This is a genomic window from Aurantimonas sp. 22II-16-19i (assembly GCF_002088275.1).
GTDB lineage: Bacteria > Pseudomonadota > Alphaproteobacteria > Rhizobiales > Rhizobiaceae > Jiella.
This window is the reverse complement of the sequence record NZ_AQQS01000019.1, coordinates 1-56,671: the sequence shown is the minus strand read 5'-3', so window position 1 is coordinate 56,671 and position 56,671 is coordinate 1. Positions and strand designations below refer to the sequence as shown.

The window sequence follows — 56,671 nt, the reverse complement described above, 5'->3', positions numbered from 1 at the left end:
GGCCGATCCCGGCTCTACCGCGTCAGCGTCCGCCGCACCGCATCGGCCCAGCCGGTCAGCTTGCGCCCCCGCGTGACCGCGTCCATCTGCGGCGTGAACTGGCGCTCCAGCCGCCACCTTGCGGCAAAGCCCTCCATGCCCGGCCAGACGCCCGCCTTCTGGCCGGCGAGCCAGGCGGCGCCGAGCGCCGTCGTTTCCAGCACCGCCGGCCGGTCGACCGGGGCGTTCAAAAGGTCGGCGAGGCGCTGCATCGTATAGTCCGATGCCACCATGCCGCCATCGACCCTGAGCACCGTGTCGCTCGCCGCCGGCCAGTCCTTCTTCATGGCGTTGAGGAGATCCGCCGTCTGGTAGCAGACGGCTTCGAGCGCCGCGCGGGCGAGTTCGTTCGGGCCGGTCTTGCGGGTCAGGCCGAAGATCGCGCCCCTGGCGTCGGCGTCCCACCAGGGCGCGCCGAGGCCGGTGAAGGCGGGAACGAGATAGACGTCCTGTTCGGGGTCTGCCTTCGCCGCCAGAGGGCCGCTGACATCGGCCTTGTCGATGATCGTCAGCCCGTCGCGCAGCCATTGCACGGCGGCGCCGGCGATGAAGATCGAGCCTTCGAGGGCGAAGCTGGTCTTGCCGGACAGGCGATAGGCGATGGTCGTCAGGAGCCGGTTGTTGGAGGCGACGCGCTCCTCGCCGGTGTTGAGGACGGCGAAGCAGCCGGTGCCATAGGTGGATTTCAGCATGCCCGGCTGGAAGCACGCCTGGCCGAGGGTGGCGGCGTGCTGGTCGCCGGCGATGCCGAGGACCCTGATCGACGAGCCGAACAGCGACGCATCCGTGACGCCGAAGTCGGCGTCGCAGTCCATCACCTGCGGCAGGATCGCACGGGGGACGTTCAGGAGCCTCAGGAGATCGTCGTCCCAGTCATTGGCCGAGATGTCGAAGAGCATGGTGCGCGAGGCATTGGTCGCGTCGGTGGCGTGGACTTTGCCGCCGGTGAGCCGGAACAGGAGAAAGCTGTCGACGGTGCCGAAGGCGAGCCGCCCCTGCTCGGCCTTCTGCCGCGCGCCTTCCACATGGTCGAGGAGCCAGGCGATCTTGGTGCCCGAGAAATACGGATCGACGATCAGCCCGGTCTTGTCGGTGATCTGGGGCTCGGCGCCGTCCGCCACCAGCCTGCGGCAGATCTCGGCGGTGCGCCGGTCCTGCCAGACGATGGCGTTGTGGATCGGCTTGCCGGTCTCGCGGTCCCAGACGAGGACCGTCTCACGCTGGTTGGTGATGCCGATGGCGGCGATGTCGGCGGCCGACAGGGAGGCTTCGGCGATCGCCCCCTTCGCCGTGCCGAGGACGGAATTCCAGATGTCCTCCGGATCATGCTCGACCCAGCCCGAGCGGGGAAAATGCTGGGCGAATTCCTGCTGCGCCACGCCCTTGATGCGAGTGCCGTCGTCGAAGACGATGGCCCGCGTCGAGGTGGTGCCCTGGTCGATGGCGAGAACGTATCCGGACATGGTGCGTTTCCCATTGCTGCGATTGCGATGGCAGAAAGCCGGGGCGGACCCCGGCTTTCGTGTTCGTCGAAGTCGGTTCAGTTCGACTTCTGCATCGTGCCTTCGGCCGAGGCGGGCGTCGCCGAAGCCGGCATCGCGGCCTCGGAATCCTGCCAGCTCTTCACCAGCTCGTCATAGGAGACGGTGATCGGCTGTTCCTTCTCGTTTTCCTTCTTGGGCTGAGGCGCCAGCGTGCCGTTCGCCTTGGCCTGCTCGACCCAGTATTCCATGTCGTGCTCTTCGTTGAGCTTCGGGCCGATGTCGCCCTGGATGCCCGCCCGCTCGAGGCGCTGCATCACCTGCTCCTGGTTGGCGCAGAGCGCGTCCATGGCTTCCTGCGGGGTCTTGGCGCCCGACGCCGCATCACCGATCGCCTGCCACCAGAGCTGGGCGAGCTTGGGGTAGTCCGGCACGTTGGTGCCGGTCGGCGACCACTGCTTGCGGGCCGGCGAGCGGTAGAACTCGACGAGGCCGCCGAGCTTCGGCGCACGCTCGGTGAAGCTCTTGTCGCGGATCGTCGATTCGCGGGTGAAGGTCAGGCCCTCGTGGCTCTTCTTCACGTCGACGGTCTTCGAGCCGACGAACTGGGCGTAGAGCCAGGCGGCCTTGGCCCGATCCTCCGGGGTCGACTTCATCAGCGTCCAGGAACCGACGTCCTGGTAGCCGAGCTTCATGCCGTCGACCCAGTAGACGCCATGCGGCGACGGCGCCATGCGCCACTTCGGATTGCCTTCCTCGTCGACGACGGGCAGGCCGTCCTTCACCATGTCGGCGGTGAAGGCGGTGTACCAGAAGATCTGCTGGGCGATCTGGCCCTGCGCCGGCACCGGGCCGCTCTCGGAGAAGGTCATGCCCTGGGCTTCCTGCGGGGCATAGGCCTTCAGCCAGTCGAGATACTTCTGGATCGAATAGACCGCCGCGGGGCCGTTGGTGTCGCCGCCACGGGCGACGCAGGAGCCGGTCGGCTGGCTCTGCTCGTTGACGCGGATGCCCCATTCGTCGACGGGCACGCCGTTCGGGATGCCCTTGTCGCCATTGCCGGCCATGGACAGCCAGGCATCGGTGAAGCGCCAGCCGAGCGACGGGTCCTTCTTGCCGTAGTCCATGTGGCCATAGACCTTCTGGCCGTCGATCTCGCGGCCGGTGAAGAACTCGGCGATGTCCTCATAGGCCGACCAGTTGACCGGCACGCCGAGATCGTAGCCGTACTTCGCCTTGAAGTCGGCCTTGTTCTTCTCGTCGTTGAACCAATCGTAGCGGAACCAGTAGAGGTTGGCGAACTGCTGGTCGGGCAGCTGGTAGAGCTTGCCGTCCGGGGCGGTGGTGAAGGACGTGCCGATATAGTCGGCGACGTCGAGCATCGGATTGGTGACGTCCTTGCCCTCGTTCGCCATGAAGTCGGTGAGGTTGCGGACCTGCTGGTAGCGCCAGTGGGTGCCGATGAGGTCCGAATCGTTGACGTAAGCGTCGTAGATGTTCTCGCCCGACTGCATCTGCGTCTGCAGCTTCTCGATCACGTCGCCCTCGCCGATCAGGTCATGGCTGACCTTGATGCCGGTGATGGCGGTGAAGGCCGGGGCGAGGACCTTGGACTCGTATTCATGTGTGGTGATGGTTTCGGACACGACCTTGATGTCCATGCCCTGGAAGGGCTTGGCCGCGTCGATGAACCACTGCATCTCCTTTTCCTGGTCGGCGCGCGACAGCGTCGAGAGATCCTTGATCTCGTTGTCCAGGAACGTCTTGGCCGCGTCCATGTCGGCGAAGGCCGGACCGGAGGCGAGCGCGATGGCGAGGGTCGCCGTGGTGACCCAGAGATTGCGTTTCATGAGTTATCCTCCCGTTGAGACAAGCCGGTCGATCCATCCCGAGATCCGAGCCGACCGGCGGCAGCCCGAACCCATGTTCCCTTCCGCGTCAGACGAGGCGGAAGACGAGAATGAAGAAGAGCGCGCAGACGCCGAGGGCGTACCAGAGCGACAGGTCGGTGGCCGAGAGCCAGCCGAGGCAGATGAAGGCCGAGCCGAGCAGCGACACGAACAACCGGTCGCCCCGCGTCGTCTCGAAGCGCAGGATCCCGACCCGCGGCGAGCCACCGGGCACGGCGTACTCCCACACGCCCATCAGCGCGATGAGCGAGAAGATGACGATGAAGAAGATCGCCGTCGGCCAGGTCCAGGCCATCCAGGATAGGTCGATCATCTAAGCCTCCTTGCCGCCAGTGTACGTTTTGCAGTAAAAGAGATTTGCGCCAAAGCGGATGAGTTCATGAAAGTCATCTACCATCCTGCCGCCAAGAAGGCCTTGGATCGGATGCCCGCACGTGACCGGGATCGCATGAGTACCGAATGCGGGTCGGCGTCTGGCGCGCGATCTTCGTCCTCGTGGACGACATGTTGGTGCTCCGCGTCGCCCACCGCCGCGAAGCCTATCGTTGAGGTGAGACCATGAACGAGGCAGTCAATCTGAAAGGCGAGAGCATGATCGTCATGACCCGCGCCGAATATGACGACCTGATCGAGGATGCAGGCGATATTGCCTTGGTTAGGCAAGCCGAACTCGATTACCCGGACAGTCCGTCGATGCCCAGCGAACTGGCGCGCGCGGTTTGGGATGGCGAACTCCATCCGCTCGCCGCGTGGCGCAAGTCCGTCGGCATGACGCAGGCCGAGCTTGCCGCTGCGGCGGGCCTTCGTGCGGCGACGGTGAGCGACATCGAAAGCCGCAAGATCGACCCGCGCCTGTCGACGCTGAAGGCGCTCGCCACGGCCCTGAAGCTCGGCATCGAGGACATCGTGGATTGAGGGGAGTGGCGAAACCGTTCCCTCGCCTCGAAGGGCGAGGGGGCGCCGCGCCAAGGGTGAAGCAGCGACCCCCATCACACCCGCCCCAGGGCAAAGCCCTTGGCGATGTAGTTGCGCACGAACCAGATCACGATCGCGCCGGGGATGATGGTCAGCGCTCCCGCCGCCGCGAGCACGCCCCAGTCCATGCCGGAGGCCGACACGGTTCGCGTCATGATCGCCGAGATCGGCTTGGCGTCGGTGACGGTCAGGGTGCGGGCGATCAGCAGTTCGACCCAGGAGAACATGAAGCAGAAGAAGGCGGCGACGCCGATTCCGCTCGCGATCAGCGGCGTGAAGATCTTGAAGAAGAACTTCGGGAAGGAATAGCCGTCGATATAGGCGGTCTCGTCGATCTCCTTGGGAACGCCCGACATGAAGCCTTCCAGAATCCACACCGCCAGCGGCACGTTGAACAGGCAGTGGGCGAGCGCCACGGCGATATGCGTGTCGATCAGCCCGAAGGCGGAATAGAGCTGGAAGAAGGGCAGGGCGAAGACGGCCGGCGGCGCCATGCGGTTGGTCAGCAGCCAGAAGAACAGGTGCTTGTCGCCGAGGAACCGGTAGCGCGAGAAGGCATAGGCCGCCGGCAGCGCCACCGAGACCGAGATCACCATGTTCATCACGACATAGATGATCGAGTTGACGTAGCCCATGTACCAGGACGGGTCGGTGAAGATCACCCGGTAGTTGTGCAGCGTCGGGTTCTGCGGCCAGAGCGTCAGGGCCCCGAGGATCTCCTGGTTGGTCTTGAAGCTCATGTTGACCAGCCAGTAGATCGGCAGGAGCAGGAAGACGATGTAGACGATCGGGATCAGCGCCTTCCAGCGGAAGTGCCCGGTCTTCATCCGCGAGCGGGCGGCGAGGGCGGTTTCCGAATGGGCGGCGCCCGGCAGGCTCGGATGGGCCGTGGTTGCGTGGTCGCTCATTCTCCGCCTCCCGTCATCGGCTTGTCGGTCCCGGCATTGGTCATCACCGTGTAGAAGATCCACGACAGAAGCAGGATGATCAGGAAGTAGATCAGGCTCATCGCCGCCGCCTCGCCGATGTTGAACTGGCCGATGGCGAGTTTCACGAGATCGATCGACAGGAAGGTCGTGGAATTGCCCGGGCCGCCGCCGGTGACGACGAAGGGCTCGGTGTAGATCATGAATGAGTCCATGAAGCGCAGGAGCACGGCGATCAGCAGCACCCGGCCCATCTTCGGCAGCTGGATGTAGCGGAAGACGGCCCAGCGCGAGGCGCCGTCGATCTTGGCGGCCTGGTAATAGGCGTCGGGGATCGAGACGAGGCCGGCATAGCACAGCAGCACGACGAGGCTCGTCCAGTGCCAGACATCCATGACGACCACCGTCACCCAGGCGTCGAAGGTGTTGCGGACGTAGTTGTAGTCGATGCCCAGCGCGTCGACCGCGTAGCCGAGGAGGCCGATGTCGGTGCGCGCGAAGACCTGCCAGATCGTTCCGACGACGTTCCAGGGGATCAGCAGCGGCAGCGCCATCAGGACGAGGCAGACCGGCACCCAGATGCCCTTCTTGGGCATCGCCAGCGCCACGAGAATGCCGAGCGGAACCTCGATGGCGAGGATGATGGCGGAGAACAGGAGGTTGCGTATCAAGGCGTCGTGGAAGCGTTCCGACGTCAGGACCTCGCGGAACCAGTCGGCGCCGTACCAGAAGAACTGGTTGTTGCCGAATGAGTCCTGCACCGAATAGTTCACCACCGTCATCAGCGGGATCACCGCCGAGAAGGCGACCAGCAGCAGCACCGGCAGGACGAAGAACCAGGCCTTGTTGTTCCAGGTCTTTTCCATCGTTTCCTCCTTCAGCCCCGCTCGACCAGCCAGGAATCGGCGTAGAGATTGAGCCGCTCCGCAGTGAAGGCGATGTCGGCGTCGGCCGGAATGGCGCTGTCCTCGGCGACGACGGCGCTGACGCGGTGCTCGCCGAGCCGGGCGCGCACGATCTTCTCCGAGCCGATGTCCTCGACCTTCTCGATGGTCACGGGAATGCCGGTGCCGCGCGCAACGAGCGAGACGAATTCCGGCCGGATGCCGAGCTCCACGCGCTTCTTCGTGGCAGTCGCGGAAAGGCCGGCCGGCAGCTTCACCCGTTCGCCGGAGACGATGGCGTCGCCGCCGTCGAGATCGCAGGGCAGGACGTTCATGCCGGGCGAGCCGATGAAATAGCCGACGAAGGTGTGCTGCGGGCGCTCGAACAGCTCTTCGGGCGTGCCGATCTGGACGACCTCGCCGGCATACATGACCACCACCTTGTCGGCGAAGGTCAGCGCCTCGGTCTGGTCGTGGGTGACGTACACCATGGTCATCTGGAATTCGCGGTGCAGCTGCTTCAGCTCCGAGCGCAGCTGCCACTTCATGTGCGGATCGATGACGGTCAGCGGCTCGTCGAAGAGGATGGCGTTGACGTCGGAGCGCACCAGGCCGCGCCCGAGCGAGATCTTCTGCTTCTCGTCGGCGGTCAGCCCGCGGGCCTTGCGATCGGCCTTCGCCTCGAGGCCGATGCGGCGCAGCATGTCCTCGACCCGCGGCCCGATCTCGGCCTTCGGCACCTTGCGGTTCTTCAGCGGGAAGGCAAGGTTCTCGCGCACCGTCATGGTGTCGTAGATCACCGGGAACTGGAACACCTGGGCGATGTTGCGCGCCTCCGGCGTCAAGAGGGTGACGTCCGTGTCGTCGAAGCGGACATGGCCCTCCGACGGGGTCAGGAGCCCGGAAATGATGTTGAGGAGGGTGGTCTTGCCGCAGCCGGACGGACCCAGCAGCGCATAGGCGCCGCCATCCTCGAAGATGGTGTCGACCTCGCGCAGGGCGTAGTTGTTGGCCCTCGCCAGTTCGGGCGAATAGGCGTGGCGGATATGGTCGAGCCGGATGCGGGCCATGGGGACGTCTCCTCTAGGCCGCCATCGCGGCGGGGGCGGCGACCGCGATGCCGTCTTCGCCGAAGACGAGGATCTCGGCCGGATCGAAGGACAGGTGGACGGTGTCGCCCGCATCGACCCGCCGCACGCCGTGGACGAGCGCGATGATGTCGGTGCCGGCATGGGCGGCGTGGATGAAGGTCTCCGATCCCGTCACCTCGGTGAGGGTGACCCTGGCGTCGAAGCCTGCCGCCTTGGTCTTGCCGAGTTCCAGCCGGTGCGGCCGCACGCCGATCCTGTAGCGTCCGTCGGCCAGCTGGGCATGGGCGGGGGAGGCGGCGAAATCGATGCCGCCGGCGCCGGAAAACCGCTGCCCGCGCTTCTCGGCGGCAAAGACGTTGAGCGGCGGGTCGGAGAAGGTCGTCGCCGTCAGGAGATCATGTGGCCGGCGATAGACGGCGGTGGTTTCGCCGAACTGGGTGACGCGGCCCTTCGACAGCGTCGCCGTCCGCCCGCCGAGAAGCAGCGCCTCGTGGGGCTCGGTCGTCGCATAGACGAAGATCGCGCCGGTCGCGGCGAAGATCTTCGGCAGTTCCTCGCGCAGTTCCTCGCGCAGCTTGTAGTCGAGATTGGCCAGCGGCTCGTCGAGAAGCACGACGTCGGCGTTCTTGACCAGCGCGCGTGCCAGCGCGGTGCGCTGCTGCTGGCCGCCGGACAGGTTCAGCGGGGTGCGACCCAGATAGGGCGTCATCTGCAGGAGATCGGCCGCCTTCTTCACCGCCGCGTCGATCTCGGCCTTCGGCCGTCCGGCGACGCGCATCGGCGAGGCGATGTTCTCGTAGACCGTCAGCGTCGGGTAGTTGATGAACTGCTGGTAGACCATGGCGATGTTGCGCCGGCGCACGGGAACGCCGGTGACGTCCGTCCCGTCCATGATCACCTTGCCGGCGGTCGGGGCGTCGAGGCCGGCCATCAGCCGCATCAGCGAGGTCTTGCCGGCGAGCGTCGGGCCGAGCAGCACGTTGATCGAGCCGCGCTGGAGCTGCAGCGAGACGTCGACGATGTGATCCTCGGCGCCGACCCTGCGGCTGACATTGATGAGTTCGAGCAATCCGTCCTCCCAAACGGCTGACCTGGCTGAAAGGGCCCTCAGGCCGCCGCCCGCCGTCCCGCCGTTGCCTTGTCCACGTAAGTCGCCAGCCGCTCCGCCTCGCCCGAGGTGAATCGCAGGCCGAGCTTCGACCGGCGCCACAGGATGTCCTCGGCGCTCCGCGCCCATTCCTGCGCGATCAGGAAATCGACCTCGGCCGCATGCAGCCCGTGGCCGAAATCCTCGCCCAGCCTGCCCGCCGCGACGAAACCGGCCGCATCGGTCCCGTAGGCGCGCACCAGCCGGCGGATCGTCGCAGCGCCGAGTTCCGGCGCCCTGGCGGCGAGGTCGCGCTCGAGCTGCGCGATGCCGTCCACCGGAAAGGCCCCGCCGGGCAGCGGAGCGTCGCCGGTCCAGCTCTCGCCCTTGCGGCCGAGCGCCTCCTCGATCCTCTTCATCGCATCTTCCGCGAGCACGCGGTAGGTGGTGATCTTGCCGCCGAAGCAGTTGAGGAGGCCGGGGCCCTGCCCGCCGTCCTCGACCTTCAGCACGTAGTCGCGCGTCGCTTCCTGGGCCTTGGAGGCGCCGTCGTCGAAGAGCGGCCGGACGCCGGAGAAGGTCCAGACGATGTCGGAGCGCCGGACGGGCGTCTCCAGATAGTCGCTTGCCGCGGCGAGGAGATAGTCGGTCTCCTCGTCGGTGATCGCGGCATCGGCCGGATCGCCCTCGAAATCCCGGTCGGTGGTGCCGACGAGGGTGAAGTCGTCCTCATAGGGGATGGTGAAGATGATGCGGCCGTCGGCGTTCTGGAAGATGTAGGCCCGGTCGTGCTCGTAAAGCTTCTTGGTGACGATGTGCGAGCCCTGGACGAGGCGGATGTGGTGCGCGTCGTTGCGGCCGACGGCGTTGCGCAGGATGAGATCGACCCAGGGTCCGCCGGTATTGACCAGGAACCGGGCGGGAATGCTCCGCTCCTCGCCATTTCCGGTGTCGCGCAGCGTCAGGTGCCACAGGCCGGCCTCGCGCCGCGCCGCGACCACCTTGGTGCGCACCATGATCTCGGCGCCCTTGTCCGTCGCCGAACGCGCATTGAGGACGACGAGGCGGGCATCGTCCACCCGCGCATCGGAATATTCGAAGCCGACGCGGAATTCGTTCTTCAGCGGCGCCCCGAGCGGGCCCGACAGGTCGACCTTCGTCGTCGCCTTCAGCTTCTTGCGGCCGCCGATATGGTCGTAGAGGAAGAGGCCGGTGCGCAGCAGCCATTTCGGCCGCAACCCGTCGTGGTGCGGCAGGATGAAGCGCAAGGGCCGGATGATGTGCGGCGCGATCGCCCACAGCACCTCGCGCTCCATCAGCGCGTGGCGCACCAGGCTGAACTCGTAGTGCTCGAGATAGCGCAGGCCGCCATGGACCAGCTTGGTCGACCAGGACGACGTGCCGGAGGCGAGGTCGTTCATCTCGGCCAGCCCGACGCTGTAGCCGCGACCCGCCGCATCGCGAGCGATGCCGCAGCCGTTGATGCCGCCACCGATGACGAAGATGTCGAAAGTCTTCATGCTCTCCCGCTTCGCACTGCAGCATTTCGGTTGCGTTTGCGAACTCTGGAGAGTGTATTCCGAAACCAAAGCGAAGGTCAAACGAAATTCATGCCATCGTCATCGTTCGCGTGAGCCTCAGGCCGCCGCGTCGCTCGGCGCCGCGCTGCCACGGGCCACGTCCTCGGGTCGCGCCTCGACGAGCCGCACTTCCGCGGCTTCACAGATTGCGCGGATCGCCGGTGGCGCCTGGTCGGTGACGAAGGTCTGGACCTGGTCGAGATGGCCGATCCGGACCGGCGCGCTGCGCTCGAACTTCGAGGAATCGGCGGCGAGAATGACGTGGCGGGCATTGCCGATGATCGCCTGGGCGACGCGCACCTCGCGGTAGTCGAAATCGAGCAGCGAGCCATCCATGTCGATGGCCGAGGCGCCGATGACGGCGAAGTCGACCTTGAACTGGCGGATGAAGTCCACCGCCGCTTCGCCGACAATGCCCCCGTCGGAGCGGCGCACGACGCCGCCGGCGATGACCACCTCGACCTCCGGATAAGGCCGCATGGCGGCCGCCACATTGATGTTGTTGGTGATCACCATCAGGCCGGAATGGCGCAGCAGCTGATGGGCGACCGCCTCGGTGGTCGTGCCGATGTTGATGAAGAGCGAGGCCTGGTTGGGGATGAGGTCGGCGACGGCGCGGCCGATCGCGGCCTTCTCGTCGGCGGCGATGACGCGCCTGGCGTCGTAGCCGACATTCTCCACCCCGGACGAAAGGATGGCGCCGCCATGCACCCGCATCAGCATGCGGGCGTCGCAGAGTTCGTTGAGGTCCTTGCGGATGGTCTGGACCGAAACCTCGAAGCGCGAGGCCATCTCGTCGACGAGAACCCGGCCGGAGCGCTTGGCACTCTCCAGGATCTGGATCTGGCGTTCCGAGAGCATGGCGTTTCCTTCCCCGGTCTTTGCCGGATCATGGGCAAAGCGAAAGGAATGCGCAACAAACGAAAGCAGCGGTAACGAGAGTGAAGGCGCAGACGTCGGGCGACGATCGCCATGGTCAAGGAGCGGCGGTGGTCGACGCCGGCCACCGCCGCAATTCACGAGGGCGGCCCCGCCCCGGGCCGTCCCCGCATGTTCGGCCGTTTGCATCGGCCGGCACGCCTTCGTCACGAGAGGTCCATGACCTGACGGGTGAATTGGCCGGAGCCGCCGAACGGCCCACCCATCGACGAATCGGGATCATGTCGGTCCCGTTGCGGAATGGGAAATATATCTTCCCGGTTTTGTCGCAAACTGAGACATGATGACGCAACATTGGGTTGCGCGTCACGCGGCTCCGGCGGTGGGTGGATCGGCCCGGAAGGTGCGGTCGCGCTGGCGGGGCAGGGCGGCGAGGAGCGTTGCCCCGCGCAGGCCGAGAAAAACCTCGAAGGCCAGCCAGAGGCCGTGATTGCCGAGGATCGGCGTCAACCCCCAGCCCAGCGCCGCGAAGACGGCGAGGGAGAGGAGCATCATGTCGCGCATGGTCCGCGACCATGTGGCGCCGATGTAGATGCCGTCCATGACGAAGGCCAGCGCCCCGACGAGCGGGGTCGCCGCCGCGAAGGACAGATAGGTCCGCGCCGCGGCCCTGATGTCCGGATCGATGGTGAGGAAGTCGATCAGCGCCTCGCCGGCGAGAAGCATGATCGCCGCGAGCACCAGGCCGATGCCGACGCCCCAGAGGCCGGTGAGGCGGACCGTGCGGTCGAAGGCCGCCCGCCGCCGGCCGCCGACGGCGAGCCCGGCCAGCTGCTCGCTCGCCGTCGCGAGGCCGTCGAGAAAGTAGGATCCTGTCATGAAGACGTTCATCAACAGGCCGTTGGCCGCCAGCGTCACCGGCCCGAGGCCGGCGCCGAGCCGGGTGAACAGCGCAAAACCCGACAGCAGACAGAAGGAGCGGATCATGATGTCGCGATTGACGCCGAGCATCTGCCCGAAGCCCCGCCGGTCGAACACCTCCGCGCGGCTCGGCATCCGCCCGGCGAAAAGCCCCCTGGCGAGGACGCCGAGACCGGCGAGGCAGCCCACCGCCTCCCCGCAGACCGTGCCGAGGGCGACGCCGGCGATGCCCCCGTCGAGGACGAGGCCGAAGAGGATCGAGAGGACGATGTTGGTGCCGTTGACGACGATCTGCAGGGCGAGCGCGAGGCCGCTTCGACCCCGGCCGAGCACCGAGCCGAGGATGGCGTAGTTCATCAGCGCGAAGGGGGCGGAGAACATCCGCACGAAGACATAGGCTGAAGCCGCCTCGGCGACGCCCGGCCCCGGCGCGACGACCAGCAGGCCGAGTGCCATGATCGCCGGCTCGGCGACCACGAGGCCAAGGCCGATTGCCAGCGCCAGGAGGGCCGCCCGCAGGAACACCGCCTCGACCTCGCGGTCCCTGCCGGCGCCGAGAGCCTGCGCCGTCAGCCCGGTGGTCCCGGCGCGCAGGAAGCCGAAGACGGCGAAGACGAAGTCGAAGACCAGCGCGCCGACGACGAGGCCCCCCAGCGCCATGGCGTCGCCGACCCGGCCGATGACGGCGACGTCGGTCAGGCCGAGAAGCGGCGTCGTCGCGAAGGCGAGCGTCATCGGCAGGGCGATGGCGAGCACCCGGCGATTGGTCACCACGACCGGCTCGGCCTCGTCGACGGTGTGCGGGTGATGCGTCGTCACGCTGTCCTCTCCGGGCTTCCGGTCGCTTGCTGCGGCAAGCCGCCCCTGTGGCTGCCGGGCGCTTCGCCTATCTATGGCGGGCCATGAGCGTTCCGATCATCCACCATCCCGCCTTCGACGCGAATTTCGATGCCAGGCATCGCTTTCCCATGTCGAAATTCAGCCGCCTTGCGGAAATCCTCGTCGAGGACGGCGTCGTCGGCCCGGCGGGGTACCACGTTCCGGCACCGGCGCTGCCCCAATGGCTGCGGCTCGCCCATGATTCGCGCTATGTCGACCAGGTGGTGTTTGCGGCGGTGCCGCCGGAGATCGAGAAGGCGATCGGCTTCAAGGTGGACGAGAAGGTCGCGATGCGCTCGCGCTGCGCCGCCGGCGGCACGGTCCTCGCCGCCCGGCTCGCCCTCGCCGAGGGCCTCGCCTGCAACACCGCCGGCGGCAGCCACCACGCCCACCGCTCCGGCGGCGCCGGCTTCTCGGTGTTCAACGATGTCGCCGTCGCCGCATCGGTGCTGATCGCCGACGGCGACGCATCCCGCATCCTCGTCGTCGACTGCGACGTCCACCAGGGCGACGGCACGGCGAGGATCTTCGCCGAGGAGCCCTGCGTCTTCACCCTCTCGATCCATGGCGAGCGGAACTATCCGGCCGAGAAGGCACGCTCCGACCTCGATGTCGGCCTGCCCGACGCGACGGCCGACGAAGACTATCTGGCCGCGCTCGCCGGCGCTCTCGACGAAGCCTTCGCCGCCGCGCGGCCGCAGGTCGTCTTCTACAATGCCGGCGTCGATCCGCATCGCGACGACCGGCTGGGGCGCCTCGCGCTCTCCGATGCGGGGCTCGCCGAGCGCGACCGCCGGGTCATCGGCTTCTTCAGAGACCGGGACATTCCGGTCGCCGCGGTCATCGGCGGCGGCTATTCCCGCGACATCGAGGCGCTCGCCCGCCGCCACACCATCCTGCACCGGGTGGCGCGGGAATTCGCCTGAGTTTCCATCGGGAAGGGAGCGGCGGGAAGGCTGCATCGGCGGCGCCCCGAGAAGGGGGCGCAGCGCGCCGCCCGTGCCGGAGACGGAGGAAGATCCTCCCGGCATCGCATCATCGCAGCGGGTGCGACGCCCGCGGAATTCCGGCGCCCGGTCTGGGCCTCTCCGACCCTTGCTCCAGATGCTGCGGCGTCGGATCGAAGCCCGCACATGTCGGGCGGGGCGGATCCGTCGATCATCTTGAACCATGGAGTGGAGCGCGGCGTGAACGCACAGACGGACAGCCAGACGATGCGGGCGGCGGTGGTGACCGGGCCGGGGGAGCTGCGGGTCGAACAGGTCGCGCGGCCGGTTCCGGGGCCGGGCGAGGTCCGAGTCAAGCTCGAAGGATGCGGCGTCTGCGCGTCGAACCTGACCCCCTGGGCGGGGCCGGAATGGATGGAGTTTCCGACCGAGGCGGGCGGTCTCGGCCATGAGGGCTGGGGCGTCGTCGACGCCGTCGGCGAGGGTGTGGAGAGCGTCGGGGTGGGCGACCGCGTCGCCGCGCTGTTCTACAAGAGTTACGGCGAATACGACGTCGGCCCCGCCGAGACCGTCGTGAAGCTGCCCGATGCGCTGGCGGATACGCCGTTTCCGGGCGAGCCGCTCGGCTGCGCCATGAACATCTTCCGCCGCTCCGGGATAAAGCCCGGCGAGACCGTCGCAATCATCGGCATCGGCTTTCTCGGCGCGATCCTGACGCGCCTCGCATCGCAGGCCGGCGCCCGTGTCATCGCGATCTCCCGCAGGCCCTATTCCTTGAAGGTCGCCGCGCAGATGGGCGCGGCGGAGACGATCCCCATGGAGGATCACTGGCAGATCATCGAACAGGTGCGGGAACTGACCGGCGGCAACTTCTGCGACCGCGTCATCGAGGCCGTCGGCAAGCAGTGGCCGCTGGATCTGGCGGCCGAGCTGACCCGCGAGCGCGGCACGCTGATCGTCGCCGGCTACCACCAGGACGGCGCCCGCCAGGTGAACATGCAGCTCTGGAACTGGCGTGGCCTCGACGTGATCAACGCCCATGAGCGCGACCCGGCGATCTACATCCAAGGCATCCGCGACGCCGTCGCGGCGGTCGCGGACGGCCGGCTCGATCCCGGCCCGCTCTACACCCACGCGTTCCCGCTGGAGCGGCTGGACGAGGCGCTGAACACCACCCGCGACAGGCCCGACGGCTTCATGAAGGCACTGGTAACGTTCTGATGCTGCAGGGCGGAGACAGCCTGCGGGCATGAAGTGGCGGCGGCTGTTCTTAGTCCGCTAAAGAAATCGTTGCGCCGCGCCTCTGTCCCGCAAACGCAACGCGCCCAGATGAAGAAGCATTGTTGCCGACGAGCGCCCGATCCGTGGCGGCGTCGGCCATCCTCATCTTCCGCCCGCAGGCGCCGCCTGCGGCCAGGTCGTGCGCGGGACTACATCGACGTGCCTTGCGAATGCCCCATCGTTCCCTGCAGCAAGGGCCCCGCCATGTGCGGCGAGGACTCTGCCGCAGCGGGAGGGCGTCGGCATCGCACACGGGCTCCGCATCGCCGGGCTGTGGCTGCCGGCCGCAGCGCCGGTTCGGGCCGGTTGCTGCCCACGGCCCGCCTTCGGGCGGCCCCAGGCTCTGGCTTCGCCGGCGGACCGCTTCATCCATTCCCCCGATTTCACATCGCACAGCATGACGATTAGGAGGTCTGTTTGTCCCGCTATCTCGTGACCGGAGGCGCCGGCTTCATCGGACGCCAGGTCTGCCGCGAGCTTCTCGATCATGGTCATCAGGTCCGCGTTCTGGATGCGATGATCGACCAGGTGCATGGCGGCGGTGCGGAAATCGACCTCGGAGACGCCGAGATCCGCCGGGGCGACGTGCGTGACGGCGAGGCGGTGCGTGCGGCGCTGGCCGGCGTCGATGGCGTCGTCCATCTCGCCGCCGAGGTCGGCGTCGGCCAGAGCATGTACGAGATCGAGCGCTACGTCTCCACCAACGACGTCGGCACGGCGGTCTTGCTGCAGGAGATCATCGACCAGCCGGTGGAGCGGATCGTCGTCGCCTCGTCGATGAGCGTCTATGGCGAAGGCCGCTACCGGACGCCGGGCGGCCGCATCGTCGACGATGCCCGGCGCCGGCCCGAGGCGGTGAAGGCCGGTCGCTTCGAGATCCTGTCGGACGACGGCGAGACGCTGGAGCCGGTCGCCACCGACGAGACCAAGCCGACGGATCTCGCCTCGATCTACGCGCTGACGAAATACGCCCAGGAACAGGCGGTGCTGATCTTCGGCAACGCCTACAAGGCCGACGCCGTGGCGCTGCGCCTGTTCAACGTGTTCGGGCCGGGGCAGGCGCTGTCCAACCCCTATACCGGCGTTCTCGCCAACTTCTCCTCGCGTATCGCGTCTAGCCAGGCCCCGACGATCTTCGAGGACGGCAAACAGCGCCGCGACTTCGTCCATGTGAACGATGTCGCCCGCGCCTTCCGCCTGGCGCTGGAGAGGCCGGAGGCCGCCGGGCAGACGATCAATGTCGGCAGCGGGCGGTCCTATTCCGTGACCGAGGTGGCGGAGAAGGTCGCGGAGGCGATGGGCAGCGACATCCGGCCCGAGATCACCGGAAAGGCCCGCACCGGCGACATCCGCAACTGCTTTTCCGACATCTCCAAGGCGCGCCGCCTCTTGGGTTTCGAGCCGCAGCGCAGCCTCGAGGATTCGCTCGGCGAACTCGCCGACTGGGTGGCGTCCCAGACCGTGACCGATCGCAACGAGGAAATGCGCCGGCATCTGGAAGCCCGGGGCCTCGTCGCATGACGCAGCCGGCAACGGGGACGCAGACACAGGCTTTCGGCTTTGCGGAGTGGTTCCGCCCGGGCGAGTACCAGCGCACGAGAGCGGCGCTGGACGGCATGGAGCGGGTTGGCGCACGCCACCTGCGCACCCATCTGTCCTGGGCGGAGTATCATGGGGACGGGGGGCAGGAGTGGTACGACTGGCTGCTTACCGAGATCGGCCGGCGCTTCGAGCTCCTGCCCTGCGTCCACTATACCCCGCCGTCGATCTCGCGCACCGGCACCTCCGCCGGCGCGCCGCACCGGCTGCAGGACTATGCCGATTTCGTCGACCACGTCCTGACCCGCTACGGCGAGCATTTCGAGGCCGTCGAGCTGTGGAACGAGCCGAACAACCTCCTCGACTGGGACTGGCGGGAGGATCCCGACTGGCAGCTGTTCTGCGAGATGATCGGCGCCGCCGGCTACTGGGCGCGCGAGCGCGGCTTCAGGACGGTGCTCGGCGGCCCGTCGCCCTTCGACGCCCACTGGCTGCGGCTGATGGGCGAGCGCGGCGTCCTCGGCGTGATGTCGGCGGTCGGGCTGCACGGCTTTCCCGGCACCTGGGACAGCGAGGTCGGCACCTGGGGCGGCTGGGAGAACCTCACCCGGCAGATGCGCGAGATCCTCGCCGAATATAACCCGGACGCCGAGATCTGGATCACCGAGGCCGGCTATTCGACCTGGCGCCACGACGAGGCGGCGCAGGCGCAGGGTTTCCTCGACGCGCTCAACGCCTCCGCCGACCGGCTCTACTGGTACGGCTGGCAGGACATCGCCGACACGGTTGCGGTGCAGGAGGGCCTGCGCTTCGACGAGCGGCACTATCATATGGGCGTCGTCGACCAGGACGGCCGCGACAAGCTGCTCGCCCGCCTCCTGGCCAAGGGCGGACCGCAGGCCGTCGCCTCGACCCTGGGGCTCGCGGCGCCGCATCTCGGGCGCGGGACAAAGCCCGTCCTCATCACCGGCGGGGCCGGTTTCATCGGCTGCAATCTCGCGGAGAGCTTCCTGAGCGAGGGGCGCGACGTCCTGCTTCTCGACAATCTGTCCCGCCCGGGCGTCGAGACCAATCTCGCCTGGCTGAAGGAGCGCCATGGCGAGCGGGCCGGCTGGACACCCACCGACCTGCGCGACTCGGCGGCGCTGCACGACGTGGTGCGGGACGCCGAGGCGGTGTTCCATCTGGCCGCGCAGGTCGCCGTCACCACCAGCCTCGACGCGCCGGTGGAGGATTTCGAGGTCAATGCCCGCGGCACGCTGAACCTGCTCGAGGCGGTGCGCCGCTCCGGCGCGAAGACGCCGGTGATCTTCGCCTCGACCAACAAGGTCTACGGCAATCTCGCCGACCTCGTGCTGGCCGACAGCGGCGACCGCTACGTGCCGAGCGATAACGAGATCGCCGCTCACGGCGTCGGGGAGGGGCGGAATCTCGACTTCTGCACCCCCTATGGCTGCTCCAAGGGTGTCGCCGACCAGTATGTCCTCGACTACGGCAAATCCTACGGCCTGCCGACGGCGGTCCTCAGGATGAGCTGCATCTATGGCCCGCGCCAGTTCGGGACCGAGGACCAGGGCTGGGTCGCGCATTTCCTCATCCGGGCGCTCAATGGCGAGGAGATCGTCATCTATGGCGACGGCAAGCAGGTGCGCGACATCCTGCATGTCGCCGACGCGGTCGCGGCCTATCGCGCGCTGCTGTCGAACATCGATGCGGTCAGAGGCCAGGCCTTCAATCTCGGCGGCGGGCCGGCCAACGCCGTCAGCCTGCGCGTCCTCCTCGGCGAAATCGGCGAGATGCTCGGCCACGAGGTGGCGATCCGCCATGCCGAGACGCGCCAGGGCGACCAGGGCTATTTCGTCGCCGACACGCGCAAGCTCACCGATGCCACCGGCTGGCGGGCGATGACCGGCTGGCGCGACGGCGTGCGCGATTTGAATGGCTGGCTCTCCACCTGGAACGGACCTTCAGCCGGTGCATTCGACGGCACGGCCGAGCCCGTGGCCGTGCGGCGGTGGGCATGAACGGCGGCAGCCCCGGGCGCCGCTCGGGCCGGTCCCGCGCCGTCCGGGGGCTGCCACTCCCGGTCCCGCCTGTCCTGGTTCCTCGCGTATTGGAGGTGCTCCGATGATCCCGAACCGCGTCCTGATGACCACCGATGCCGTCGGCGGCGTGTGGCGCTATTCCCTCGATCTCGCCCGGTCGCTCAACGAGGCCGGCATCGAGGTCGTCCTCGCCTGCCTCGGTCCCGCTCCGTCAGAGGACAAGCGCCGGGAGGCGGAGGCGCTTGCGGCGACGCGGTTCGCGGCGCTCGACCTGCCGCTCGACTGGATGGCGGACCGGCCGGAGGCGCTGGCCGACGTGCCGGCGCGCCTCGTCGCCCTCTCGGACGAGACCGGCGCCGACCTCCTGCATCTCAACCTGCCGTCCCAGGCGGCGGGAATGGAGACGGCCAAGCCGGTGGTCGTCGTCTCGCATTCCTGCGTGGTGACATGGTGGGCGGCGATGCGCGGCGAGACGCTGCCCGCCGAATGGACCTGGCAGCGCGACCTGAACGAGGCCGGTTTCGCCCGCGCCGACGCGGTGATCGCGCCGTCCAAGGCCCATGCGTCGGCACTCGCTCGGGCCTATATGGACATCGGCTCGGTGCGGACGGTGCCGAATGCGATCACGCCGCCGGCGCAGAAGCTGCGCTCGCCGAAGCAGCCCTTCGTGTTCGCCGCCGCCCGCTGGTGGGACGAGAGCAAGAACGCGGCGCTCATCGACGCGGTGGCCGCCGACGTTTCCTGGCCGGTCAAGGTGGCCGGCGCCTGTCGCGGCGACAACGGCCAGAGCTTCGCCTTCGATCACGCCGAAGCGCTGGGCGAACGCCCCTTTGCCGAGACCAAGGCGCTGATGTCACAGGCTGGCATCTTCGTCTCGCCCTCGCTCTACGAGCCCTTCGGCCTCGCCGTCCTCGAAGCTGCGAGCGCCGGCGCGGCGCTCGTCCTTGCCGACAATGCGACCTATCGCGAGCTGTGGGGCGGGGCGGCCCGCTTTGCCGATCCGCGCGATCCGGCGGCCTTTGCCCGCGAGGTCGAGGCGCTCGCCGCCGACACCGGAGCCCGCTCGCTGCTCGGTGCGCTGGCCGAGGAGCGGGCAGGGCGCTTCACCCCGGCCGGCCAGCTGGACGCGCTGTTCGCCGCCTATCGCGCCGCCGGGCTCGAACGGTCCGGCCTTTCTCTCGATGCGGCACAGGCCGCCGAGTGACCATGCGCTTCATCTTCTACACCCACTCTCTCGTCTCCGACTGGAACCATGGCAACGCGCATTTCCTGCGCGGCGTCATGCGCGAGCTGGTGGCCCGGGGCCACGAGGCGCTGGCGCTGGAGCCGGAGGACGGCTGGAGCCGGGCCAATCTCCTGGAAAGCCAGGGCCAGGCGGCGATCGATCGTTTCGACCGCGATTTTCCCGAGCTGGCGAGCCGGTCCTATGGCGAGGGCTTCGACCACGAGGCGGCGCTCGACGGGGCCGACGTCGTCGTGGTGCACGAATGGACCGATCCGGCGCTGGTCAAGCGGATCGGCGACATCCGCCGCGACGGTGGCCGGTTCCTGCTGCTCTTCCACGACACCCACCACCGGGCCGTCTCGAACGAAGAGGCGATCGCCGAGATGGCGCTCTGCGACTATGACGGCGTCCTCGCCTTCGGCGAGACGCTGCGCCGGCGCTATGAGGATCGCGGCTGGGGCCGGCAGGTCGTCACCTGGCACGAAGCCGCCGACGACCGGCTGTTCCGGCCGATCGAGGCGGAAAAGACCGCCGATCTGGTCTGGATCGGCAACTGGGGCGACGGCGAGCGGAGCGAGGAACTCCGCCGCTTCCTGATCGAGCCGGTGAAGGATCTGAAGCTCTCCGGCAGCGTCCATGGCGTGCGCTATCCCGAGCCGGCGCTCGTGGCGCTGGCCGATGCCGGCCTCGCCTATCACGGCTGGATCGCCAATGCGGACGTGCCGCAGGCCTTCGCGCGCCATCGGGTGACGGTGCATGTGCCGCGCCGCCCTTACGTCGAGGCACTGCCGGGCATTCCGACCATCCGGCCGTTCGAGGCGATGGCCTGCGGCATTCCGCTGATCTCGGCGCCCTGGCGCGACGAGGAGGGCCTGTTCCGCCCCGGCATCGACTATCTCGTCGCCGAGGACGGCGAGGCGATGCGGACGCAACTCCGCCGGGTTCTCGACGACCCCGATCTGGCGGCCTCGCTCGCGGCTTGCGGCCTCGAGACGATCCGCGCCCGTCACACCTGCCGCCACCGCGTCGACGAGCTTCTCCAGACCATCGAGCGCCTCGGCATGCCCGGCAACACCGCGAAGGAAGCCGCCCAATGAAGATCGCCTTCTACGGCTCCAGCCTTTTGTCCTCCTACTGGAACGGCGCCGCTACCTATTATCGCGGCCTGTTGCGCGCGCTCGCGGCGCACGGCCACGACATCACCTTCTACGAGCCGGACGCCTATGGCCGGCAGGAGAACCGCGACATCGAGCCGCCGGAGTGGGCGAAAGTGGTCGTCTGGCAGGCGACGCCGCAGGCGCTCAGGGAGGCCGCCGCCGAAGCCGCCGGTGCCGATGTCGTCGTCAAGGCCTCGGGCGTCGGCTACGAGGACGATGCGCTGCTGGACGCCGTGCTCGGCGCGGCGCGCGCCGACGCCGTCCGGATCTTCTGGGACGTCGACGCGCCGGCGACCCTTGCCGAATTGCGCGAGAAGCCGGACCATCCGAGCCACCGCCAGCTCGAAAAGCTCGACCTCGTCCTCACCTATGGTGGCGGCGCTCCGGTGGTCGAGGCCTATCGCGCCCTCGGCGCCAGGGCCTGCGTGCCGATCTGCAACGCGCTCGACCCTGAGACCCATCATCCGGTGCCCGGCGACGAGCGCTTCGCCGCCAGCCTCGGCTTTCTCGGCAACCGCCTGCCGGACCGCGAGGCGCGGGTCGAGCAGTTCTTCCTGGAGCCGGCGGCGCGGCTGCCGGAGGCTTCCTTCCTCCTCGGCGGCTCCGGCTGGGGCGACCGGCCGCTGCCTTCGAACGTCCGCGCCATCGGCCACGTCGGCACGCGCGACCACAACGCCTTCAACGTCACCCCCAAGGCGGTGCTGAACATCAACCGCGCCAGCATGGCCGAGATCGGCTTCTCGCCGCCGACCCGCGTCTTCGAGGCAGCGGGGGCGGGCGCCTGCCTGATCACCGACGAGTGGCCGGGCATCGACCATTTCCTGAAGCCCGGCGAGGAGGTGCTGGTCGCCCGCGACGGCACCGACGTCCTCGACATCATGGCAGGTCTCTCCGAGGAACGCGCCGCCGAGATCGGCCAGGCGGCGCTCGTCCGTGTCCTTGCCGAGCACACCTACGAGCAGCGCGCCGTGCTGGTCGACGAGCTTCTGCGAAACACGCTTGCGAAGAAGCGCGCGGGAGCCGCGGCATGAAGCACGCTGCATTCGACATCGTCTTCGTCGGCCTGTCGCTCTCCTCCTCCTGGGGGAACGGCCACGCGACGACCTTCCGCTCGCTTCTCAAGGGCCTGAACGCCCTTGGCCACCGTGTCCTGTTCCTGGAGCGTGACAAGCCCTGGTACGCGGCGAACCGCGACATGGCGGAGCCGGAGTTCTGCGAACTGCGCCTCTACGACTCGGTCGAGGAACTGGCGACCACCTATCGCCGCCAGATCTCGGCCGCAGATGCGGTGATCGTCGGCTCCTATGTGCCGGAGGGCGTCCAGGTCATCGACCAGCTGCTGGCGATCGCGCCGGGCCGCGTCGGCTTCTACGACATCGATACCCCGGTCACCCTCGCCAGGCTGAAGCGCGGCGACGAAGAATATCTCGCCGCCCGGCAGATCCCGAAGTTCTCGACCTATTTCTCCTTTACCGGCGGGCCGACGCTCGACCGCCTGGAAGGGGAATTCGGGGCGAAAAGCGCGCGGCCTCTGTACTGCTCCGTCGAGGCGGAGAAATACCGGCACACCGGCGCGGAGCCTGTCTGGGATCTCGGCTATCTCGGCACCTACAGCCCCGACCGCCAGCCGACGCTGGAGCGGCTCCTGATCGAGCCGGCGCGGCGCCTGCCGGACAAGCGCTTCGTCGTCGCCGGCCCGCAATATCCGGAGACGATCGACTGGCCGGACAACGTCGAGCGGATCGACCATCTGCCGCCCGCCGAACACGCCGACTTCTACAGCCGCCAACGCTTCACCCTCAACGTCACGCGGGCCGACATGATCGCCGCCGGCTGGTCGCCCAGCGTGCGGCTGTTCGAGGCGGCCGCCGTCGGCGTGCCGATCATCAGCGACGCCTGGGACGGATTGTCCGAGCTCCTGCCGGAAGGCGAAGCCATTCTGATCGCCCATGGAACCGAGGAGGTGGTCGATGCGCTTTGTGGAGCAGGAGCAGCCGATCGGCAGCGGCTCGCCGCCAGGGCGCAGGAAATCGTCCTCGCCGCCCATACGGGGCTCGCAAGGGCGAGCGAGCTGGTCGACGCGCTCGGCGCCGATGTTTCCCCGCGGCTGGCAGCCGCCAGCGGATCGTGAGGGAGGCATCCCGTGCCGCCTGGTTTTGCGTATGAGAAGAAGGAAGTGACGGGATGAAGCGTGAAGACTTCGCCACCGGTGCCGCCATGAAGCGGATCCTCGTCGCTGGGGGAGCCGGCTTCCTCGGCTCGCATCTCTGCGAGATCCTGGTCGCACAGGGACACCACGTCACCTGCGTCGACAATCTGGCCACGGGCTCGCTCAAGAACGTCGGGGCGCTGACCGGAACCAACCGCTTCACGCTTCTGAAGCAGGACGTGTGCGATCCGCTGCCCGAGGACCTGACGGTCCACGAGATCTACAATCTCGCCTGCGCCGCCTCGCCGCCGCACTACCAGGCCGATCCGATCGGCACCATGATGACCTGCGTCGTCGGCACCAACAACCTGCTCGCTTTGGCCGAGCGATGCGGCGCCCGCTTCCTGCAGGCCTCCACCAGCGAGGTCTATGGCGATCCGCAGCAGCACCCGCAGACGGAGGCCTATTGGGGCCACGTCAACCCGACCGGACCGCGGGCCTGCTACGACGAGGGCAAGCGCGCCGCCGAGACGCTGTGCTTCGACTATCTGCGGATGGGCCGCGCCGATGTCCGCGTCGTGCGGATCTTCAACACCTACGGCCCGCGCATGCGGCCCGACGACGGGCGGATCATCTCCAACCTCGTCTGCCAGGCGCTGGCCGGCGAGCCGCTGACGATCTACGGCACCGGCGAGCAGACGCGCTCCTTCTGCTACGCCTCCGACCTGATCCGCGGCCTCGTCCAGATGATGGCGGCCAAGGACAATCCCGGCGCGCCCGTCAACTTCGGCAATCCCGGCGAGTTCACCATCAACGAGCTGGCCGAACTCGTCCTGAAGATCACCGGCTCGTCGTCGAAGATCAGCCTGCATCCGCTGCCGGTCGACGATCCCCAGCGGCGGCGGCCGGACATCAGCCGGGCGCATGAGCTGTTCGGCTGGCAGCCGGAAATCCCGCTGACGGAGGGGCTCGGCCCGACCATCGCCTGGTTCGCCAAGGTCACCCGCAAGGAGGCGAAGGCGGTGATGAAGGGCGTCCACCTCGCGGGCGAGAGGTCACTGCGCCAGCCCGAGCCGGTGGCCGTCCAGCGGCACTAGACCGTCCCGCGTCGCGGCGATCGGTCGAACCTCCCGATCCCTGCCCCGAAACACCCGAATGAGGCGCGGCCCGGTGACCCGAGCGGAGCGGGCCGTCGCGGAAAGGACGAACAGCATGGACGACGCAGCCAAGACGGACGGCCTCGAGAGCCGCATCCGGGCGCTCGGCCCCTGGTTCCACAATCTCGACCTCGGCGGCGTGAAGACCGCGCCGGAGCATTTCCTCGGCGACTATCCGAACTTCAAGTGGCAGCGTTTCCGGCATCTGGTGCCGGAGGACATGAGCGGGCGGACGGTGCTCGACATCGGCTGCAATGCCGGCTTCTACGCGCTGGAGATGAAGCGCCGCGGCGCCGAGCGCGTCGTCGGGATCGATTCCGACCCGCGCTACCTGGCGCAGGCGCGGCTGGCGGCCGAAACCGAGGGCCTCGGGATCGAGTTTCGCGAGCTCTCCGTCTACGAGGTGGGGGCCCTGCGGGAGCGCTTCGACTTCGTCATCTTCATGGGCGTCCTCTACCATCTGCGCCATCCGCTCCTGGCACTGGACCTCCTGCACGAGACCGTGGTCGGCGGCGATCTCCTGTTCCAGTCGATGCTGCGGGGATCGACGCGGGTTCCCGAGGTCGCGCCGGACTACCCGTTCGAGGAGGAAGCCGTCTTCGAAGGCGAGGGGTATCCGCGCATGGTCTTCGTCGAGCAGAATTACTCCGGCGATCCGACCAACTGGTGGATCCCCAACCGCGCGGGCATGGAGGCGATGCTGCGCAGCTCGGGGTTCTCGATCGTCGACGCGACGGACGACGAGGTCTATCTCTGCCGACGCGGCGAACGGGGCTTCATGGTCGAGCCGCCGCCGCGGCTCGTCTACTGAGCGTCCGGCCGATCTTTCGCCATCGCGTCCCCACGGTGCTGCGGCGCCCGGCCTCTTCGGCGATGAACCGGTAGCCGGCGCCGGGCTCGTTGAGGATGAAGCGCGGCGCGTCCCGGTCGTCCTTCAGCCTGGCGCGGATGCGGCCGATGAAGACCCGCAGATCCTGCACGTCCTCGGCATGGGCCGGACCCCAGATCTCGGCGAGGATCTGGTGGTCCATGACGATCCTCCCGGGTGCGGCGTGCATGCCGGACGTCTGGCGCCGTGCCCCGAGCGACGCCGGTCAAGGCTCCATGGGTGTGGCAGCCGCGCGGCGGCACCTGATAGCATGGACGACTTATTAAAATAGTGCGTCCGGATTTCCAGTTCCTTAACGCCGTGATGCTATCGCTCGAAGTTGTCGCAGGCCCGCGGGATCCGAGATGTCGAAGGCAAACAGGTCGCCCGAATTGGCCAGGACCGGATCAGTGCTGGATCGCGATACGATCGACAAGGTCTGGCTCGACCAGCTCGATCTCGCGCTTCGCCTCGCGCCCTTCACCATCGTCACCGGCCTGACCGTCTCGATCATCGTCTGCTACTACTTCTGGCAGCCGTCGACGATGCCCTATGTGGTCGGGCTTCAGGCGGTCAACTTCGTGCTGGCTTGGCTCGGGTTCCGGGCGTGCGCGTCTTGGCGGCGCGGACGCCTGGTGGCGAATGCGCTGACCATCAGGACCATCCGGCGACGGACGATCTGGGTGGCCTCGTACGCCGGCATCGCCCTCGCCTCGATTCCCGTCATGCTGTTCTCCGGAGCCGATGCCGACGGGCGGCTCCTGATCGCGGCGACCTGCGCCGGCCTGATCGCGACGGGCATCTGCGTCGGCTTCGTGCCTGCCGCGGGGATGTTCTATTCGGGCAGCATCATCCTCGGCTCCTTCGTCGCGCTCGCGATGACGGGAGAGCCCTTCTACATCAACATCGCAATCCTGCTCGCGATCTATTCGGGCTTCATCTTCGCCACGATGATCCAGATCAGCAAGCTGGTCAGCCTCCGGGCGATCGTGCAGGTCGATCTCGACAAGCAGCGGGAGGTCAGCGGCCTCCTGCTGAACGACTTCGAACAGAACTCCAGCGACTGGCTGTGGGAAACCGACGCACAAGGGCTGATCCGCTCGCCCTCGCCGCGGTTCGCCGAGGTCGTCCAGACCGATCGGGATTGCCTGGCGTCGTCCCGCTTCGAGACCCTCGTCACGCCGGCCTTCGACCCACCGAGCGAGGAGCTGGCCTATCTCCTCTCGGCGATCGGCGATCGCCGGCCCTTCAAGCGCATCAACATCCCGGTCGAGATCGGGTCGACGACGCGCTGGTGGGCGCTGACAGGCAAGCCCGTCTACGACCGGGAAAAGCGCTTCCAGGGCTTCCGCGGCATCGGCTCGGACGTCACGCTCCAGCACGAGTACATGGCGACGCTCGACCACCTCGCGAACCACGACGTCCTGACGCAGCTGCCCAATCGGCGGCGCTTCGAGCAGCTCGTCGCCGAGGCGCAGCGTGCGTTTCTCGAGTGCCCGCAGGGGGCTGGCTACGGGGTCCTCTGCCTCGATCTCGATCGCTTCAAGCAGGTCAACGACACGTTCGGGCACGCGGTCGGCGACGACCTGCTGCGCAAGATCGGCGAGCGTCTGCAGGCGTTCTCCGGACCCGACCTGGTCATCGCGCGGTTTGCCGGAGACGAGTTCGCGATCCTCCACGCAACGCCGGATGTCGCAGCCAACGCGGCGCTGGCCGAGAAGATCGTCGACCGCCTGCAGGAGCCCTTCGTCTTCAACGATCTCTATCTCGATGTCGGCGTGAGCATCGGCATTTCGATCGCCAGCGAGGATGCGACGTCGGACGAGATCCTGCGCAAGGCCGACGCCGCGCTCTACCGGATGAAGGAGGTCGGCGGCGGCGGCTACCGGATCTATGTGCCGGCGATGGACCAGCACAAGGAAGAGCGCGCATCCCTGATGGGCGAGCTGCGGGGCGGCCTCGATCGCGGCGAGTTCACGCTGAACTATCAGCCCGTGGTGTCGGCCGCCTCCGGCGAACTCTGCGGCTTCGAGGCGTTGATGCGCTGGAACCACCCCGTCCACGGGCAGGTGCCGCCCTCAAAGTTCATCGCGCTGGCCGAGGAGACCGGCGCGATCCTGGCGCTCGGCGAATGGGGCTTGCGGACCGCATGCCGCTTCGCCACGACCTGGCAGGACCCCACCTTGACGATCGCCGTCAACGTCTCGACGATCCAGATCCGGCATTCCGATCTGGTCGCGGTGGTCTCGCGGGCACTCTCGGACTTCGGGCTGGAGCCATCGCGGCTGGAGCTGGAAATCACCGAGACGGCCTTCCTGGCGACGACCAACGAGGCCATGGCGGTATTGGAAAACCTGCGCCGGCTGGGCGTCAGGCTGGCCCTCGACGACTTCGGCGCCGGCTATTCCAGCCTGAGCTATCTGCGGAAGCTGCCGGTCGACAAGATCAAGATCGACCGCAGCTTCATCATCGACCTGCCCGAGGTCGAGAGCGACGTCAGCATCGTCAAGACGATCGTCGATCTCGGGCGGACTCTCGGCATGACGACCATCGCCGAGGGCGTCGAGACGCTGGCGCAGCGCGACTGCCTGCGGCAGATCGGCTGCCCCCAGCTGCAGGGCTACCTGTTCGGTGCGCCAGCCTCGCAGGAGGCCACCCTGCAGATGATCGCCAGGAAGGCCAGGCGTTTCGAGCCCCGGGTCGTCGGCGGCGACCATCGCGGCGACGGCACGCGGTCAGCTGGCCTTGCGCGCTCCGTCGTCGACTGAGGCCGCTGCATTGTCCGCGCGGTTGGACGGCCAGAAGGGCAGGAAGCCGCGGATGATGTCCACCGGGATGTCGAGCGGCTTGAAGCTCTCCCGGTCGACGAACATCAGGTCCTGCTCGCCGCGGCCCAGCAGGCCATGGCGTTCGCTGATGATCTCGTGGCCGAGCGTGACGAACTTGCGATTGTGGCTGGCGATCCGGATCCGGATCGTCGCCGGTTCGAACTCGGCGATCTCGCGGCGGAAGTCGTGCTGGAACGATTTCGTCAGGACGTAATAGCGGGTGGTCTCGAGATCGAATTTCGGCATGCAGGCGTTGAAGAACAATTCGCGCGCCTTGCCCACCCAGCGGACGTAGTTGGCGAAGTAGACGTTCCCCACCGAGTTGGTGTCGTCATAGGTCGGGGTCACCTGCATCACGAACCACTGGCCGTCGAAGCCGTGCGCGGGGCCCGCGTCGTTGTTCGCGGCGGGCATGGGCGCGGCCGGCCGGGGCAGCGACTGCCGGTCCGGCGAGGCGGGGGATGCGTCCGTGTCGGTGCGGATCGGCGCCGGGTCCGTGCGGGCGATGGTCGTGGTCCGGACCTGACCGATGCCCGATCCCGCGCCGAGGATCGACCGGATGGGCTGGATCGCCCCGACGAGCGCGATGGCGGTCGACAGCGGCACCAGGAAGGCGATCTCCTCCCGGTATCCGATGAAGAAGGCGAGCGCCGCGACAAGCCCCCAGAGATAGCAGGAGAGGGCGTCGAAGCGGGACGGCCGGACGACGCACTCGGCCAGGAGGCAGGCCGTCACGCCGACGAGAAGCGTCGCATAGGGCATCATGTAGGCGGTCTGGGAGAGGCCGGCCGCGCTCATCGTTCCGGCCGCGCCGACGGCGAGCGCCAGCACCCAGAGCGGCGACGCCGCGGCCGCCGTGGGAACGAAGGCGAGGGCCGGGTGCAGGCTCTTGGCGAGGAGCGAGGAGAGATACCACCTCGTGGCGCAATAGAAGCTGTCGATCGTGGAGACGGCGGCAATGACGGCCCAGACGGCGAAGGCGACGAGGCCGGGGCCGAACCCGTCCGCTGCCAGCCGCGCCGCGACCGAGCTCTGCGCGCCGATCGCACCGTCGGTGCCGATCAGGATGTTGGCGCCGGCCGCTCGCGCCAGCATCGCATTGGCGATCAGCAGGCCGAGGAAGATCGCACCGCCGCCGACATAGGCGATCGCCGGGGACGAGCCGCTCCGGCGGATCTCGACGGCTCTCTGCCACTGCTGCAGATCGCCCCACGGCCCGAGGGCGAAGCCGACGAGGGTCGGAAGCAGGAAGCTCCAGACGGACAGGGATGCCGGCGCCTCGACGGGGGTCGGCGAGACGGTCCCGGCCGGCATGGCGGCGAAGGCGACCGCGAGCGCCGCGAGCGCCAGCGCCAGATAGCCGATATGCAGGAAGCGCAGCCGGCGCAGCGTGCTCGCATGGCCGATGGCGCAAGCCAGGACGACGACGAGAGCCGTCAGGGCCGGCCCTGTCGCAGGAGACGCATCGGGAAGCAGCACCGGCCACAGATAGGCGCCGAGGGAGAACAGTGTGATCGCGATCGCGCCGATCTGGCAGAGGAGGAACAGCGACACGAAGCGCGGGCCGATCCTCGCCAACAGGGTCTCCGGATCGCGCCGCCTGGAATCGAGGATGCATCCGAACAGCGCCAGTCCGCAGGCATTGGCCAGGGCGAAGACCCAGAAGCCGGTCCAGCCTTGGATCCAGACGATGTGCATGGAGTAGAAGAAGCCGAGCCCCCACATCCACGAGAGGGAAATGGTTGGCGCCCAGCTCAGCGAGCGAAGCGCCCGAGATCGCGTCATGTTCATGCCCGCCCCGTGACTGCCTGCGAATCAACGAGCCGACTATATCTAAAATCTTAACTATAAGCGCCCCGATCCTTTGGGCGCGGCTGCCTCAGGCGACGACGCGCTCGCAAGGCGGACCAGGAACCGGCCGTTCCGTGTCCTGGTCCGTGGGCACCTCGCCTCAGACGGCGGCGAGAAGCCGGTCGCAGGCTTCGGCGACGACGTCCGGATCCCGCGCCACGCACATGCGCACGCAGTTGATCGTGCTGTCGCCGAACATGCCGCCGGGTGCCAGCCCGACGCGGGCCGTCGAGACGAGATCGAGGCAGGCCTGGCGTGCGTCGACCCCCTCGGGCGTGAGCGGGAAGAAGGCGTACATGCCGCCTTCCGGCATCTCCGGCAGGCGGATCGCGTTCGACCGGCCGAGCCGCGCATACACGGCCTCGAGCCCGGCGACGCAGCGATCGCGCATCGCCAGGGCGGCTTCCTCGCCGCTTCGCAGAGCTTCCAGGGCGCCAGCCTGCACGAAGGGTGCCGTGCCGCTGTTCACATACTGCGTCACCGCCCGGAAGGCCGGGGCGATGGAGGCGGGATGGTTCAGCCATCCGACGCGCCAGCCGGTCATCGCCCAGGCCTTGGAAAACCCGTTGATGCAGAGCGCCAGGTCCTCGTCCCCGGCGTGCTGCAGGAGCGACGGTGCCGCCCGGCCGGTGCGGCTGAGGCGGCTGTACATCTCGTCGCTGACGATCCAGATGCCGGTGCGCCGGGAGAACGCGACGAGGGCTTCCAGTTCGTCGGGACTGGCGCACCAGCCGCAGGGGTTGGAGGGAGTGGAGAAGACGATCGCCCGGGTGCGGGCATCGCAGGCGTCGAACAGCCGGTCGAGATCGAGCGACCAGCGCCCGTCGACGAGGTCGAGAGCGACCGGACGGGCCTGCGCCCCGGCGAGGTGGATCGAATGGCGGATGTTCGGCCACTGCGGCTCCACATAGACCGCGTTGGTGCCCGGCTCGAGCACCAGCGACAGGGCCAGGTGGACGGCCTGCATGCCGCCCGGCGTGACGGTCGAGCGGTCGAGGCCGAGGGTCAGCCCGTGGAGCTCCGACTGGTAGGCCGCGAGTTCGGCGGCCAGCGCCGGATGGCCGGCCATCTGCGGCACGTAGAACGTCTCCCCGCGCGCCAGGCTTTCGGTCGCGGCGCGGCGGATCGGCTCCGGCGTCACCACGTCGCTCTCGCCGTACCACAGGCGGATGACGTCCTCGACCGTGCCGGCCTTCTCGGCCAGGAGGGCGATGTTGTCGGTCTCCACGTCCGCGATCGCGCCGCGCACATGGGCGAGGGCGGTGTCCGGGGCTATGGCCAGTCGTTTCATGTTGATGCGTTCCGGTTCGTGGGGATGGATGGACGATCGGGATTCGGTCCGGCCGCGCCGAGGTCGACAGACAGGCCGGCCATCAGGCCGAGCGCCTCTTGGGCGAGATCGATCGGGAGGTGCTCGTCGGGGGCGTGCTGCAGCCAGCCGGGATAGGAATGCGACGGCCGCCGCAATGTCTGCCCCAGGGGCGTGTCTCACTCAGGATCATGGCGCTTCTCGAAGATCCAGCGGCGGGCGGACCCCGCCTCTCTCGGACGCGGCTCCGGTCAGCGCGAGCGGGATGCGGCGTCTCGGTCAAAGCCGGATACCACGCATCCGAGCCGAATCGAAGCGGCCGGGATGCCGGACGGTCCGCCTCGGTCTGACCGCTTGGCATTCAGCGCGGCGTGCGAAGCAGCATCGCCACCAGATAGGGGCCGCCGACGAGGGCAGCGAAGAGGCCGGTCGGCAGCTGATAGGGAAAGGCGAGGGCGCGCGCCGCGGTGGCGGGGAGGATCATGATCGCCGCGCCGAGGAGCGCCACGCCGACGATCTGCTCTCGCGGCCGGGCGAAGCCGATGCTGCGGGCAAGATGCGGCGCCATCAGCCCGACGAAGGAGAGCGGCCCGATGGCGAGCGTCGCCGCCGCCGTCAGGATCGCGGCGAGGGTGACCAGAAGCCCGCCCGCCCGCACCGGCGACAGGCCGAGGCTGTGCGACGTGACGCTGCCGAGGGCGCGAAGGATCGCTCTGTCCAGTTTGCTCAAGCCCGAAATCCACGCGAAGCGACGGGCTGACCAAACGAGTTCGTTACGCCATGGTTACGTCAGCGGGCACGAGATGGGTTGATTTCGATAGAGATCGAGGAAGGCGGATTGAGACGATCGAAGTCCCGGGAGTGCGGCGGTTCACGCAAATAAATCAATATTGTATGCGGAATTTGCGGCACATGACGCGGCCTGAGACAGTTTGAAACATCAACGTAAAAGGGAAAAATGGTGCCCCAAGCCGGACTCGAACCAGCGACCTACGCATTACGAATGCGTTGCTCTACCAACTGAGCTATTGGGGCGCGCGGCGAATGGCAAAGAGGCACCAAGCGTCGACGCCGTCCTGATACCGGCAAAAGGGCGGGCGTTCAAGGGCAAATCCGCGCGCAATCCATGGCACCTTCAGCCTGGAGACAGGTGGCGGGCGGCCGCGCGAGGCTGAGGCGGGTCGGCCCTGCCGGGCAAGCGCCCGCGATCCTCGTCGCGTCGTTCTCCTCCGCCGTGCATGGTTCTTGTTTTGATCGCTCAGAAGCGCGATCTTGGGGGTGATGACCGATCTGTTTCCGCCCGTCCCCGTCACGCCCTCGCTGTTCGCCGAAGCCCCGCCGCGGATCGTCCGGGTGATCGATACCGAGACCGCCGGCCATAGGCTGGAGGAGGACGCGGTCATCGAGATCGGCTCCGTCGACCTCGACCTCGTCAGCGGCGAGATCTTCCATCCGATGCAGTCCCTCTGCGATCCTGCCGGGGTGGCGATCAACCCGCATGCGCGCAAGGTCCATCACATCTCCGACGGCATGCTCGCCGGCGCGCCTTCCTTCGCCGAGGCCGCGGAAGCGTTTCGCGCGGCGCCGGTCTTCGCCGCCCAGCGGGCCGAGTTCGACCGCTCGCGCCTGCGATTTTCCGGTCGCTGGCTGTGCACCCACAAGCTGGCGCTCCGGGCGTTTCCGTCGGTCAAGGCGCATGGCCTGCAGAGCCTGGTCAAATACGTGCCGCTGGATCTTTCGCCGGTCGAGCCGCTGCTGGCGGGCCTCGCGCCGCACCGGGCGCTCTACGACGCGGTCTGCACCGCCGTCCTGCTGCGGGCGATCGCCGCGGTGCTGATGCCGCGCTGCCATGATCTGGCCGATTTCCTCGACCGGGCCGAGGCGGTCTCCAATGCGCCGACGCTGCTCGCCAGCCTGCGCTTCGGACGCCACAAGGGCGTGCCCATCGCGCAGGTGCCCGACGATTATCTGGACTGGCTGATCCGCGAGCCGGGGATGAGCGCCGATGCGGTGTTCACGGCGCGCCATCACCTGCGAACGCGGGGGATCCGCGGGGCTCGGGCCCTGCCGCAGCGGGCGTGACGTCGATGCGCGGCGCGGGAGAAGGGCCTCGCCCATCGACCCCGCGTCGGCCCCGCCCGGATCAGGCGTCGCGCCTGGCGATCCAGTCGTGGTCGGGATGGTTCTTGAAGCGCCACTTGCGCAACGGGCCGGCCATGACGTTGAGATAATACATCTCGTAGCCATAGGGCGCGGCGCAGGGGTGATGTCCCTTCGGCACCAGCACCACGTCGTGGTCGGAAACGCTCAGCGTCTCGTCGAGCGTGCCGTCCTCGGTGAAGACCCGCTGGTGGCCATAGCCCTGCGCCGGGTTCAGCCGGTGGTAATAGGTCTCCTCCAGATAGGTCATGTCCGGAAAGGCGTCCTCGTCGTGGCGATGCGGCGGATAGGACGACCAGTGGCCGGCGGGGGTGAAGACCTCGGTGACGAGCAGCGAATCCGCGACGTCGCGCTCCTCCATGGCGATGGCGTTGATGTGGCGCAGGTTGGTGCCCTTGCCGCGGTCGGCGAGCGGGATCCCGCCCGGCCCGATCCGCGCCGCCTTGTGGCCGCCGGAGCCGGGAGCCGTGCAGACCGCCAGCGTGCAGGCCGTCGTCGCCGTCGCCGACCATTCGCTTCCATTCGGCACATAGAGGCAGTGCGGCGGCGTCTTCTCGAAGACGTCCATCCGCTCGCCCATCTCGCCGAAGTCCTCGCCGGCGGCGGACATCTCCGCCTTGCCCTCGACGAGGACGAGGATCGCCTCGCGCTTGCCGGTCGCCTCGCCGGCGGTCTCGCCGGGCGCGAGGCGGTAGAGCGAGAAGCCGACATAGGCCCAGTCCGGCGACAGCGGGCCCTTCGCCGTCTCGGGCGTGATGGCGTGGACCTTGCCGGTGGTGCCGGCCGGCTTGCGCAAGAGATCGCTCATCGCGGCGCTCCTTTCGTCATTCATCGTCTTCCGCCCGGAGCCGCATGGTCGCCATCCCGGCCATCCGTTCCGTGCCGCTCGCCCGGCTCGCTCAGGACGCTTCGGAAAGCCCGGCCTCTTTCGCCAGCGCCTTCAGCGTCTTCAGGCCGAGCGACTGATACTCGACCGGATTGCGCACCGCCGGGTCCTGCTCGGCCTCGATGACGATCCAGCCCGCATAACCGTTTTCCGCGAGGATCGTCAGGCAGGGGCCGAAATCGACCCCGCCTTCCTCGTCGCCCGGCACCGTGAACACACCGCGGCGTACGCCTTCGAGGAAGGAGAGGCCGTCGCGCCGAACCTCGGCCATCACCTCGGGCCGGACGTTCTTGGCGTGGAAATGCGACACGCGGGAGATGTGCTTGGCGAGATAGGGCGCCGGATCGACGCCGTTGCCGCCGAAATAGAAGTGCCCGGCGTCGAAGAGCAGCCGCGTCGCCGGGCCGGTATGGGCCATGAACAGGTCGAGCTCGGCGGGCGTCTCCACCACCGTTCCCATGTGGTGGTGATAGACCAGCGGCACGCCCTCGGCCGCGCAGTGCTGCGCCACCGCCTCGACCTTCGCGCCGAACTCGGCCCAGCGCTCCTTCGGCAGGACGGGGGAGGCGGCAAGGCTCGCCGCGTCGCTGCCGTGGATGGCGTTGGAGGTCTCGCAGGCGATGCAGACCGTGCAGCCCATGGCCTTCAGCCGGTCGAGATGCGGCTGGATCAGCGCGATCTCCGCCTCGGCCGTCTGGGTGAGGAGGTTCAGCGAATACCAGGCGGAGACGAAGGCGAGGCCGTGGGGCTCGAGTGCGGCCTTCAGCGCGGCCGGATCCCAGGGCATCTTGTGGCCGTTCTCGATGCCTTCGAAACCGATCTCGCCGGCCTCGGAGAGGCAGGTCTCGAGGGAAATGTCGGCCCCGAGGCTGTGGTCGTCGTCATTCGACCAGGCGATGGGGTTGGTGCCGAAGCGGATCATTGCGCGCGTCCTGTGGGGGGAGAGATGGAAAGCGTCGGATTATGCAGAGGATGGGAATGCGTCGTCTGATGCGCCGCGCCGTACCCCCCTCTGCCTGCCGGCATCTCCCCCACAAGGAGGGAGATCGAACGTTCTGAGAGGGCAAAGCGGCGTGATCTCCCCCCTTGTGGGGGAGATGCCCGGCAGGGCAGAGGGGGGCGCGAAGGGCGCGGCCTTGTCCCGTTCCTTTGAAGGAACAGCGGCTTTGGCCTGTCCATGATGGGGATCATCTGACCCATGATCACCCGCCTGCGCGGATCATCAACTGCGCCTCGTAGGCTGCCCGGGCCTCGGCCACCTCCTCGCGCGACGAAACCTCCGGCACCGCGACGTCCCACCAATGGCCGCCGGGCTCGCTCGACGGGTACGGATCGGTATCGATCACCACCACGAACGGCCCGGCTGCCGCCTTCGCCCGCTCCAGCGCGGATTCCAGCTCGGCGATCGAGGCGACGTGGACGGCCGCGGCCCCCATCGAGGCGGCATGGGCGGCGAAGTCGATGTTCGACTTGTTCACGTGTTCGGTGTGGTCGAGGAGGTTGTTGAACTCCTCGCCGCCCGCCGACATCTGCAGCCGGTTGATGCAGCCGAAGCCGCGATTGTCGGTGAGGACGAGGGTGATCTTCAGCCCCAGCATCACGGCGGTGGCGAGCTCGGAATTCGCCATCATGTAGCTGCCGTCGCCGATCATGCAGACGACGTCGCGATCGGGCTCGGCCATCTTGATGCCGATGGCCCCGGCGATCTCGTAGCCCATGCAGGAATAGCCGTATTCCATGTGATAGGCGCCGGGGCGCGGGGCCTTCCAGAGCTTGTGGAGTTCGCCCGGCATGGTGCCCGCCGCGCACATCACCACCGTGTCCGGCCCGCTCGCCCGCTGCACCGCGCCGATCACCTGTTGGTCGGTCGGCAGTTCGTTGCCTTCGGGCGCGGCGGTGAGCGGATCGACGGAGGCGAACCAGTCGGCCTTCAGCGCCGGGCTCGGCACCGCGAAGCGGGCGTCTTCGAGGGCTTCGGAGAGCATTTCGAGGCCGACCTGCGCGTCGCAGCACAAAGGCTCGGCGCCGTGTTTCATCGCGTCATAGGCGGCGACATTGAGCGAGACGAGCTTGCGCGCGGGGTTCTTGAAGAGGTTCCACGAGCCGGTGGTGAAGTCCTGGAAGCGCGTTCCGACGCCGAGGACGAGATCGGCCTTTGCGCAGGTGACGTTGGCCGAGGACGAGCCGGTGACACCGACGGGCCCGAGATTCATCGGATGATCCCACGCGAGAGCCGACTTGCCGGCCTGGCTCTCGACCACCGGGATCTGGTGCTTCTCCGCGAAGGCGCGCAGCGCGTCCGTCGCGCCGGAATAATGGACGCCGCCGCCGGCGACGATCACCGGCTTTTCCGCCGCCTTCAGCAGCGTCGCCACTGCCACGAGTTCCACCGGGTCCGGATAGGGCCGGCGGATGCGCCAGACCTTTGGCTGGAAGAAGCTCTCCGGATAGTCGTAGGCCTCGGCCTGCACGTCCTGGCAGAAGGCGAGGCAGACGGGCCCGCACTCGGCCGGGTCGGTCATGGTGCGGAAGGCGCGGGGGAGGGCGGTCAGAAGCTGTTCCGGCCGCGTGATGCGGTCGAAGTAGCGGGTCACCGGCCTGAAGCAGTCGTTCACCGAGATCGTGCCGTCGGAAAAATCCTCGACCTGCTGGAGGACCGGATCGGGCCCGCGATTGGCGAAGACGTCGCCCGGGATGAGCAGCAGCGGCAGGCGGTTGATATGTGCAAGCGCCGCCGCCGTCACCATGTTGGTCGCGCCGGGGCCGATGGACGAGGTGACCGCCATGGCCCGCCCGCGGCCGCTCTGCTTGGCATAGGCGATGGCCGCGTGGCACATCGTCTGCTCGTTGTGGCCGCGAAAGGTGGTGATCATCTCCCGTTCGGCGTAGAGCGCCTCGCCGATGCCGGCGACATTGCCATGGCCGAAGATCGCCCAGACGCCGGCGAGGAAGGGTTCTCCCGCCTCGGTCATCTGGACGGCGAGATATTTCATCATCGCCTGGGCGGCGGTCAGCCTGATCGTCGTCATCTGGATGTCTCCCCGGCCGCATCGGCCTGGCCAGCCCGTGCCGCATCCCAGAGGGCACAGAGCCGGCGGTATTTGTCCGCCATCATCGCCACGGCCTCCTGCGGCGCCAGCGCGCCGGCAAGATAGGCCTTGGCCGCCTCGCCGAAGATCGTCCGGCCGACGGCGAACCCCTTCACCAGATCGAAGCGTGCCGCGGCGGCAAAGCTCGCCTGCAACGCCTCTTCCGATGCCTCGAGGCCGAGCATCACGATGCCGCGCACATGCGGATCGTTCTCGGCGATCGCGGCGCAGGCCTTCTCCCACGCCCCGACGCTCGCCATCGGCTCCAGCTTCCACCAGTCGGGATAGATGCCGAGATCGTAGAAGCGGCGGATCACCGTGGCCGTCGTGTCGTCGTCGACGGGGCCGGCCTTGGACGGGATCACCTCGAGCAAAAACTCCAGCCGGTTGCGGCGGGCGGCCGCAAACAGCCGGGCGACGCTCGCCTCCTGCTCGGCCCAGAGGTCCGGCGCGTCGTCCGGATGGCAGAAGCACAAGCACTTGACCACGTGCTCGTCCGGCCATTCGGCGAGCCCGCCGCAATCGGCGCCGATCTCCGGCTCGAAGGCGAGCGGCCGCGAGCCCGGCCACTCGACGGGACGGCCGATCCACAGGCCGCGGCCCGCCGCCCGGTAGAGCGCCTGGCGCCCGAGCCGGCCGTCGCAGAGGAGGCCGTAGCCCGGCCGCCCGTCCTGCACCTCGAGCACCGCGTCGAGGCAGAGCTGCTTGAAGGCGCCGATCTTCTCCGGGCTCGCTCCAGGCAGATCCTCGAGCTGCATGCGATGGTCGAAGGCGAAGACCCGCATCGTCGAAAAATCGCCCTTTCGGTTGGTCGACCAGTGGATCTGCTCGAGCTCGTCGTCCTTGCGCAGCGCCCTCTCGGTGACCCCGCGCTTCAGGAAGAACTGGAGTTCCGCCAGCGAGGGATAGGCCGGCGTGCAGCCATGACGCGAGACGGCGAAGGCGCCGCAGGCATTGGCGTATTCGAGCGAGCGCGGCCACGCCTCCCCGTCGAGCCAGCCCTTCAGGAGCCCGGCCATGAAGCCGTCACCGGCGCCGAGAACGTTGAACACCTCGATCGGAAAGCCCGGTCCGGCCTCGCCGTCGTCGAGGCTTGCCGGAATGGCGCCGGTGAAGGCGGCGGCGCCGGCCGCGCCGCGCTTGCAGACGAGGGTGGCGGAGGAGACCGCGCGCACTGCCTTCAGGGCGGCGAGAGTGTCCACCGTGCCGCCGGCGATGTGGAACTCCTCTTCGGTGCCGACGATGAGGTCGAACAGATGCAGCGTCGACTGAAGCTTGGCGGTGACCTTCTCAGAGGCGATGAAGCGCTCCTCGCCGGCACCATGGCCGGCAAGGCCCCAGAGATTCGGGCGATAGTCGATGTCGAGCGCTGTGCGGGCGCCGTGCTTCCGGGCGAGATCCAACGCCTTCAGCACGGCAGCCTCGGTGCGCGGGTGGCTGAGATGGGTGCCGGTCGCGACCACGGCCCGCGCCCTTGCGACGAAGGCCTCGTCGATGTCGTCTTCGCAGAGCGCCATGTCGGCGCAGTTCTCGCGGTAGAAGATCAGCGGAAACTGGCTGTCGTCCCGGATGCCGAGGATGACGAGGGCGGTGAGCCGCTCGGGGTCCGTGACGACGCCGGTCGTGTCGACGCCTTCGCGGGCGAGTTCCTCGATCAGGAAGCGGCCCATATGCTCGTCGCCGACGCGGGTGATCAGCGCCGATTTCAGCCCCAGCCGAGCCGTGCCCGTCGCCATGTTGGTGGGCGAGCCGCCGACATATTTGTCGAACGAGCGCATGTCTTCCAGCCGGCCGCCGACCTGCCCGCCATAGAGATCGACGGAGGAACGGCCGATGGTGATGAGGTCGAGATCCTTGTGCGTCAGATCGTCTGCCATCAGACCGTCCCGCCGAGGGAGCCTTCCAGCGCCGCCATCTCCTGGCCGCCGGCCATCAGGTCCTGCAGCTCGTTGCCGGTGATCTCGCCGCGCCTCGCCGTGCCCAGCGTCTTGCCGCGGTTGAGCACGGTGAAGCGGTCGCCGACGGCGAGCGCATGGCGGACGTTGTGGGTGATGAAGACGATGCCGACCCCCTGCTTGCGCACCCGGTCGATGGTGGCCAGCACGTTGGAGGTCTGGCGCACGCCGAGCGCCGAGGTCGGCTCGTCGAGGATGAGAACCTTCGCGCCGAAATAGACGGCCCGGGCGATGGCGACCGTCTGGCGCTCTCCTCCCGACAGGGTGCCGACCGCCTGGTCGGGCGAGCGCAGCTTGATGCCCATCTCACGCATGGCTTCCATGGTCGCCGCGTTGGCCTTGTCGATGTCCATGCGCTTGAACAGCCATTTCCCCTTGGTCGGTTCCCGGCCCATGAAGAAATTGCGGGTCACCGACATCAGCGGGATCATCGCGAGATCCTGGAACACCGTGGCGATTCCCGCCTCCATGGCGTCGCGCGGGCTCGAGAAGGCCATGGGCTTGCCATTGAGAAAGATCTCGCCCTTGGTCGGCTTGTGGACGCCGGACATGGTCTTGATGAAGGTCGACTTGCCGGCGCCGTTGTCGCCGAGCAGGCAATGGCACTCGCCGGGCAGCACGTCGAAGCTGACGCCGGCAAGCGCGATGATATTGCCGAAGTGCTTCTCGATGTTGTCCATGTGGACGATGGGCTTCGACATCTCAGCGCTCCCCCGTCACCCGCTTGCGGATGTAGTTGTTGAAGAGGACGGCGGCGAGCAGCATGGCGCCGAGGAACACCTGGAACCAGTCCTGGTCGATGGTGGTGTAGGTCAGCCCGATCGTCACCATGCCGAAGATGATCGCCCCGAAGAAGGCGCCGATAGCCGAGCCGTAGCCGCCGGTGAGGAGGCAGCCGCCGATGACGGCGGCGATGATCGCCTCGAACTCCTTCATGAAGCCGCGCCGCGCATCGGTCGAGCCGGCATCGATGACGGTGATGATGGCGACCAGCGTCGCGCAGCAGGCGGTGAGCACGAAGAGCGAGATCTTCACCTTGCGCACCGGCACGCCGGAATTCGACGCGGCGGTCTCGTCGCCGCCCGACGCGAAGATCCAGTTGCCCTGGGGCGTGCGCAGGAGGACGTAGGTGGCGACGAGGGCGAAGGCGACGAACCAGAGGATCTCGACGGGAATGCCCGGCACCTTGGGCACGCCGCTGGAGAAGCGGTCGATCAGGCCCTGCTCCGCGAGCCAGGCGAACAGGCCGGTGAAGGCGTCGCCGGAAAACACCGGCGTCAGGACGTCGGTCTCCACCGCATCGCGCACGCCGCGCAGCTGGGTGGAGCCGCCGGTGGCGATCTTCAGGCCGACCAGCGAAGCGCCGCGCAGGATGAACAGGAAGGCGAGGGTAACGATGAAGGAGGGCAGGCCGGTCTTCAGGACGATCGTGCCGTTGAGGGCGCCGAGCGCCGCGGCAATGGCGAAGGTCGCGGGGATGGCGATCACCAGCGGCATGCCGAAGGTGACGACGAAGGCGCCGAAGATCAGCCCGGAAAAGGCCACCATGGAGCCGATCGAAAGGTCGAACTCGCCGCCGATCATCAGCATCGCGGCGCCGATGGCGAGGATGCCGAGCTGGGCCGCGGGGGTCATGAAGTTCATGACGCCGGAGAGCGTGAACATCGTGTCCGAGGCGGTGAAGAGGAAGAAGATCGTCACCGCGACGACGCCGGCGAGCGCGCCGAGCTCGGGCCGCTTCATCAGCGTCGTGACGAAGCCTTCCCGCTTCAGCCGTTCGTCCTGAACGGCCTCTGAGACATCGGCCATGGGATTGTCCCTCGAAAAAGTCTTGAGCACGGAGAGGGTCGCGGCGCGGCTGGCGCCGCGACCCTTCAGGCGGTGACCCCGGTGGGGATCAGGCTCAGCGGATGCCCTTGGACGACAGCTCGATCACCTGGGACGCCTTCTCCTCGGTGACGAGGTTCGGGCCGGAGGGCACGTTGCCGCCGGGCATCAGGCCGTATTTCGCGTTGAGCGCCAGGAAGGCGACGGGCAGGTAGCCCTGCAGGAACTGCTGCTGGTCGATGGCGAAGGCCGCCTTGCCGTCGGCGACGTTCTTGAGAAAGCCGGCCGAAAGGTCGAAGCTCGCGACCTTCACTGTGTCGCCGCGCCCGACCGCCTCGACCGCCTGGACCGCCGGCTCGCCGACGGTGGCGGCGCCGAGGCCGAGGATGGTGTCGACGTCCTGGTTGGATTCCAGCGCCGCCTGCACCTTGGACTTCACCTCGGTCGGATCGTTCGAGGTCGGCACGACCTGGACGCTGCCGCCGAAGCCTTCCTCGAAACCGGCGCAGCGCTGGTCGAGCGAGACGTTGCCGACCTCCTGGTTGACGCAGAGCGCGGTCTTGCCGCCCATTTCCTTGAGCTTTTCGCCCGCCGCCTTGCCGGCGGTGAACTCGTCCTGGCCGACATGCAGGAGCGCGCCGAGCGTCTTCGACACGTCGGAGCCGGAATTCATCGAGATCACCGGGATGCCGGCCTGGACGGCCCGCTCGATCGACGGCCCGAGGGCGTCGGCATCGGGGATCGAGACGACGAGGCCGTCGGGCTCCTGGTTCACGGCGGCGTCGATGAGCTGGCCCATCTGCACCATGTCGAAGGTCTCGGGGGCCCGGTAGTCGACGCTGGCGCCGGTGTTCTTCGCGGCCTCCTCGACGCCGTTCTTGACCACCGACCAGAACGGATCGTTGGCCTGGCCATGGGTGACGACGATGATCTGCTGGGCCATGGCCGGCCCGGCGATGGCGAGCGCCACGGCGGCGCCGGTGAGCGTCTTCAGAAGTGTCATGTTGGTTTTTCCTCCCGCTGTCGAATTTTCAAATTGCGAACTGGCTGGTCTGCGCGGCCGCCGATCCTTGCGGCGACCGAACCCTTTCGTCTTCCGGCCGCCCTCCCGGCGGCTTATGGAAGATTTATTCCATTTTCGGCCTCGCCAGCCGGAATGTCAATTGCCTTCCTTGCGCATTCCGCCGACGGCGACCGCCAGCGAGGTCGCCAGGGTCATGGCGGCCGTGGGGACGCGAAAGGCGCCGACATCGACTTCGCGGGCGACGAGGAGGGTTCGCGCGGTGGTGGCCAGCGGTCCGTCGGCGGTGTCGCTGAGGCCGACGACCGGGATGCCGCGCTCGTGGGTGCGGGCGGCGAGCTGCAGCGTTTCCTGGGAGAAGGGCGCGAAGCTGACGGCGAAGAGCGCGTCGCCGGGGCGGATCGCGTGGTCGCTCTCGATCTGGCCGGAGGTGCGGTGGATCACCGTCGGCACCTGCATCTTGTCGAGCATGTAACCCATGGTGCTGACGATCGCGAAGGCGCGGCGCAGGCCGACGAGATGGATCGTGCCGGCCGCGGCGAGGATGTCGCAGGCCTGCTGCAGTCGCTCGCCGTCGAGGGTATTCATGAGTGATACCAGCGACTTGTGTCCGGCCTCGGCGAAGTTTGCGACAAGCAGCTCCGGCCCTTCCTCGCCGCGCTGGCGCAGCTGCGACAGCCGCTCGGCGTAGTCGGGTCGGAACTCGCGATATTCGGCGCGAAACAGCGCCTGCATCTCCGAAAAGCCGGAAAACCCCAGCGCCTGGCAGAATCGCATGAAGGCCGAGGGCTGCACCCCGGCGCCGGCGGCAAGGTCGGCGACCGTCGAGACCGCGACGAGGTGGATGTTCTGGCGCAGGAATCCGGCGCACTGGCCGAGCCGCTTCGGCAGCGACGCGTCGATGCCGTCGAGCCGATCGAGCAGCTCGGAGACGTTTTCCGGCGCCCGCGTCGTCTCGTTGCCTGTGGCCGCCATGGCGAATCTCCTGTCTTGACACCGGCACTATACAGGCGCATCCCACTGATGGAATAGATATTCCAAAGAAGGGGAGGGGAGGGGGTTCATGGCGATCGGTCTGGGGCTCATCGGCACCGGCTTCATGGGCAAGGCCCATGCGCTGGCCTACCGCGCCGCGGGCGCCGTCTTCGGCGATCTGCCGGAGGTGCGGCTGGCGCGGCTCTGCGACACGCCGCGGGACAAGGCCGAGGCGATGGCCCGGCAGTTCGGCTTCGACGGCGCGACGGACGACTGGCGCGACCTCGTCGCGAGCCCCGACGTCGACATCGTCTCGGTCACCACGCCCAACGCCCTCCACAGGGAGATGGCGCTGGCGGCCATCGCGGCGGGCAAGCACGTCCATTGCGAGAAGCCGATGGCGCTGACGCTGGAGGATGCCGCGGAGATGGAAGCCGCGGCCCGCAATGCGGGCGTCCGCACCATCGTCGGCTACAACTACATCCACAATCCGGCCTTCGCCCATGCGAGGCGCCTGATCGCGGGCGGCGCCATCGGCCGGCCGGTGCATTTCCGCGGCATCGTCGACGAGGACTACCAGGCCGATCCCGAGCTGGCCTGGACGTGGCGGGCCAGGCGCGCGGATGCCGGCCTCGGCACGCTGGGCGATCTCGGCTGCCACCTCGTCTCCATGGCCTGCGGCCTGATGGGGCCGGTGGAGAGCCTTCTCGCCGACACCCAGATCATCCACGAGACGAGGCCGCTCGCCGATGGCTCCGGCCGCGCCGCCGTCGAGAACGAGGACGCGGCCTCGGCGATCCTGCGCTTTCAAAGCGGCGCGCAGGGGACGCTCGTCACCTCGCGCTCGGCCTGGGGCCGCAAGAACCGGCTCGACTTCGAGGTGCACGGGACGAAGGGCATGATCGGCTTTTCGCAGGAGCGGATGAACGAGCTGCAGCTCTTCGTCGACGAAGGCGAACGGTCGCGCCAGGGTTTTCGGACCATCCTCACCGGCCCCGAGCACCCGCCCTATGGCGCCTTCTGCCCGGCGGCCGGCCACCAGCTCGGCTTCGGCGACCTGAAGACCATCGAGGTGGCCTCGTTCCTGCGCGCCATCGCGGACGGTTCGCCGAACCACCCCGACTTCACCGCCGCGCTGTCCTTCGAGGCGGTGATCCATGCCATCGACACCTCCGCCCGCGAGGGGCGGCGGGTCCATCTCTGACACCTGACGATCGTCCGCCCCGCCGGACAGGGAGGAACTCCATGAAAGTCGCACTCTTCGGCGCCGGCCGCATCGGCAAGGTCCACGCCGCCTCGATCCGGGCCGATCCGCGGTCCGAACTCGTAGCCGTCACCGACGTCGTCGCCGCGGCGGCGGAAAGCCTTGCGGCGGACCACGGCATCGCCGTGCGCTCGCCCGAGGACATCCTCGCCGACGCCTCGATCGACGCGATCCTGATCGCCTCCTCGACCAACACCCATGCCGAGCTGATCGAGAAGGGCGTCGCGGCGGGCAAAGCCATCTTCTGCGAGAAGCCGATCGACCTGTCGCTGGAGCGCGCCCTCAAGGTCCGCGAGATCGCCGCCTCGTCGGCCCGGCCGGTGATGATCGGCTTCAACCGCCGCTTCGATCCCAACTTTGCGGCGCTGAAGGCGGCCCTCGATGCCGGCGAGATCGGCAAGGGTGAGATGCTCGCCGTCACCTCCTACGACCCCGCGCCGCCCCCGGTCGCCTATGTCAAGGTCTCGGGTGGGCTCTACCGGGACATGATGATCCACGATTTTGACATGTGCGCCTTCCTCTTCGGCCTGCCGCAGAGCGTCATGGCGCATGGCTCCTGCCTGGTCGATCCGGCGATCGGCGCGGCGGGCGACGTCGACACCGCCGTCGTCGTCCTGACCTATGCGGACGGGCGCCTCGCCACCATCCGCAATTCGCGCCGGGCCGTCTTCGGCTACGACCAGCGGATCGAGCTGCTCGGCTCGGACGGCATGCTGGAGGCGAAGAACGAGATCGAGAACACGGTGGTGAAGTCCACCATCGCGGGCGTCGCCTCGGCCAAGCCGGTGTTGTTCTTCCTCGAACGCTACATGCGGGCCTATCAGATCGAGTGGGCGGCCTTCGTCGATGCGGTGGAGGACGGCAAGCCGGTTCCGGCGAGCGTCGCAGACGGGGTCAATGCACTGGCTCTGGCGGAAGCTGCGAACCGTTCGCTGAAGGAAGGAAGGCCGGTCGCGCTGGCCGACGTGATGATGGAGGCCTGACCCGTGGCCTTCACCCTCGCCGCCTGCGCCGAGATGCTGTGGCGCGACCGCCCGATGGAATGGCGGGTGAAGCGCCTGACCGAACTGGGGTTCCAGGTCGGGCTGTGGAACTGGCCGGACCATGACCTCGCCATGCTGGAGCGCTCCGGCGCGACCTTCTCGATCATGAACGGCTATCTCTCCGGCCGCCTCGCCGACGACGAGGGCGCCGCCGAGCTGCTGCGCACGGCGCGCCAGACCGCCGATGTCGGGCTGCGGCTCGGCGTCGCCCGGCTCAATCTGCACGGCACCGGCCTCGGGGAGGGCGGCCTGCCGGTGACGCCCTGCGACACCGTCAGCGGCGCCATGTGGATGAAGGCCCGCGACACGCTGGAGCGGATCGCCGATCTCGCCGAGGAGAAGGGTGTGACCTTCACGCTGGAAAACCTCAACCTGGCCGTCGATCACCCGGGCGTGCCCTTCGCGAGGGCCGAGGATACGCTGGCGCTGGTTTCGGCGGTCAACCGGCCGGGGCTGCGGCTCAATCTCGACCTCTATCATGCCCAGATCGGCGAGGGGAACCTGATCGAACTCTGCCGCAGGGCGCTGCCATGGATCGGCGAGGTGCAGGTCGCGGACGTTCCGGGCCGCTGCGAGCCGGGGACGGGCGAGATCGCCTATGCCGGCGTCGCTCGCGCCCTTGAGGCCATGGGCTATGACGGTCCGGTCGGGATGGAGGCCTTCGCCAGCGGCGATCCGGAGGCCGCGCTCCAGGCGTTTCGCGGCATCTTCGCCCCGGCGTGATCGCGCCTCGGCGGGCGCCAATGCCGCGAGGCGGTCGCCAGCCGCCCAGGCGACTGGGCGGGCCGTCCCGTCGGACTGCCCGCCCCGGATGCCCGCCCGGAATGTCTGCCCCGAAACGCCCGCCGCGCAACGCGCGGCCCGTGACCGGGCTGGACAGGCGAGAAGAGGTTTGCTCAAACCGCGGCAGCGCAGAAGGCCAAGTCTCGCCCGCCACGCCGGGGAAGGCCGTGAGCCGACGGTCGAGGCGTCGACGGCCATCATTTCCGGGAAGGCACACCCCCATGACCACGCAGCCGAACTCCGAGGCCGTCACCGAGATCTCCATCATCCGCCCGGACGACTGGCACCTGCATCTGCGCGACGGCGCGATGCTGAAGGCCGTGGCGCCGGTGAGCGCCGCAAGCTTCTCCCGCGCCATCGTCATGCCTAACCTCGTGCCGCCGGTCCGAAGCCTCGACGACCTGCGGGCCTATCGCAGCCGCATCGCGGCGGCGCTGCCGGGGGACGCGCGCTTCCGCCCGCTGATGACGCTGTATCTGACCGAGACCACCGATCCCTCCGCCATCACCGAGGGCGCCGCCAGCGGCGAGCTGACGGCGGTGAAGCTCTATCCCGCCGGCGCGACGACGAATTCCGACGCCGGCGTCAAGGATGTCTCCCGCGTCACCAGGGTGCTCGAGGCGATGCAGGCGGCCGACGTGCCGCTGCTCGTCCATGGCGAGGTGACCGATCCCGAGGTCGACATCTTCGACCGCGAGGCGGTCTTCATCGAGCGGGTGCTCGCCCCGCTGCGCAGGGACTTCCCGGCGCTGCGCATCGTCATGGAGCACATCACGACGCAGGAGGGCGCGTCCTATGTCGGCGAGGCGGACGAGACCCTGGCTGCGACGATCACGCCGCAGCATCTGATCATCAACCGCACCGACCTCTTCAAGGGCGGGATCCGGCCGCATCTCTACTGCCTGCCCATCGCCAAGCGCGAGAATCACCGCCAGGCGCTGCGCAGGGCCGCCACTTCGGGTAGCAAGAAATTCTTCCTCGGCACCGATTCCGCGCCGCATCTCGTGTCGCTGAAGGAATGCGCCTGCGGCTGCGCCGGCATCTTCAACGCCCCGGTCGCCATCCCCTATGTCGCGCAGGTCTTCGACGAGGAAGGCGCCCTCGACAGGCTGGAGGGTTTCGTCTCCCGCAACGGCCCGGCCTTCTACCGGCTGCCCGTCAACGAAAACAGGATCCGGCTGCGCCGCGCGGCGCCGGACGCGGCGATCTTCCGGAATATCGATGCCGGCGAGGACGGCAGCGTCGTGGTGTTCCGCCCCGACCGGCCGCTGGAGTGGTCCGTGGTCGCGGACTGACGGGCGCACGGGGGGCGGGCCTCGCCTCTCGGCTTGGTCGAGCCCGTCCCGACAGCATTCACACATGTCACGCTGGCGTTGCGTCAGCAACTGGTGGGACGAAGCGGCGTAGCAGGATGGATGGAAGCACGACCGCTTCGTCATCCCGGCCCCCGAGCCGGGATCCATTCCAAATCGTGGACGCCGTTGCGCCCGCGGGTTGCCGACGGATCCTTTGTTCTGAACCGAAAGGCCATTCCGACGTCGAGGAATGGATCCCGGCTCGGGGCCGGGATGACGACGTTTCCAGCGATGCGACCGTTCTTCCATGCCGATGTTGGGGTGGTGGGGACGATTGCCGACGCGACCGCACGAGATGTGCCAATCGTGTAGGCCCCGTCCCGATAAGCCAGGGGCAGCCCTTCAAACACCCGATGCAGTGGATGAAATGGACTGCCTCCGACGTCGATCCGGACTCCGGGGACGGGGCCCGGAAGACGAAGCGTCGACCCTCGCCACACATGAAACCCATCGGGCGCCGCCGGCCGGCTATTCCTCCGTCGGCGCGACCAGGATCAGCACGTGCAGGTCCTCCTTCGGGACGAAGTCCTGATAGACGACCTCGAACTTCGTCGGCGCGATCTTCTTCACGCCGCTGGCGCAGAAGCTGACGAGGTTCTTCGCCGCGCCCTTGTCGACGACGAGCCGGAAGGTGCCGATGGGCTTGGCCCAATTGGCTCCCGTCGTCAGCACGTAGTCGATGTAGCGGTCCTGATAGCCGCCGCCCTCGAAGCCCGCCTTCGCTCCAGCGCGCTTCACGGCCGCGATGATATCGTCCTCGACGCAGTAGCGAGCGCGGAACTGCCGTGCCTCTTCCGGGCTCTGATAGCTGGCGCCGACCTCGGTCGAGACGAAGCTGCCGACCGAGGGCTTGTAGCTGTGGCTGACCCTCACCGTCCGGCCGGGCGGAAAGGTCTGGTCCCAGTGATAGGCGAGGCGGATCGACCAGTTCGGCGCCAGATGCCGCTCCCAGCCCTTGCCGGCGTCGTATTCGTTCACCACCGCGATCTCGTCGGCGACCAGCGCCTGCTGCTCGGCTTCCGGCAGCGCGTCGAGCGCGTCGACCACATTGCCGGCAAAGGGGGCGAGGGGCACGCCGAGCTCCGCCAGCCTGTTCGAGACGTTCTCGCCGTCATGATAGGCGGCGCGGTCGATGGTCATCTCCACCGGCTTGCCGTCCACCATCGTCTCAAAGAGGAACGGGTCGTCCGGATTGTCCGACGGCAGGTCGACATTGCCGTTAAAGGGATCGATCGCGATTTCCGGCAGCGGAAAGGCGACGGTGGTCGTCACCGGCTGGTCGGTGACGTTGACGAACTCGTAGTCGACGCTGATCCGCTCGAGCGAGATCGCCAGATCCTCCCGCCGCATCTCGATCGCATCCGTCTTGGTCAGCACAAGGCCGCCGGCGGCGAAATTCGCGGTGGAATCGTTGGCGAGCGCCGGGCCTGCACAGACGAAGAGCAGGAGGGCGGAGAAAAATCCACGAAACGGCAACCTTCCCTCCCGAAGCGGCCGCGGGTCGAGATGCGGCCTCAGTCGCCGCGACATTGCCGCAGCGTCATCGCGGCCGCAAGTCCCTGTGGAGAAGGCCGGAGCCGGCACCTCTGAAGCCCTCGCGCCGCCACCTTGGCGGCAGGCTCGCAAGGGCGGCGCGTCAGTTGAAGGACGGCGGTTGCGACAGGTCGATGCCGCCCGGCGCTCCGGTGCCCCCATTGCCGCTGCCGTCGTTCGGCGGAGTCTGGGATGCTCCTTGTTCGGGCGTCCGGGTCGCGCCGGGCCCGTTGCTGGCGGACGCGCCGGCTCCCGACGGTGCCGCGGCGCCCGCTCCCGGCGTCGCCGCGCCGCTCGCCGCCGGCGGGTTGCCGAGCTGGAGCGGCGGCAGGCCGAAGGCCGGCGCCGGCGATGGCCCGGGCGACTGCGTGCCGGGAGCGGCGGTGCCCTGGCCGCCCTGCGGTGCCGGCTGGCTGCCCGGGAAGCTCAGCGGCGGCAGGCCGAAGCCGGGATTGCCGCCACCGGGTGCGCCAACTCCGCCGGCGCCGTTGCTGCCGCCGAGGGGCGGCAGGCCGAAGTTCGGCGCCCCGCCGCCGCTGCTGCCGAGCCCGGGCATGTCCACCTTGAAGTCCTGGCTGCTCGGCGGCGGCGCCTCGGACTTGTAGCGCATCACCATGCCCGGAAAGGCGATGGTCAGGCCCACCATCACCACCTGGATGCAGACGAAGGGCACCGCGCCCCAGTAGATCTGCCCGGTCGTCACCGGCTCCATCCGCTTGCCGGTGATCCGGTCGAGATAGGGGATCTTCGCCGCCACCGAGCGCAGGTAGAACAGCGCGAATCCGAAGGGCGGATGCATGAACGACGTCTGCATGTTGATGCCGAGCAGCACGCCGAACCAGATGAGGTCGATGCCGAGGTTTTCCGCTGCGGGTGCCAGCAGCGGCACGATGATGAAGGCGAGTTCGAAGAAGTCGAGGAAGAAGGCGAGGAAGAAGACCAGCACATTGACGACGATGAGGAAGCCGGTCTCGCCGCCGGGAACGGCGGTCAGCAGTTCCTCGACCCAGATATGGCCGTTGACGCCGTAGAAGGTCAGCGAGAACACCCGCGCGCCGATCAGGATGAACAGCACGAAGGCCGACAGCTTGGTGGTCGCCTCCATCGCCTGGACCAGCAGCGAAGTACTCAGTCGGCGCTTGGAAAAGGCGAGGATCAGCGCTCCCACGGCGCCCATGGCGCCGCCCTCGGTCGGCGTCGCGACGCCGAGGAAGATCGTGCCGAGGACCAGGAAGATCAGTGCCAGCGGCGGCACCATGACGATGATCACCTGCTGGGTGAGGTAGGAGAGAAGCTTGAGCTTCAGCGCCTTGTTGAGGACGGCGAGGGTGTAGATCGCCACCACGCCGATGACGGCGCCCCAGATTCCCGCTCCCTGCAGGACATAGCCTTCGAGATAGAGGGTCGCGAGGTAGGAAACCGTGCCTGCCGCGATCAGGCTCAGAATGAGCGAAGTGACGCCGCCGCCGAGCGTGCGGGCTTCCGGCGGCAGTGCCGGGGCGGACTTGGCGTTCAGCATCGTCACGGCGAACATGTAGAGGACATAGAGGCCGGTGAGCACCAGCGCCGGCACCAGCGCGCCGGAATACATGTCGCCGACCGAGCGGCCGAGCTGGTCGGCGAGAACGATGAGGACCAGCGAGGGCGGCACGATCTGGGCGAGGGTGCCGGAGGCCACGATCACGCCCGAGGCGAGCTTGCGGTCGTATCCGTAGCGCAGCATGATCGGCAGGGAGATCAGGCCCATGGCGATCACCGACGCGGCGACGACGCCGGTGGTGGCGGCCAGAAGCGCGCCGACGAAGATCACCGCATAGGCGAGGCCGCCGCGAAGCGGACCGAACAGCTGGCCGACGGTCTCGAGCAGATCCTCGGCCATGCCGGAGCGTTCCAGGATCAGCCCCATGAAGGTGAAGAACGGAATCGCCAGCAGGGTGTCGTTCGACATCACCCCGCCGAAGAACCGGTCCGGCAGGGCGCCGAGCAGCGGCCAGAAGAGGTTGATGTCGTCGGACAGCGGCGCCAGCTCGACGCCGATGACGAAGAAGCCGAGGCCGATGGCGGCCAGCGAGAAGGCGACCGGATAGCCGAGAAGCAGCACCACCACGAGGGTGAGGAACATGATCGGCGCGAGATTGTGGGCGATGAATTCGGTCATCGGCGCGCTCCCACGGTTCCGGCTATCGTCGCAAGGGTTTCCGGTCGCGCCGCCGAAGCTCGGTCGATCGATGTACTGGAGAACGAAGCGAGTTCGACCCCTTGCCGTCGTTGCAGGCTCGAGACTGCTACAGGCGCTGAGAGTTTCGCAGTCAGTTCCTCGATCCAGAGATGCCCGTTGACCCCGAAGAAGGCGAGAGAGAAAGTCCGCAATCCGATCAGCACGAAAATCAGGCTGGCGGACACGCTGGCACTCATGCGGACCGATTGGCGGATTAGCGGGCGAATGTGCGACTGGCGCGCGATGGCCATCGTCAGCGCGGCAGCTGCGCCGAAAGCCAGCGCTTCAGCTGTTCTCATGACATCGCTCGCGCTGGCCGCCGCAACTGCCAGAACGATTGCCGCAGCGACCATGATCACGCTTGGTGTCGGCGCAGTCGTTGCGACTGCCGAGCTGGGTTTGAACTGTCTGGACATGACGAAGAGAGCCAGCACGAGACCGGTACCATGAGCGGCCGTGGCCCATGTGACGTTGTCGAAGGCTGGCCCGTCGAGCAGGAGCCAGAGATTCGAAGCGATCAGATATTCCACGGCCAGGAACGCAGCGGCGATCGCGAGCGCCATGATCAAAAGTCGGCGATAGCCGGCTTTGCTCAAACTATCGAACGCGGTCTTGCCTTCGCCAAGGAGGATGAAGGCGAGAATCGCCGACATGAGCAGAAGCAAGGGGATGGCGAGCAGGGTATCGTTCGACATCACCCCGTCGAAGAACCGGTCCGGCAGGGCGCCGAGCAGCGGCCAGAACAGGTTGATGTCGTTGGACAGCGGCGCCAGCTCGACGCCGATGACGAAGAAGCCTAGGCCGACGGCAGCCAGTGAGAAGGCGACCGGATAGCCGAGAAGCAGCACCACCACGAGGGTGAGGAACATGATCGGCGCGAGATTGTGGGCGATGAATTCGGTCATCGGCGTGGCTCCCTCGTCTCGGTGCCGTCGTTTTGGAGGGTGCCTTTCGCGCCTGTCGGCAGTTTCGTCCCTCCCTGCGGCTCGTCGGGGGCGAGCGCCGAAAGCTCCATCGCCTCGGCGGCGTGGCTGACGCCTTGCGGCGTCTCGTCGGGATAGCCGGCGAAGAGCACGGCGCCGCGCTTGATCAGCTCGGACACGCCCTGCAGCAGCAGCAAGAGGAAGCCCCCCAGAAGCAGCGCCTTGGCCGGCCAGATGATCAGGCCGCCGGCATTGCCGGACCGCTCGCCGCTGGTGAAGGACAGGAGGACGTAGGGCCAGAGGAGCCAGACCATCAGCGCCGCGAAGGGCAGGAGGATCACGATGTGGCCGACGAAGTCGATCCAGTCGCGGGTGCGCTTCGACAGGGCGTTGGAGACGATGTCGACCCGGATGTGCTCGTTGCGCTGCAGCGTCCAGGCAGCGGCGAGCATGAAGATCGCGCCGAACAGATACCACTGCAGTTCGAGCCAGGCATTGGACGAGAGGTCGAAGAGTTTGCGGATCACCGCGTTGCCGGCACTCACCAGCACCACGACGAGGACCAGCCAGGCGACCGCGCGCCCGACGAACGCCGTCAGGCCGTCGATGGCGCGCGCGAAAGACATGAGAGCCGACATGCGGCCTGTTCCCCCAATCGTCGGGGATCGACGCTCGACACCGCGCCTTGCGGGCTTCGCCGTCCACCGCTTCATCGTTGTCGGACCGGCCCAGGAGGCTGGTTGTCAGGATGGCGCGATGGTTCCCCCGCGCCGAAGGTGTGGGTTGCGTTAAGCAAATTCCCCCGACTGCGCAAGAGCGATGGCATTGAGCACAAGATAAGACAAGGTTAGCGTCTCAGGAGCCATCGACCCGCGAGGCGGTAATCATGGCCGGCGGGGCGTAGAGACGCATCCCGGACTGGTGTTGGGCGAGACTTGGCGATCGTGCGGAGATGGAATGATCGCCGAAGGATTGCGGCGACCGGGGCAGGCGTGAACGGGCCCGCCGGGCTCCGCCGGGACCGCGAGCATGGCTCTGGACAGGATCGCGCCGGGCGGGCATTCCTCGGTGCATGTCCGACGAGTTTCCCCCGCACTGGCCGCGCTTCATGACCGACAGGGAGCTGAGGGCCTATTTCGGCCTCTCGGAGCGGGCGCTGAAGCGCTACCGCGCCCTGAAGGAGTTTCCCCAGAAGGACGTCGTCGTCGGCAAGACCGATTCGCTCGCCATCGGCCGTTTCTTCGACTGGGTGGCGGGCATTGCCGATCATCCGCCGCGACGGAGCGGGCGCTACGTGCCGGCGGCCGAGAAGGACAAGCCCTGAGCGCCGGCCGAGGCGGCAAGCGGCAACGAGTCATGCCTGCGGCTGCGTCGCTCGCCGGTGGCGCGGCGCCGGCGCCTGGCGGCTTCGTCCGCCGGATGCGCGCTCTCGACCCCGGCAGGCCCGGAAGCTCCGGGGCTGCCCTTCAACGGCCTGTGCCCCGCCGAGGGCGGGGCACGACGATGTGCTGAAAGACGTCGCGCGCCGGCAGCCGCCGGCGGATCGTCACTTGCTGAAGGTGGCGCCCGAGCCGGGGACCAGAACCGACCGGCGCTGGGTGCGGCCGGAATCCTCAAGAGCCTTCGTCTTCTGGTCGGTGGCGTCGCGGCGCACCGGCGCCTGGCTGCCATAGCTGCGCGTCGAGCCGGTGCTGAGCTGGTCGTCGCTCCGCGTCGTCGTGACGACGGCGGGGGGCTCGTAGAAGTCGGCGCCCGAGCCCGGCACGAGCCCTGCGGCGGACGATGCTGCCGGTGCGGCCATGAGCATCGTCAGCCCGGCCGCGATCGCGAGAGTGTTCTTCATGGGGGTGTTCCTATCCAGATCGGACCTGACGTCGGAGTTCGACTTTCCTCCGACCTGTCCCAATTACGGTCTAGCAAGCGCAAAATTCGTGCTGTAGACTTAACTTCGGGACATCTCGTCCCGTGGATGGGACGAGGATGCACGACCTCAACGATTTCCGCTATTTCGAGGCGGTGGTCCGCAACGGCGGTTTCAACGCAGCCGCCAGGGACATCGGCATCGGCAAGTCGACGCTGTCGCGGCGGATCCTGGCGCTCGAACAGGATCTCGGCGTGCGGTTGATCGAGCGCACGACCCACAGCTTCGCCGTCACCGCGATCGGCCGCGAGTTCTACGAGAAGTGCCGCGTCGCGGTCGGCCAGCTGCAGTCGGCCGAGATGATGGCGACGGCGATGAGCGCGGAACCACGCGGCCTCGTCACGGTCGCGGCCCTGCCGGGCGCCTGCGCGGCGACGCTCGGAGCGGGGCTGCCGGAATTCCTGGAGCAGTTTCCCAAGGTGCGGGTGCGCCTGCTCCTCGGGATGCGCCATTTCGACCTCGCCGAGGAGCATATCGACGTGGCGATCCGCGGCGGCCGGCTCGATCAGCCCGGCGATGGCGATCTCGTCGTCAAGAAGATCGCCGAAGTCACCTGGTCGCTGGTCGCCAGCCCGGCCTATCTCGCCAAGGCCGGACGGCCGGCATCGCCTGCCGATCTGACGCGCTTTGCGACCCTTGCCCGAGACGGGAACGACGACGAGACCTGGCGTCTCCTGCATAGCGGCGGCGAGATGCGGACGGTGCGCCTCCAGCCGCGGCTCGTCTCGGCCTCGCTCCCGGTTCTCGCCCAGGCGGCCCGCAACGGCGGTGGCATCGCGATCCTGCCGGAACTCTTCACCGCGAGCATGATCCGGGCCGGCGAATTGGTCCGGGTGTTGCCGGACTGGGCCGGCGAGAGCGAGGTGATGCATCTCGCCTTTCCCTCGCGCCGTTCCATGCTGCCGGCGGTCCGCGTCTTCGTCGACTTCGCCCATGCCCGCCTGACGCATCTCATCCGCGGCAAGTGCAACAGCCTCGCCGACTTCGTCGACGCCGCCTAGGCGGGATGGCCGGCGACCGGAGCGCTTCCCGAACCGCGTCGACCGACATTGCCTCGGCCGCCGGCGAGTGGCTATGACACGGCGATGGCAAGGAATTCGACCAGAGCAAGGCCGGTCAGCGCGGAATGGCTGATGCGCGCCGCCATCCACTATGTCGAGCGCTACGCCACCTCGACGGAAAACCTGCGCAAGGTGCTCCGGCGCAAGGTCGCGCGCCGCGCGGCTCCGGCGGGCGAAGCGCCGGCTCCCCACGAACCGCTGATCGAGGCGACGGTGGCGCGGCTCGTCGAACTCGGCCTCGTCGATGACCACACCTATGCCCAGGCGCGGCTGGCGAGCCTGCGGCGCAAGGGCGCCTCGCGGGTCATGACGACTGCCAGGCTGATCGAGAAGGGTCTGCCGCGGGAGCTCGTCGAGGCGACGCTCGAGAGCGACGAGACCGAGGAGGCGGAGGCTGCCGCCGCCTATGTCCGCCGCCGCCGCTTCGGCCCGTATCGCAGCCCCGGCCGGGGCGACCGCCGCGAGCGGGAAATCGCCGCGATGGTGCGGGCGGGCTTCCCGCTCGGCGTTGCGGTCGCCGCCATCGATGCCGCCGTCGATCCTGTGGACGCGTCTGCCTCGGACGAGAATTAAATAATTCCGCCAAGGATTTGCGCGCTCGATTGGCGGCGGAACCTCGCGCCGGTGGTGCCGTTGTCCCTGCAACAACGCAACCAGGATCGACGATCGACGCAGGCAGCTGCCACAGCCGATCGCGGCCTGCCGAAAGGGACAAGCAACATGCCCAAGATTACCGAAGCCAGGATCGCCATTCTCGCCACCGACGGGTTCGAGCAGGTGGAACTGACGGAGCCGCTCGAGAAGCTGCGTGCCGCCGGTGCCACCGTCGACGTCGTCTCGACCAAGCCCGGCACGATCACCGGTTGGGACCAGGATCACTGGGACAAGGAAATACCGGTGGACAAGGAACTCTCCCAGGTCCGCACCAGCGATTACGACGCGCTGGTGCTGCCGGGCGGCCAGATCAATCCGGACAAGCTGCGCAGCGACCCCAAGGTCGTCAGCTTCGTGCGGGAGTTCTTCAACTCCAAGAAGCCGCTGGCGGCGATCTGCCACGCCCCCTGGTTGCTGATCGAGGCGGACGTCGTCCGCGACCGGGACGTCACGTCCTACAAGTCGATCAAGACCGATGTCATCAATGCCGGTGGCAAGTGGCACGACGAGGAAGTGGTCGTCCACCAGGCCCTGATCACCTCGCGCAACCCCGGCGATCTGCCGGCCTTCATCGCGAAGATCATCGAGGAGGTCGAGGAAGGCCGCCACGAGGACCGCAAGGTCGCCTGAGACGCATCACTCGTACCGGCGGGCCGCGACGCGCGGCCTGCCGTTCCCGATGTTACTCCGCCGGCTGAGCTCCATGCGGGCTCCGCCGGCTTCTTGCGTCCGCCAGGTTCTGCTTGACGGCCAGGATATCCTGCTGAAGCCGGGCGATATCCTCGTTGTAGACGGTATAGGCGGGATCGTCCTCGGGCTGGTCTTCCAGCCTCGCCTGTTCGGCGATCGCCCGCAGTTTTTCCCGCAGGGCCTCTCGCTCCGAGGGCGAGCGGCGCGGCGCGGCCGGGGCGGCCGGCGGGGGCGGGGCCAGCGCCGGCACGGCGGTCGGCGCGGCGGGACGAGCCTGCGCCGCGACAGGCAGGCTCGCCGCCAGC

The 56,671-nt window shown here is 68.0% G+C and carries 48 protein-coding genes, 1 tRNA gene and 1 pseudogene; 21 read left to right on the top strand and 29 right to left on the bottom strand.

The window, feature by feature from the left end; all coding sequences use genetic code 11:
• Positions 1-14: 14 nt before the first annotated feature.
• The 3 genes from glpK to ATO4_RS15555 all read right to left on the bottom strand — a co-directional run bounded on the left by glpK (position 15) and on the right by ATO4_RS15555 (position 3,743).
• Positions 15-1,502, bottom strand: coding sequence for a glycerol kinase GlpK (glpK, locus tag ATO4_RS15565; protein ID WP_083592451.1), 1,488 nt, complete (start codon positions 1,500-1,502; stop codon positions 15-17).
• Between the two features lie 77 nt (positions 1,503-1,579).
• Positions 1,580-3,370, bottom strand: coding sequence for an ABC transporter substrate-binding protein (locus ATO4_RS15560; RefSeq protein ID WP_083592450.1), 1,791 nt, complete (start codon positions 3,368-3,370; stop codon positions 1,580-1,582).
• Between the two features lie 88 nt (positions 3,371-3,458).
• A complete protein-coding gene (locus tag ATO4_RS15555) occupies positions 3,459-3,743 on the bottom strand; it encodes a DUF2160 domain-containing protein (protein WP_083592449.1) in 285 nt (94 codons plus the stop codon).
• Between the two features lie 245 nt (positions 3,744-3,988).
• Here ATO4_RS15555 and ATO4_RS15550 point away from each other — a divergent pair, with 245 nt between their 5' ends.
• Entirely contained in the window at positions 3,989-4,345 is a 357-nt protein-coding gene (locus ATO4_RS15550) for a helix-turn-helix transcriptional regulator (RefSeq protein ID WP_083592448.1), read from the top strand.
• Between the two features lie 74 nt (positions 4,346-4,419).
• On the opposite strand, the gene ATO4_RS15545 is transcribed toward ATO4_RS15550, so the two are convergent.
• The 7 genes from ATO4_RS15545 to ATO4_RS15515 form a co-directional block, all read right to left on the bottom strand.
• On the bottom strand, positions 4,420-5,232 hold the full coding sequence (locus tag ATO4_RS15545) for a carbohydrate ABC transporter permease (RefSeq protein WP_083592494.1): 813 nt from the start codon (positions 5,230-5,232) through the stop codon (positions 4,420-4,422).
• 77 nt (positions 5,233-5,309) lie between these two features.
• A complete protein-coding gene (locus ATO4_RS15540) occupies positions 5,310-6,197 on the bottom strand; it encodes a sugar ABC transporter permease (protein ID WP_083592447.1) in 888 nt (295 codons plus the stop codon).
• 11 nt (positions 6,198-6,208) lie between these two features.
• Positions 6,209-7,285 (bottom strand): ABC transporter ATP-binding protein, encoded by a 1,077-nt coding sequence (locus ATO4_RS15535; protein WP_083592446.1) that lies wholly within the window; start codon positions 7,283-7,285, stop codon positions 6,209-6,211.
• Between the two features lie 13 nt (positions 7,286-7,298).
• Positions 7,299-8,375 (bottom strand): ABC transporter ATP-binding protein, encoded by a 1,077-nt coding sequence (locus ATO4_RS15530; RefSeq protein WP_083592445.1) that lies wholly within the window; start codon positions 8,373-8,375, stop codon positions 7,299-7,301.
• A 38-nt stretch (positions 8,376-8,413) separates the two neighbouring features.
• Positions 8,414-9,913, bottom strand: coding sequence for a glycerol-3-phosphate dehydrogenase (gene glpD, locus ATO4_RS15525; RefSeq protein WP_083592444.1), 1,500 nt, complete (start codon positions 9,911-9,913; stop codon positions 8,414-8,416).
• A gap of 117 nt (positions 9,914-10,030) precedes the next feature.
• Positions 10,031-10,834, bottom strand: coding sequence for a DeoR/GlpR family DNA-binding transcription regulator (locus ATO4_RS15520; RefSeq protein WP_083592443.1), 804 nt, complete (start codon positions 10,832-10,834; stop codon positions 10,031-10,033).
• 384 nt (positions 10,835-11,218) lie between these two features.
• Positions 11,219-12,508 (bottom strand): MATE family efflux transporter, encoded by a 1,290-nt coding sequence (locus tag ATO4_RS15515; RefSeq protein WP_083592493.1) that lies wholly within the window; start codon positions 12,506-12,508, stop codon positions 11,219-11,221.
• A gap of 167 nt (positions 12,509-12,675) precedes the next feature.
• On the opposite strand from ATO4_RS15515, the gene ATO4_RS15510 reads away from it, so the two are divergent.
• From ATO4_RS15510 to ATO4_RS15465, 10 genes are all read left to right on the top strand, one after another.
• The gene (locus tag ATO4_RS15510; protein ID WP_083592442.1) at positions 12,676-13,578 is read left to right on the top strand and encodes a histone deacetylase; all 903 of its coding nucleotides are present in this window, start codon (positions 12,676-12,678) and stop codon (positions 13,576-13,578) included.
• 288 nt (positions 13,579-13,866) lie between these two features.
• The gene (locus tag ATO4_RS15505; protein ID WP_083592492.1) at positions 13,867-14,820 is read left to right on the top strand and encodes a zinc-binding dehydrogenase; all 954 of its coding nucleotides are present in this window, start codon (positions 13,867-13,869) and stop codon (positions 14,818-14,820) included.
• A gap of 477 nt (positions 14,821-15,297) precedes the next feature.
• Entirely contained in the window at positions 15,298-16,401 is a 1,104-nt protein-coding gene (locus ATO4_RS15500; protein WP_083592441.1) for an SDR family NAD(P)-dependent oxidoreductase, read from the top strand.
• A complete protein-coding gene (locus ATO4_RS15495) occupies positions 16,398-18,443 on the top strand; it encodes an NAD-dependent epimerase/dehydratase family protein (RefSeq protein ID WP_083592440.1) in 2,046 nt (681 codons plus the stop codon). The genes ATO4_RS15500 and ATO4_RS15495 overlap by 4 nt, the downstream gene beginning before the upstream one ends.
• A 103-nt stretch (positions 18,444-18,546) precedes the next feature.
• Positions 18,547-19,668: a glycosyltransferase family 4 protein gene (locus tag ATO4_RS15490; RefSeq protein WP_245308774.1), complete on the top strand. Its 1,122-nt coding sequence runs from the start codon at positions 18,547-18,549 to the stop codon at positions 19,666-19,668.
• A 2-nt stretch (positions 19,669-19,670) separates the two neighbouring features.
• The gene (locus ATO4_RS15485) at positions 19,671-20,786 is read left to right on the top strand and encodes a glycosyltransferase (RefSeq protein ID WP_083592439.1); all 1,116 of its coding nucleotides are present in this window, start codon (positions 19,671-19,673) and stop codon (positions 20,784-20,786) included.
• Entirely contained in the window at positions 20,783-21,877 is a 1,095-nt protein-coding gene (locus ATO4_RS15480) for a glycosyltransferase (RefSeq protein ID WP_083592438.1), read from the top strand. The genes ATO4_RS15485 and ATO4_RS15480 overlap by 4 nt, the downstream gene beginning before the upstream one ends.
• Positions 21,874-22,977, top strand: coding sequence for a glycosyltransferase (locus ATO4_RS15475; RefSeq protein WP_083592437.1), 1,104 nt, complete (start codon positions 21,874-21,876; stop codon positions 22,975-22,977). Before ATO4_RS15480 ends, ATO4_RS15475 begins: the two co-directional genes overlap by 4 nt.
• Positions 22,978-23,030: 53 nt before the next feature.
• On the top strand, positions 23,031-24,092 hold the full coding sequence (locus ATO4_RS15470; protein WP_083592436.1) for a UDP-glucuronic acid decarboxylase family protein: 1,062 nt from the start codon (positions 23,031-23,033) through the stop codon (positions 24,090-24,092).
• Positions 24,093-24,207: 115 nt separating this feature from the next.
• The gene (locus ATO4_RS15465) at positions 24,208-24,963 is read left to right on the top strand and encodes a TIGR04290 family methyltransferase (protein WP_083592435.1); all 756 of its coding nucleotides are present in this window, start codon (positions 24,208-24,210) and stop codon (positions 24,961-24,963) included.
• Here the strand turns inward: ATO4_RS15465 and ATO4_RS15460 are convergent.
• A complete protein-coding gene (locus tag ATO4_RS15460) occupies positions 24,929-25,210 on the bottom strand; it encodes a helix-turn-helix domain-containing protein (protein ID WP_083592434.1) in 282 nt (93 codons plus the stop codon). The two genes, ATO4_RS15465 and ATO4_RS15460, sit on opposite strands and share 35 nt — an antisense overlap.
• 220 nt (positions 25,211-25,430) lie before the next feature.
• On the opposite strand from ATO4_RS15460, the gene ATO4_RS15455 reads away from it, so the two are divergent.
• Positions 25,431-27,788: an EAL domain-containing protein gene (locus ATO4_RS15455; protein ID WP_245308773.1), complete on the top strand. Its 2,358-nt coding sequence runs from the start codon at positions 25,431-25,433 to the stop codon at positions 27,786-27,788.
• On the opposite strand, the gene ATO4_RS15450 is transcribed toward ATO4_RS15455, so the two are convergent.
• From ATO4_RS15450 to ATO4_RS15430, 4 genes are all read right to left on the bottom strand, one after another.
• Positions 27,756-29,633, bottom strand: a complete 1,878-nt coding sequence (locus tag ATO4_RS15450) for a thioesterase family protein (RefSeq protein WP_245308772.1) — start codon at positions 29,631-29,633, stop codon at positions 27,756-27,758. The genes ATO4_RS15455 and ATO4_RS15450 overlap by 33 nt on opposite strands.
• Before the next feature lie 166 nt (positions 29,634-29,799).
• On the bottom strand, positions 29,800-30,990 hold the full coding sequence (locus ATO4_RS15445; protein WP_083592433.1) for an aminotransferase class I/II-fold pyridoxal phosphate-dependent enzyme: 1,191 nt from the start codon (positions 30,988-30,990) through the stop codon (positions 29,800-29,802).
• A gap of 379 nt (positions 30,991-31,369) precedes the next feature.
• Positions 31,370-31,738, bottom strand: coding sequence for an iron chelate uptake ABC transporter family permease subunit (locus ATO4_RS15435; RefSeq protein ID WP_176223012.1), 369 nt, complete (start codon positions 31,736-31,738; stop codon positions 31,370-31,372).
• 229 nt (positions 31,739-31,967) lie between these two features.
• Positions 31,968-32,043: transfer RNA gene (locus ATO4_RS15430), tRNA-Thr, on the bottom strand.
• A 246-nt stretch (positions 32,044-32,289) separates the two neighbouring features.
• On the opposite strand from ATO4_RS15430, the gene ATO4_RS15425 reads away from it, so the two are divergent.
• Positions 32,290-33,090, top strand: coding sequence for an exonuclease domain-containing protein (locus tag ATO4_RS15425; RefSeq protein WP_083592430.1), 801 nt, complete (start codon positions 32,290-32,292; stop codon positions 33,088-33,090).
• 61 nt (positions 33,091-33,151) lie between these two features.
• On the opposite strand, the gene iolB is transcribed toward ATO4_RS15425, so the two are convergent.
• The 8 genes from iolB to ATO4_RS15385 all read right to left on the bottom strand — a co-directional run bounded on the left by iolB (position 33,152) and on the right by ATO4_RS15385 (position 42,921).
• A complete protein-coding gene (gene iolB / locus ATO4_RS15420; RefSeq protein ID WP_083592429.1) occupies positions 33,152-33,976 on the bottom strand; it encodes a 5-deoxy-glucuronate isomerase in 825 nt (274 codons plus the stop codon).
• 91 nt (positions 33,977-34,067) lie between these two features.
• Complete coding sequence (gene iolE / locus ATO4_RS15415; RefSeq protein WP_083592428.1) at positions 34,068-34,976, bottom strand: myo-inosose-2 dehydratase; 909 nt, start codon at positions 34,974-34,976, stop codon at positions 34,068-34,070.
• Between the two features lie 280 nt (positions 34,977-35,256).
• A complete protein-coding gene (gene iolD / locus ATO4_RS15410) occupies positions 35,257-37,083 on the bottom strand; it encodes a 3D-(3,5/4)-trihydroxycyclohexane-1,2-dione acylhydrolase (decyclizing) (RefSeq protein ID WP_083592427.1) in 1,827 nt (608 codons plus the stop codon).
• On the bottom strand, positions 37,080-39,020 hold the full coding sequence (gene iolC, locus ATO4_RS15405; protein ID WP_083592426.1) for a 5-dehydro-2-deoxygluconokinase: 1,941 nt from the start codon (positions 39,018-39,020) through the stop codon (positions 37,080-37,082). Before iolC ends, iolD begins: the two co-directional genes overlap by 4 nt.
• Complete coding sequence (locus tag ATO4_RS15400) at positions 39,020-39,799, bottom strand: ATP-binding cassette domain-containing protein (protein WP_083592425.1); 780 nt, start codon at positions 39,797-39,799, stop codon at positions 39,020-39,022. Before ATO4_RS15400 ends, iolC begins: the two co-directional genes overlap by 1 nt.
• Before the next feature lies 1 nt (position 39,800).
• Complete coding sequence (locus ATO4_RS15395; RefSeq protein ID WP_083592424.1) at positions 39,801-40,907, bottom strand: ABC transporter permease; 1,107 nt, start codon at positions 40,905-40,907, stop codon at positions 39,801-39,803.
• Between the two features lie 94 nt (positions 40,908-41,001).
• Positions 41,002-41,928 carry a sugar ABC transporter substrate-binding protein gene (locus ATO4_RS15390; RefSeq protein WP_083592423.1) on the bottom strand — a complete coding sequence of 309 codons (927 nt, stop codon included), beginning with the start codon at positions 41,926-41,928 and terminating at the stop codon, positions 41,002-41,004.
• A gap of 156 nt (positions 41,929-42,084) precedes the next feature.
• Positions 42,085-42,921, bottom strand: a complete 837-nt coding sequence (locus ATO4_RS15385; protein ID WP_083592422.1) for a MurR/RpiR family transcriptional regulator — start codon at positions 42,919-42,921, stop codon at positions 42,085-42,087.
• 88 nt (positions 42,922-43,009) lie between these two features.
• Between ATO4_RS15385 and ATO4_RS15380 the strand changes: the two genes are divergently transcribed.
• The 4 genes from ATO4_RS15380 (at position 43,010) to pyrC (ending at position 47,306) form a co-directional block, all read left to right on the top strand.
• Entirely contained in the window at positions 43,010-44,125 is a 1,116-nt protein-coding gene (locus tag ATO4_RS15380) for a Gfo/Idh/MocA family oxidoreductase (protein WP_083592421.1), read from the top strand.
• Between the two features lie 41 nt (positions 44,126-44,166).
• Positions 44,167-45,168, top strand: a complete 1,002-nt coding sequence (gene iolG, locus ATO4_RS15375) for an inositol 2-dehydrogenase (protein WP_083592420.1) — start codon at positions 44,167-44,169, stop codon at positions 45,166-45,168.
• A gap of 33 nt (positions 45,169-45,201) precedes the next feature.
• Positions 45,202-45,951 (top strand): TIM barrel protein, encoded by a 750-nt coding sequence (locus tag ATO4_RS15370; protein ID WP_083592488.1) that lies wholly within the window; start codon positions 45,202-45,204, stop codon positions 45,949-45,951.
• A 281-nt stretch (positions 45,952-46,232) separates the two neighbouring features.
• Positions 46,233-47,306 carry a dihydroorotase gene (gene pyrC / locus ATO4_RS15365; protein WP_083592419.1) on the top strand — a complete coding sequence of 358 codons (1,074 nt, stop codon included), beginning with the start codon at positions 46,233-46,235 and terminating at the stop codon, positions 47,304-47,306.
• 528 nt (positions 47,307-47,834) lie between these two features.
• On the opposite strand, the gene ATO4_RS15360 is transcribed toward pyrC, so the two are convergent.
• From ATO4_RS15360 to ATO4_RS15345, 4 genes and pseudogenes are all read right to left on the bottom strand, one after another.
• Complete coding sequence (locus ATO4_RS15360) at positions 47,835-48,842, bottom strand: DUF4424 domain-containing protein (protein ID WP_176223011.1); 1,008 nt, start codon at positions 48,840-48,842, stop codon at positions 47,835-47,837.
• Between the two features lie 160 nt (positions 48,843-49,002).
• On the bottom strand, positions 49,003-51,057 hold the full coding sequence (locus ATO4_RS15355; RefSeq protein WP_083592417.1) for a TRAP transporter large permease subunit: 2,055 nt from the start codon (positions 51,055-51,057) through the stop codon (positions 49,003-49,005).
• A gap of 725 nt (positions 51,058-51,782) precedes the next feature.
• A pseudogene (locus tag ATO4_RS28805) lies at positions 51,783-52,022 on the bottom strand (C4-dicarboxylate ABC transporter); the annotation flags it as partial.
• Positions 52,019-52,678, bottom strand: a complete 660-nt coding sequence (locus ATO4_RS15345) for a TRAP transporter small permease subunit (RefSeq protein WP_083592415.1) — start codon at positions 52,676-52,678, stop codon at positions 52,019-52,021. The gene ATO4_RS15345 and the pseudogene ATO4_RS28805, both read right to left, overlap by 4 nt.
• A 434-nt stretch (positions 52,679-53,112) precedes the next feature.
• On the opposite strand from ATO4_RS15345, the gene ATO4_RS15340 reads away from it, so the two are divergent.
• Entirely contained in the window at positions 53,113-53,364 is a 252-nt protein-coding gene (locus ATO4_RS15340; protein ID WP_083592414.1) for a hypothetical protein, read from the top strand.
• A gap of 222 nt (positions 53,365-53,586) precedes the next feature.
• On the opposite strand, the gene ATO4_RS15335 is transcribed toward ATO4_RS15340, so the two are convergent.
• Positions 53,587-53,883: a hypothetical protein gene (locus ATO4_RS15335; RefSeq protein ID WP_083592413.1), complete on the bottom strand. Its 297-nt coding sequence runs from the start codon at positions 53,881-53,883 to the stop codon at positions 53,587-53,589.
• A 137-nt stretch (positions 53,884-54,020) separates the two neighbouring features.
• Here ATO4_RS15335 and ATO4_RS15330 point away from each other — a divergent pair, with 137 nt between their 5' ends.
• The 3 genes from ATO4_RS15330 (at position 54,021) to ATO4_RS15320 (ending at position 56,306) form a co-directional block, all read left to right on the top strand.
• Positions 54,021-54,962 carry a LysR substrate-binding domain-containing protein gene (locus ATO4_RS15330; protein WP_083592412.1) on the top strand — a complete coding sequence of 314 codons (942 nt, stop codon included), beginning with the start codon at positions 54,021-54,023 and terminating at the stop codon, positions 54,960-54,962.
• Positions 54,963-55,094: 132 nt separating this feature from the next.
• Positions 55,095-55,595 carry a RecX family transcriptional regulator gene (locus ATO4_RS15325; RefSeq protein ID WP_245308771.1) on the top strand — a complete coding sequence of 167 codons (501 nt, stop codon included), beginning with the start codon at positions 55,095-55,097 and terminating at the stop codon, positions 55,593-55,595.
• 147 nt (positions 55,596-55,742) lie between these two features.
• The gene (locus ATO4_RS15320; protein WP_083592410.1) at positions 55,743-56,306 is read left to right on the top strand and encodes a type 1 glutamine amidotransferase domain-containing protein; all 564 of its coding nucleotides are present in this window, start codon (positions 55,743-55,745) and stop codon (positions 56,304-56,306) included.
• A gap of 52 nt (positions 56,307-56,358) precedes the next feature.
• On the opposite strand, the gene ATO4_RS27765 is transcribed toward ATO4_RS15320, so the two are convergent.
• A partial coding sequence (locus ATO4_RS27765; protein ID WP_176223010.1) for a hypothetical protein occupies positions 56,359-56,671 on the bottom strand: 313 nt, incomplete at its 5' end.

What these genes read in the sequence shown, in the direction of transcription:
- glpK (WP_083592451.1), bottom strand. Translation starts at nt 1,502, where the DNA reads ATGTCCGGATACGTTCTCGCCATCGACCAGGGCACCACCTCGACGCGG.
- ATO4_RS15560 (WP_083592450.1), bottom strand. Translation starts at nt 3,370, where the DNA reads ATGAAACGCAATCTCTGGGTCACCACGGCGACCCTCGCCATCGCGCTC.
- ATO4_RS15555 (WP_083592449.1), bottom strand. Translation starts at nt 3,743, where the DNA reads ATGATCGACCTATCCTGGATGGCCTGGACCTGGCCGACGGCGATCTTC.
- ATO4_RS15550 (WP_083592448.1), top strand. Translation starts at nt 3,989, where the DNA reads ATGAACGAGGCAGTCAATCTGAAAGGCGAGAGCATGATCGTCATGACC.
- ATO4_RS15545 (WP_083592494.1), bottom strand. Translation starts at nt 5,232, where the DNA reads ATGAAGACCGGGCACTTCCGCTGGAAGGCGCTGATCCCGATCGTCTAC.
- ATO4_RS15540 (WP_083592447.1), bottom strand. Translation starts at nt 6,197, where the DNA reads ATGGAAAAGACCTGGAACAACAAGGCCTGGTTCTTCGTCCTGCCGGTG.
- ATO4_RS15535 (WP_083592446.1), bottom strand. Translation starts at nt 7,285, where the DNA reads ATGGCCCGCATCCGGCTCGACCATATCCGCCACGCCTATTCGCCCGAA.
- glpD (WP_083592444.1), bottom strand. Translation starts at nt 9,913, where the DNA reads ATGAAGACTTTCGACATCTTCGTCATCGGTGGCGGCATCAACGGCTGC.
- ATO4_RS15520 (WP_083592443.1), bottom strand. Translation starts at nt 10,834, where the DNA reads ATGCTCTCGGAACGCCAGATCCAGATCCTGGAGAGTGCCAAGCGCTCC.
- ATO4_RS15515 (WP_083592493.1), bottom strand. Translation starts at nt 12,508, where the DNA reads ATGACGCTCGCCTTCGCGACGACGCCGCTTCTCGGCCTGACCGACGTC.
- ATO4_RS15510 (WP_083592442.1), top strand. Translation starts at nt 12,676, where the DNA reads ATGAGCGTTCCGATCATCCACCATCCCGCCTTCGACGCGAATTTCGAT.
- ATO4_RS15505 (WP_083592492.1), top strand. Translation starts at nt 13,867, where the DNA reads ATGCGGGCGGCGGTGGTGACCGGGCCGGGGGAGCTGCGGGTCGAACAG.
- ATO4_RS15495 (WP_083592440.1), top strand. Translation starts at nt 16,398, where the DNA reads ATGACGCAGCCGGCAACGGGGACGCAGACACAGGCTTTCGGCTTTGCG.
- ATO4_RS15490 (WP_245308774.1), top strand. Translation starts at nt 18,547, where the DNA reads ATGATCCCGAACCGCGTCCTGATGACCACCGATGCCGTCGGCGGCGTG.
- ATO4_RS15485 (WP_083592439.1), top strand. Translation starts at nt 19,671, where the DNA reads ATGCGCTTCATCTTCTACACCCACTCTCTCGTCTCCGACTGGAACCAT.
- ATO4_RS15480 (WP_083592438.1), top strand. Translation starts at nt 20,783, where the DNA reads ATGAAGATCGCCTTCTACGGCTCCAGCCTTTTGTCCTCCTACTGGAAC.
- ATO4_RS15475 (WP_083592437.1), top strand. Translation starts at nt 21,874, where the DNA reads ATGAAGCACGCTGCATTCGACATCGTCTTCGTCGGCCTGTCGCTCTCC.
- ATO4_RS15470 (WP_083592436.1), top strand. Translation starts at nt 23,031, where the DNA reads ATGAAGCGTGAAGACTTCGCCACCGGTGCCGCCATGAAGCGGATCCTC.
- ATO4_RS15465 (WP_083592435.1), top strand. Translation starts at nt 24,208, where the DNA reads ATGGACGACGCAGCCAAGACGGACGGCCTCGAGAGCCGCATCCGGGCG.
- ATO4_RS15460 (WP_083592434.1), bottom strand. Translation starts at nt 25,210, where the DNA reads ATGCACGCCGCACCCGGGAGGATCGTCATGGACCACCAGATCCTCGCC.
- ATO4_RS15450 (WP_245308772.1), bottom strand. Translation starts at nt 29,633, where the DNA reads ATGACGCGATCTCGGGCGCTTCGCTCGCTGAGCTGGGCGCCAACCATT.
- ATO4_RS15445 (WP_083592433.1), bottom strand. Translation starts at nt 30,990, where the DNA reads ATGAAACGACTGGCCATAGCCCCGGACACCGCCCTCGCCCATGTGCGC.
- ATO4_RS15425 (WP_083592430.1), top strand. Translation starts at nt 32,290, where the DNA reads ATGACCGATCTGTTTCCGCCCGTCCCCGTCACGCCCTCGCTGTTCGCC.
- iolB (WP_083592429.1), bottom strand. Translation starts at nt 33,976, where the DNA reads ATGAGCGATCTCTTGCGCAAGCCGGCCGGCACCACCGGCAAGGTCCAC.
- iolE (WP_083592428.1), bottom strand. Translation starts at nt 34,976, where the DNA reads ATGATCCGCTTCGGCACCAACCCCATCGCCTGGTCGAATGACGACGAC.
- iolD (WP_083592427.1), bottom strand. Translation starts at nt 37,083, where the DNA reads ATGACGACGATCAGGCTGACCGCCGCCCAGGCGATGATGAAATATCTC.
- iolC (WP_083592426.1), bottom strand. Translation starts at nt 39,020, where the DNA reads ATGGCAGACGATCTGACGCACAAGGATCTCGACCTCATCACCATCGGC.
- ATO4_RS15400 (WP_083592425.1), bottom strand. Translation starts at nt 39,799, where the DNA reads ATGTCGAAGCCCATCGTCCACATGGACAACATCGAGAAGCACTTCGGC.
- ATO4_RS15395 (WP_083592424.1), bottom strand. Translation starts at nt 40,907, where the DNA reads ATGGCCGATGTCTCAGAGGCCGTTCAGGACGAACGGCTGAAGCGGGAA.
- ATO4_RS15390 (WP_083592423.1), bottom strand. Translation starts at nt 41,928, where the DNA reads ATGACACTTCTGAAGACGCTCACCGGCGCCGCCGTGGCGCTCGCCATC.
- ATO4_RS15385 (WP_083592422.1), bottom strand. Translation starts at nt 42,921, where the DNA reads ATGGCGGCCACAGGCAACGAGACGACGCGGGCGCCGGAAAACGTCTCC.
- ATO4_RS15380 (WP_083592421.1), top strand. Translation starts at nt 43,010, where the DNA reads ATGGCGATCGGTCTGGGGCTCATCGGCACCGGCTTCATGGGCAAGGCC.
- iolG (WP_083592420.1), top strand. Translation starts at nt 44,167, where the DNA reads ATGAAAGTCGCACTCTTCGGCGCCGGCCGCATCGGCAAGGTCCACGCC.
- ATO4_RS15370 (WP_083592488.1), top strand. Translation starts at nt 45,202, where the DNA reads ATGCTGTGGCGCGACCGCCCGATGGAATGGCGGGTGAAGCGCCTGACC.
- pyrC (WP_083592419.1), top strand. Translation starts at nt 46,233, where the DNA reads ATGACCACGCAGCCGAACTCCGAGGCCGTCACCGAGATCTCCATCATC.
- ATO4_RS15355 (WP_083592417.1), bottom strand. Translation starts at nt 51,057, where the DNA reads ATGACCGAATTCATCGCCCACAATCTCGCGCCGATCATGTTCCTCACC.
- ATO4_RS15345 (WP_083592415.1), bottom strand. Translation starts at nt 52,678, where the DNA reads ATGTCGGCTCTCATGTCTTTCGCGCGCGCCATCGACGGCCTGACGGCG.
- ATO4_RS15340 (WP_083592414.1), top strand. Translation starts at nt 53,113, where the DNA reads ATGTCCGACGAGTTTCCCCCGCACTGGCCGCGCTTCATGACCGACAGG.
- ATO4_RS15335 (WP_083592413.1), bottom strand. Translation starts at nt 53,883, where the DNA reads ATGAAGAACACTCTCGCGATCGCGGCCGGGCTGACGATGCTCATGGCC.
- ATO4_RS15330 (WP_083592412.1), top strand. Translation starts at nt 54,021, where the DNA reads ATGCACGACCTCAACGATTTCCGCTATTTCGAGGCGGTGGTCCGCAAC.
- ATO4_RS15325 (WP_245308771.1), top strand. Translation starts at nt 55,095, where the DNA reads ATGCGCGCCGCCATCCACTATGTCGAGCGCTACGCCACCTCGACGGAA.
- ATO4_RS15320 (WP_083592410.1), top strand. Translation starts at nt 55,743, where the DNA reads ATGCCCAAGATTACCGAAGCCAGGATCGCCATTCTCGCCACCGACGGG.